At 58.4% G+C, this 56,181-nt stretch carries 57 protein-coding genes; 33 read left to right on the top strand and 24 right to left on the bottom strand.

Translation table 11 applies throughout. From position 1 onward, the window contains the following. Positions 1-250: 250 nt before the first annotated feature. From ALP8811_RS12110 to ALP8811_RS12000, 23 genes are all read left to right on the top strand, one after another. Positions 251-2,626: a tetratricopeptide repeat protein gene (locus ALP8811_RS12110; protein ID WP_146184022.1), complete on the top strand. Its 2,376-nt coding sequence runs from the start codon at positions 251-253 to the stop codon at positions 2,624-2,626. A gap of 14 nt (positions 2,627-2,640) precedes the next feature. Continuing rightward, positions 2,641-4,233: a sulfotransferase family 2 domain-containing protein gene (locus ALP8811_RS12105; RefSeq protein ID WP_108857347.1), complete on the top strand. Its 1,593-nt coding sequence runs from the start codon at positions 2,641-2,643 to the stop codon at positions 4,231-4,233. Between the two features lie 194 nt (positions 4,234-4,427). Next, positions 4,428-4,898: a 50S ribosomal protein L15 gene (rplO, locus tag ALP8811_RS12100; RefSeq protein ID WP_108857346.1), complete on the top strand. Its 471-nt coding sequence runs from the start codon at positions 4,428-4,430 to the stop codon at positions 4,896-4,898. A 106-nt stretch (positions 4,899-5,004) separates the two neighbouring features. Continuing rightward, entirely contained in the window at positions 5,005-6,357 is a 1,353-nt protein-coding gene (secY, locus tag ALP8811_RS12095; RefSeq protein WP_108857345.1) for a preprotein translocase subunit SecY, read from the top strand. Then, on the top strand, positions 6,354-6,932 hold the full coding sequence (locus ALP8811_RS12090; RefSeq protein WP_108857344.1) for an adenylate kinase: 579 nt from the start codon (positions 6,354-6,356) through the stop codon (positions 6,930-6,932). Before secY ends, ALP8811_RS12090 begins: the two co-directional genes overlap by 4 nt. 287 nt (positions 6,933-7,219) lie before the next feature. Further along, positions 7,220-7,588, top strand: a complete 369-nt coding sequence (gene rpsM / locus ALP8811_RS12085; protein ID WP_108857343.1) for a 30S ribosomal protein S13 — start codon at positions 7,220-7,222, stop codon at positions 7,586-7,588. Positions 7,589-7,603: 15 nt separating this feature from the next. Continuing rightward, entirely contained in the window at positions 7,604-7,993 is a 390-nt protein-coding gene (gene rpsK / locus ALP8811_RS12080) for a 30S ribosomal protein S11 (RefSeq protein ID WP_108857342.1), read from the top strand. A 108-nt stretch (positions 7,994-8,101) separates the two neighbouring features. Continuing rightward, positions 8,102-9,118, top strand: a complete 1,017-nt coding sequence (locus tag ALP8811_RS12075; protein WP_108857341.1) for a DNA-directed RNA polymerase subunit alpha — start codon at positions 8,102-8,104, stop codon at positions 9,116-9,118. A 156-nt stretch (positions 9,119-9,274) separates the two neighbouring features. After that, the gene (gene rplQ / locus ALP8811_RS12070; RefSeq protein ID WP_108857340.1) at positions 9,275-9,703 is read left to right on the top strand and encodes a 50S ribosomal protein L17; all 429 of its coding nucleotides are present in this window, start codon (positions 9,275-9,277) and stop codon (positions 9,701-9,703) included. Positions 9,704-9,906: 203 nt separating this feature from the next. Beyond that, positions 9,907-10,518, top strand: coding sequence for a helix-turn-helix transcriptional regulator (locus tag ALP8811_RS12065; RefSeq protein ID WP_108857339.1), 612 nt, complete (start codon positions 9,907-9,909; stop codon positions 10,516-10,518). Between the two features lie 52 nt (positions 10,519-10,570). Continuing rightward, the gene (locus tag ALP8811_RS12060) at positions 10,571-11,884 is read left to right on the top strand and encodes a replication-associated recombination protein A (protein ID WP_108857338.1); all 1,314 of its coding nucleotides are present in this window, start codon (positions 10,571-10,573) and stop codon (positions 11,882-11,884) included. Between the two features lie 99 nt (positions 11,885-11,983). Further along, the gene (locus tag ALP8811_RS12055) at positions 11,984-12,430 is read left to right on the top strand and encodes a c-type cytochrome (RefSeq protein WP_108857337.1); all 447 of its coding nucleotides are present in this window, start codon (positions 11,984-11,986) and stop codon (positions 12,428-12,430) included. A gap of 6 nt (positions 12,431-12,436) precedes the next feature. Then, positions 12,437-13,051 (top strand): cytochrome b/b6 domain-containing protein, encoded by a 615-nt coding sequence (locus ALP8811_RS12050; protein ID WP_181363748.1) that lies wholly within the window; start codon positions 12,437-12,439, stop codon positions 13,049-13,051. Positions 13,052-13,082: 31 nt separating this feature from the next. Beyond that, positions 13,083-13,460, top strand: coding sequence for a fluoride efflux transporter CrcB (gene crcB, locus ALP8811_RS12045; RefSeq protein ID WP_108857336.1), 378 nt, complete (start codon positions 13,083-13,085; stop codon positions 13,458-13,460). After that, positions 13,457-14,497, top strand: a complete 1,041-nt coding sequence (locus ALP8811_RS12040) for an RluA family pseudouridine synthase (protein WP_108857335.1) — start codon at positions 13,457-13,459, stop codon at positions 14,495-14,497. Before crcB ends, ALP8811_RS12040 begins: the two co-directional genes overlap by 4 nt. After that, positions 14,498-15,181 (top strand): HAD-IA family hydrolase, encoded by a 684-nt coding sequence (locus ALP8811_RS12035; protein WP_108857334.1) that lies wholly within the window; start codon positions 14,498-14,500, stop codon positions 15,179-15,181. It begins immediately after the preceding gene. Further along, on the top strand, positions 15,178-15,894 hold the full coding sequence (locus ALP8811_RS12030) for an ATP12 family chaperone protein (RefSeq protein ID WP_108857333.1): 717 nt from the start codon (positions 15,178-15,180) through the stop codon (positions 15,892-15,894). The genes ALP8811_RS12035 and ALP8811_RS12030 overlap by 4 nt, the downstream gene beginning before the upstream one ends. Before the next feature lie 209 nt (positions 15,895-16,103). After that, positions 16,104-17,132 (top strand): amino acid ABC transporter substrate-binding protein, encoded by a 1,029-nt coding sequence (locus ALP8811_RS12025; protein WP_108857332.1) that lies wholly within the window; start codon positions 16,104-16,106, stop codon positions 17,130-17,132. Positions 17,133-17,253: 121 nt separating this feature from the next. Next, positions 17,254-18,486 (top strand): amino acid ABC transporter permease, encoded by a 1,233-nt coding sequence (locus ALP8811_RS12020; RefSeq protein WP_108857532.1) that lies wholly within the window; start codon positions 17,254-17,256, stop codon positions 18,484-18,486. 1 nt (position 18,487) lies between these two features. Continuing rightward, a complete protein-coding gene (locus ALP8811_RS12015; protein ID WP_108857331.1) occupies positions 18,488-19,771 on the top strand; it encodes an amino acid ABC transporter permease in 1,284 nt (427 codons plus the stop codon). 54 nt (positions 19,772-19,825) lie between these two features. Then, positions 19,826-20,569, top strand: a complete 744-nt coding sequence (locus ALP8811_RS12010) for an amino acid ABC transporter ATP-binding protein (RefSeq protein WP_181363763.1) — start codon at positions 19,826-19,828, stop codon at positions 20,567-20,569. A gap of 105 nt (positions 20,570-20,674) precedes the next feature. Further along, positions 20,675-21,124, top strand: a complete 450-nt coding sequence (gene rpiB, locus ALP8811_RS12005; protein ID WP_108857329.1) for a ribose 5-phosphate isomerase B — start codon at positions 20,675-20,677, stop codon at positions 21,122-21,124. Positions 21,125-21,145: 21 nt separating this feature from the next. Further along, positions 21,146-21,691 carry a hypothetical protein gene (locus ALP8811_RS12000; protein ID WP_146184021.1) on the top strand — a complete coding sequence of 182 codons (546 nt, stop codon included), beginning with the start codon at positions 21,146-21,148 and terminating at the stop codon, positions 21,689-21,691. 15 nt (positions 21,692-21,706) lie between these two features. Here the strand turns inward: ALP8811_RS12000 and ALP8811_RS11995 are convergent, their stop codons facing one another. Genes ALP8811_RS11995 through argB form a run of 4 tightly spaced genes read right to left on the bottom strand, consistent with a single transcriptional unit; the run spans position 21,707 to position 24,528 of the window. After that, the gene (locus ALP8811_RS11995; protein WP_108857327.1) at positions 21,707-22,210 is read right to left on the bottom strand and encodes a SixA phosphatase family protein; all 504 of its coding nucleotides are present in this window, start codon (positions 22,208-22,210) and stop codon (positions 21,707-21,709) included. Continuing rightward, positions 22,207-22,884 (bottom strand): 4Fe-4S dicluster domain-containing protein, encoded by a 678-nt coding sequence (locus ALP8811_RS11990; protein WP_245924630.1) that lies wholly within the window; start codon positions 22,882-22,884, stop codon positions 22,207-22,209. The genes ALP8811_RS11995 and ALP8811_RS11990 overlap by 4 nt, the downstream gene beginning before the upstream one ends. Continuing rightward, positions 22,821-23,615: a sterol desaturase family protein gene (locus ALP8811_RS11985; protein ID WP_181363762.1), complete on the bottom strand. Its 795-nt coding sequence runs from the start codon at positions 23,613-23,615 to the stop codon at positions 22,821-22,823. Before ALP8811_RS11985 ends, ALP8811_RS11990 begins: the two co-directional genes overlap by 64 nt. Positions 23,616-23,667: 52 nt before the next feature. Continuing rightward, positions 23,668-24,528 (bottom strand): acetylglutamate kinase, encoded by an 861-nt coding sequence (argB, locus tag ALP8811_RS11980; RefSeq protein ID WP_108857325.1) that lies wholly within the window; start codon positions 24,526-24,528, stop codon positions 23,668-23,670. Positions 24,529-24,665: 137 nt separating this feature from the next. Here argB and ALP8811_RS11975 point away from each other — a divergent pair, with 137 nt between their 5' ends. Beyond that, positions 24,666-25,400: an SDR family NAD(P)-dependent oxidoreductase gene (locus ALP8811_RS11975; protein WP_108857324.1), complete on the top strand. Its 735-nt coding sequence runs from the start codon at positions 24,666-24,668 to the stop codon at positions 25,398-25,400. 68 nt (positions 25,401-25,468) lie between these two features. On the opposite strand, the gene yihA is transcribed toward ALP8811_RS11975, so the two are convergent. The 11 genes from yihA to rpmH form a co-directional block, all read right to left on the bottom strand. Then, on the bottom strand, positions 25,469-26,122 hold the full coding sequence (gene yihA, locus ALP8811_RS11970) for a ribosome biogenesis GTP-binding protein YihA/YsxC (protein ID WP_108857323.1): 654 nt from the start codon (positions 26,120-26,122) through the stop codon (positions 25,469-25,471). Beyond that, entirely contained in the window at positions 26,119-26,874 is a 756-nt protein-coding gene (locus ALP8811_RS11965) for an MOSC domain-containing protein (protein WP_108857322.1), read from the bottom strand. The genes yihA and ALP8811_RS11965 overlap by 4 nt, the downstream gene beginning before the upstream one ends. Continuing rightward, the gene (gene yidC / locus ALP8811_RS11960) at positions 26,871-28,673 is read right to left on the bottom strand and encodes a membrane protein insertase YidC (RefSeq protein WP_108857321.1); all 1,803 of its coding nucleotides are present in this window, start codon (positions 28,671-28,673) and stop codon (positions 26,871-26,873) included. Before yidC ends, ALP8811_RS11965 begins: the two co-directional genes overlap by 4 nt. Before the next feature lie 106 nt (positions 28,674-28,779). Then, positions 28,780-30,312: a putative bifunctional diguanylate cyclase/phosphodiesterase gene (locus ALP8811_RS11955; RefSeq protein WP_108857320.1), complete on the bottom strand. Its 1,533-nt coding sequence runs from the start codon at positions 30,310-30,312 to the stop codon at positions 28,780-28,782. 117 nt (positions 30,313-30,429) lie between these two features. Beyond that, complete coding sequence (gene ttcA / locus ALP8811_RS11950; protein WP_108857530.1) at positions 30,430-31,278, bottom strand: tRNA 2-thiocytidine(32) synthetase TtcA; 849 nt, start codon at positions 31,276-31,278, stop codon at positions 30,430-30,432. 38 nt (positions 31,279-31,316) lie between these two features. Beyond that, complete coding sequence (locus tag ALP8811_RS11945; protein WP_108857319.1) at positions 31,317-31,706, bottom strand: VOC family protein; 390 nt, start codon at positions 31,704-31,706, stop codon at positions 31,317-31,319. 3 nt (positions 31,707-31,709) lie between these two features. Beyond that, positions 31,710-31,940: a hypothetical protein gene (locus ALP8811_RS11940; protein ID WP_108857318.1), complete on the bottom strand. Its 231-nt coding sequence runs from the start codon at positions 31,938-31,940 to the stop codon at positions 31,710-31,712. A gap of 107 nt (positions 31,941-32,047) precedes the next feature. Continuing rightward, a complete protein-coding gene (locus ALP8811_RS11935; RefSeq protein WP_108857317.1) occupies positions 32,048-32,272 on the bottom strand; it encodes a hypothetical protein in 225 nt (74 codons plus the stop codon). A 356-nt stretch (positions 32,273-32,628) separates the two neighbouring features. Next, a complete protein-coding gene (yidD, locus tag ALP8811_RS11930; protein ID WP_108857316.1) occupies positions 32,629-32,877 on the bottom strand; it encodes a membrane protein insertion efficiency factor YidD in 249 nt (82 codons plus the stop codon). Next, positions 32,874-33,314: a ribonuclease P protein component gene (rnpA, locus tag ALP8811_RS11925; RefSeq protein WP_108857315.1), complete on the bottom strand. Its 441-nt coding sequence runs from the start codon at positions 33,312-33,314 to the stop codon at positions 32,874-32,876. The genes yidD and rnpA overlap by 4 nt, the downstream gene beginning before the upstream one ends. Before the next feature lie 17 nt (positions 33,315-33,331). Next, positions 33,332-33,466 carry a 50S ribosomal protein L34 gene (gene rpmH / locus ALP8811_RS11920; RefSeq protein ID WP_048599009.1) on the bottom strand — a complete coding sequence of 45 codons (135 nt, stop codon included), beginning with the start codon at positions 33,464-33,466 and terminating at the stop codon, positions 33,332-33,334. Positions 33,467-33,728: 262 nt separating this feature from the next. On the opposite strand from rpmH, the gene ALP8811_RS11915 reads away from it, so the two are divergent. The 3 genes from ALP8811_RS11915 to ALP8811_RS11905 are packed head-to-tail and all read left to right on the top strand — an operon-like array spanning position 33,729 to position 37,244. Continuing rightward, on the top strand, positions 33,729-34,466 hold the full coding sequence (locus ALP8811_RS11915) for a TVP38/TMEM64 family protein (RefSeq protein WP_245924653.1): 738 nt from the start codon (positions 33,729-33,731) through the stop codon (positions 34,464-34,466). Position 34,467: 1 nt separating this feature from the next. Beyond that, positions 34,468-35,838 carry a dihydrolipoyl dehydrogenase family protein gene (locus ALP8811_RS11910; RefSeq protein WP_108857314.1) on the top strand — a complete coding sequence of 457 codons (1,371 nt, stop codon included), beginning with the start codon at positions 34,468-34,470 and terminating at the stop codon, positions 35,836-35,838. A 23-nt stretch (positions 35,839-35,861) separates the two neighbouring features. Beyond that, positions 35,862-37,244: a sensor histidine kinase gene (locus ALP8811_RS11905; protein WP_108857313.1), complete on the top strand. Its 1,383-nt coding sequence runs from the start codon at positions 35,862-35,864 to the stop codon at positions 37,242-37,244. A 63-nt stretch (positions 37,245-37,307) separates the two neighbouring features. Here ALP8811_RS11905 and ALP8811_RS11900 read toward each other — a convergent pair whose 3' ends face one another. The 3 genes from ALP8811_RS11900 to ALP8811_RS11890 all read right to left on the bottom strand — a co-directional run bounded on the left by ALP8811_RS11900 (position 37,308) and on the right by ALP8811_RS11890 (position 41,816). Beyond that, a complete protein-coding gene (locus ALP8811_RS11900) occupies positions 37,308-37,793 on the bottom strand; it encodes a fasciclin domain-containing protein (RefSeq protein WP_108857312.1) in 486 nt (161 codons plus the stop codon). 93 nt (positions 37,794-37,886) lie between these two features. Continuing rightward, a complete protein-coding gene (locus tag ALP8811_RS11895; RefSeq protein ID WP_108857311.1) occupies positions 37,887-41,084 on the bottom strand; it encodes a reductive dehalogenase in 3,198 nt (1,065 codons plus the stop codon). 114 nt (positions 41,085-41,198) lie between these two features. Beyond that, entirely contained in the window at positions 41,199-41,816 is a 618-nt protein-coding gene (locus ALP8811_RS11890; RefSeq protein ID WP_108857310.1) for a TetR/AcrR family transcriptional regulator, read from the bottom strand. 86 nt (positions 41,817-41,902) lie between these two features. Between ALP8811_RS11890 and ALP8811_RS11885 the strand changes: the two genes are divergently transcribed. Together ALP8811_RS11885 and ALP8811_RS11880 are read left to right on the top strand one after the other, a co-directional pair. Beyond that, positions 41,903-43,462 (top strand): trimethylamine methyltransferase family protein, encoded by a 1,560-nt coding sequence (locus tag ALP8811_RS11885; RefSeq protein WP_108857309.1) that lies wholly within the window; start codon positions 41,903-41,905, stop codon positions 43,460-43,462. 99 nt (positions 43,463-43,561) lie between these two features. Next, a complete protein-coding gene (locus ALP8811_RS11880) occupies positions 43,562-45,604 on the top strand; it encodes an NADH:flavin oxidoreductase (RefSeq protein WP_108857308.1) in 2,043 nt (680 codons plus the stop codon). Between the two features lie 2 nt (positions 45,605-45,606). On the opposite strand, the gene ALP8811_RS11875 is transcribed toward ALP8811_RS11880, so the two are convergent. From ALP8811_RS11875 to ubiA, 3 genes are all read right to left on the bottom strand, one after another. Beyond that, entirely contained in the window at positions 45,607-45,933 is a 327-nt protein-coding gene (locus tag ALP8811_RS11875) for a hypothetical protein (RefSeq protein WP_108857307.1), read from the bottom strand. Positions 45,934-45,955: 22 nt separating this feature from the next. Further along, on the bottom strand, positions 45,956-48,238 hold the full coding sequence (locus ALP8811_RS11870) for an OmpA family protein (RefSeq protein WP_108857306.1): 2,283 nt from the start codon (positions 48,236-48,238) through the stop codon (positions 45,956-45,958). Between the two features lie 64 nt (positions 48,239-48,302). Continuing rightward, entirely contained in the window at positions 48,303-49,271 is a 969-nt protein-coding gene (ubiA, locus tag ALP8811_RS11865) for a 4-hydroxybenzoate octaprenyltransferase (RefSeq protein WP_108857305.1), read from the bottom strand. Between the two features lie 11 nt (positions 49,272-49,282). On the opposite strand from ubiA, the gene ALP8811_RS11860 reads away from it, so the two are divergent. The 3 genes from ALP8811_RS11860 to ALP8811_RS11850 all read left to right on the top strand — a co-directional run bounded on the left by ALP8811_RS11860 (position 49,283) and on the right by ALP8811_RS11850 (position 51,945). Then, positions 49,283-50,008 carry a 16S rRNA (uracil(1498)-N(3))-methyltransferase gene (locus ALP8811_RS11860; protein ID WP_108857304.1) on the top strand — a complete coding sequence of 242 codons (726 nt, stop codon included), beginning with the start codon at positions 49,283-49,285 and terminating at the stop codon, positions 50,006-50,008. Next, positions 50,005-50,511, top strand: a complete 507-nt coding sequence (locus ALP8811_RS11855; protein ID WP_108857303.1) for a hypothetical protein — start codon at positions 50,005-50,007, stop codon at positions 50,509-50,511. The genes ALP8811_RS11860 and ALP8811_RS11855 overlap by 4 nt, the downstream gene beginning before the upstream one ends. Before the next feature lie 63 nt (positions 50,512-50,574). Further along, the gene (locus ALP8811_RS11850; protein WP_108857302.1) at positions 50,575-51,945 is read left to right on the top strand and encodes a glutamate--cysteine ligase; all 1,371 of its coding nucleotides are present in this window, start codon (positions 50,575-50,577) and stop codon (positions 51,943-51,945) included. Between the two features lie 34 nt (positions 51,946-51,979). Here ALP8811_RS11850 and ALP8811_RS11845 read toward each other — a convergent pair whose 3' ends face one another. Together ALP8811_RS11845 and ALP8811_RS11840 are read right to left on the bottom strand one after the other, a co-directional pair. After that, positions 51,980-52,804, bottom strand: coding sequence for an alpha/beta hydrolase (locus ALP8811_RS11845; RefSeq protein ID WP_108857301.1), 825 nt, complete (start codon positions 52,802-52,804; stop codon positions 51,980-51,982). A gap of 110 nt (positions 52,805-52,914) precedes the next feature. Beyond that, positions 52,915-54,321, bottom strand: coding sequence for an FAD-binding oxidoreductase (locus tag ALP8811_RS11840; protein WP_108857300.1), 1,407 nt, complete (start codon positions 54,319-54,321; stop codon positions 52,915-52,917). Between the two features lie 96 nt (positions 54,322-54,417). Between ALP8811_RS11840 and glpK the strand changes: the two genes are divergently transcribed. Next, on the top strand, positions 54,418-55,884 hold the full coding sequence (gene glpK, locus ALP8811_RS11835) for a glycerol kinase GlpK (protein WP_108857299.1): 1,467 nt from the start codon (positions 54,418-54,420) through the stop codon (positions 55,882-55,884). On the opposite strand, the gene ALP8811_RS11830 is transcribed toward glpK, so the two are convergent. Continuing rightward, positions 55,871-56,122, bottom strand: coding sequence for a DUF8831 family protein (locus tag ALP8811_RS11830; protein WP_108857298.1), 252 nt, complete (start codon positions 56,120-56,122; stop codon positions 55,871-55,873). The genes glpK and ALP8811_RS11830 overlap by 14 nt on opposite strands. Positions 56,123-56,181: the final 59 nt, after the last annotated feature.

The raw sequence follows: 56,181 nt of genomic DNA, 5'->3' as shown, positions 1-56,181 counted from the left end.
GCGTGGGAGAGTAGGTCACCGCCAAACCTAATAAAGAACCAAATAGCGTATCCTCTCAAAACGATGACTTAAATACAAAACGCCGGTAGCAAAAAGCTGCCGGCGTTTTGCATTCGAGGGCTTAGAACTTGATAGGAGCTCCGAGACTTTCTTTCGAGAATGACGACTTCGCAACTTTAAGTTGAAATACATTCGGTGATAGAGGAAGAAAAAACAAACCTTCGAGCGATACGATAAATGGAGAGCTACATTGACTAGCTTGAACGCGTTGGCTGCAGAATGCCGACATCGGGTTAAGATCAGACTCTTGTCACAAGGTTGGAAACTTCCCGGTTCAGCGGGAAGTTTGTTGTTAGAAAAGCGGGCGCAGGAACTTCTGAATTCAGGACAAGTTCAAAGCGCTGAAGAGATGTTCACCCTCCTTAGAGCTAGACCAGGATATGAAGATACAGCTTCGTCGGGGCTTGCTTTGGTGTACCAGGCGCAGGATCGTTGGGACGAGGCTGCAGAGATCTTGAAGAAGCTCTATGCATCGGACCGAAGAAACCGATCCTTCGCTGCACGCTATGGTACCGCCTTGACCGAGCTTGGAAGGTCTGCCGAGTATTTGCAACTATTGCTCGGTGACAAGGAAATGGGGCTATTAAACGACGAAGACAGTTTTCAACTGGCAAAGCTGGAAGCACAGCAGAGCAATCGCGTGCTGGATCATCAAACGATCAAGCTGTTCTACAAAAAATCTCAGGAAAGCTTTGCAATTAGCAGCGCCTATTTTTCATCACTAATCAACCTAGGACTGCTTACTGAAGCTGAGGTTGTTCTGAATGAATTTGCTAAGAATTTCCCCAATCGTTCGGGAAAGTTGAACCAGTACCGGGCGCGCTTGGACCGTCACATGCCAAGCCACCAGCAACTTGCGAAACCCCGTAAATCAGACACAACATTCGGATACCCACGCACTTCACCCAAGTTTGCCCAACAGCTTCGACAGCTAATGGTCCAGAGGAAAACGGGCCAGGCGTTCAAACTTGTTCAGAAGGAAAAGGGATTTAGAGACAATATTCATGTGCTCAAGATTGAGACAGAGATCCTATTAGCACATGGCGACGCAACTGGAGCGGTGAAAACAGCGATTCAAGCTGTGCGGCTTTGCGAAAACTATGAGTCTCTCTCGCGGTTGCATTCGGCCTTGATCTCTAAAGGGTGGATCGTTTTCGCAGATCACGTTGCCGACTATATCTCGGCCCGAAAGCCTGACACGCTGGGCAAGTATGAAACGCTTGCCGCGATTGAACTTGAACGCGGGCACTGGTGCGATGCGCGCGATTGGGCCGCGAAAAACCTCGTCCATGATCCGTTGAACACTATCTGTCTGCAAGTGTTGGCTGAGGCATCGTTCCAAATGGGAGACACTGAACGTTCATACGGGTGTGGCCTTGCGCTCGCGACACAGGATCCAAGATTTTACGCGGAAGACCCAGCAATCCGGGAACTGGCGACCAGCGACACCCGTTCGAAAATCCAGAGCATTGCTGACAGTCTGCCCGAGGAAGATGGCGCCATTATTGACGAGGACATGGTGGAAGCGCTTTCCGCCATCATGCCGAACAAGCATGCTTTCAAAGCTTATCCGCGCAGCCCTTCGCATGTTGATGCGTGCATGAAGAAGCTAAAGCAAGTTGAAGACGAAGGCGGGACTGCTGCAGTTTTTAACGATATGGAAGCCAGCGCAGAATTGGTGTTGTCGACTATCGCGTCACAAGCAAGCGCTGGCGCAGTTTGCGCTCGCGTTGCAGATCTATCTCGCAAGGCCGGGAACCTTCAAGAGGCTCACAACTGGTACGAGCGTGCATGCTTTGTGAACAAACGCAGCAGCCTCTACGTAACTCGGATGAAGCGCTTCATCGCCGAAACCTCGCCAAAATATATGTGCAAGTCGCCTGATCGTGTTGCGATTCTTTTGCTCAGCTGCGCACCGAACCTGTCGCGTGCACGGGTTCTGGCCGCACAGCTTCATGACGCGAGTGGGAAGGATGTGATCCTGCTTTGGGCCAAAGATGATCAGAGCGGTTTTACGCTTGAAGATCGCGATTTCGGCGCAGAACTTGTTGTGCCGTGTTCTGATGGGTATCAGGCACTGCCGCGAAAAATTCTGCTGGCCTATCGGTTCCTAGCGGTGAATACGAACTGTCGCGGTGTGTTCAAGATTGATGATGATGTGTTTGTCCATGATGGCCCGAGGATGAAATCTATGATCGATATGTGCTCGCAATCCGGCGTTTCATATCTCGGGAATCTCACCAAACTGAACAGCGCGGTTTATCATCATGGCAGGAATCTGCAGGTTGGTGAAAAAAGGCGTGTCGCGGTGCATTCCCAAGTGGAATACTGCAACGGAGCAGGCGGGTACTATTTGTCCCGCAGCGCCCTCAGAGAGATTCTGGTTGTGGGCCTGCGTGAATATGGCGTTCCCAACCATCCGGCCGTTTTTGAAGATGTGATGATCGGTGAAATACTTCATCGTGTGGGGATCAGGCCAATCCATTTGAACACGTCTAGGGTCGGAGGATACTCGATTGATGTGTATGAGCCGATGAGCCTGTTGAAACGTGGTGTGTGGGAGTAGTGCCAGTGATTAAGATGGCTAAGAAACTGGTCAGGAAGCTCAAGCGATCTGATGACAAGTCATTTGTCCTTGTCGTGACCCACGCGCGTAGCGGATCAACTTTGATGCAAGGCATCTTGAACCGAGCCCCCGGCTGGCACATTCATGGTGAAAACGCCAATGTTCTGTACCACCAATATCGAGAACAGTTGGCGGCGCGCAAAATCAAAAAGCATCAGAAACACGGCCCGCGCACCTCGCCGGAAACCTCTCCTTGGTTTGGGTATAAGAATCTGGACGTCCAAGAGGTAAACAGGCAGGCCCGTCAGCGTATGCGATCATTCCTGATTGATCATGCGCCAAAGGATGCAACGGTTGTTGGGTTCAAAGAGGTGAGATATCTGGACATCTTCCTTGAAGATCCGGAATTCTTGCAAGGCTATCTGGACTACTTGCTGAAAGCTTTGAAGCCTTGCAAGTTCATCATATTGACACGCGACCCAAGCGAGACGTCGAACAGCGCCTGGTGGGCTGAGCGCGACCAAAATGAAGTCGTGTCAAATATGCAGGCCTTCGGTCGCTTCCTGTCCGACTACGCCAGCAGCCATCCAGACCATGCGGTGCATGTAACCTATGATGACGTTGTCAATCAAACGGATGTTTTCCGGGACATGCTTTCGTTCGTCGGCGCCAAAATTGATCAGGACCAGCTCTCCGAAGTGCTTTCGCTTCCGCATAGTTTCAGAACCAAATCGATCCGTCCTTACGCTGTACCTAAACTGTCTGGGAAAAGAAAAAATAGGCCGCTTCTCATAGAGGCGAACACAGAATGGGCCAAAGGGAACAGCAGTGCAGCGCGGAAGCTGTATCAATCTTACTATGACGCAGTAGATCTGATTGATGGCCGTCGGGTTCTTCCGGCATACGTGTTTCGCCGCTTGGGGTTGAAGCGCTGGCATGCGATGACCGTCGAAACCCCGAAGGTTGCATATTTTGACATCCCAAAATGTGGCTGTACGTCGGTCGCAGCTCTGTTGTTTTCAGCGCAACAGCCGGATGTTCAGAAACCGGAAGATCTGCACAAACACTTCAAGGTCGCTATGGACACGGACTCGATCGAGCATCTGAAGGATCACTTCAAGTTCACAATCGTCCGGGATCCGGTAAAGCGGTTCGTGTCTTGTTTCCGCAACCGCGTTTGCCACCACGGCGATCTGAATCCTTTGGTCGACGCAAGAATCATCATACGCCTGCCGGACATCAACGAATTTGCCATGCGGTTGGACTATTTCGCAGACCAGTGCGTGGTGCTTGAGCATCATGTGTTGCCGCAGTCGTGGTTTCTGAACGGAGATTTGACTTTTGTGGACCGCGTCTATCCGATCGAGGAGATGGCGCAGATTGCCAAGGATGTCTCGCAAATGGTTGGTCGTGAAATGGATATGCCACGCGAACAGACCGGTGGCCCGGATGTTGGTCTTGGGGATCTGTCTGAAGAAGCATTCGAGCATATCCTGAACCACTATGCAGACGACTATGAATTGCTTCGGGATTACTATTCGGTGGATGCGATACGGGCAGAGTACAAAGCCGCCCGTGATGCCAAGCAACTTGCCGAAAGCGCCTGAACATTGGCGTGTCCTGCGGGCATGAGGACTTGATTGGGCCACAATAGGGGGCTTGCGTTTCCCATAAGGCTTGCGTGGCATAAGAGGGTCGTCTATATGCCCCCGGTGGCCTTGCGTCACAGAATCAAAACCAAGAAAAGCCGTGTTTGGCCCCGTATCGCTTCTGGGGCCAGTTCCGGCAAAGGAGAAGCGAAATGAAATTGCATGAACTGCGCGACAATCCTGGCGCAACCAAACCCCGCAAACGCGTTGGTCGTGGTCCCGGTTCGGGCACTGGTAAAACCGGTGGCCGTGGTATCAAAGGTCAAAAGTCGCGTTCGGGTGTAGCTATCAATGGCTACGAAGGCGGCCAAATGCCCCTCTACCAGCGTCTTCCCAAGCGTGGCTTCAACAAGCCGAACCGCAAGAAGTTCGCTGTGATCAACCTGGGCCTGATCCAGAAGTTCATCGACGAAAAGAAAATCGACGCCAAAGACATCACCGAAGACACTCTGGTTGCTTCGGGTCTGGTGCGCCGCAAACTGGACGGTATCCGTGTTCTGGCCAAAGGTGAACTGACCACCAAAGCCAACATCACCGTGACCGGTGCGTCGAAATCGGCTGTTGAAGCTGTCGAAAAAGCTGGCGGTAAGTTGACCGTCGCTGCTCCGGCTGCTGCTGAATAAGACCTTGTGAGGGGCGCGCCAGCCCCTTACATGTCTAATCACGTTTTCAAGCGCCGCCGGAGCCGGGAACGGTCCGGCGGCGTTTTACTTGATCCAAGGGGGCCTTATGGCATCTGCAGCAGAACAAATGGCGTCGAACATGAGCTGGAGCGCCTTCGGCAAGGCGACCGAGCTTCGCCAGCGCATCTTCTTCACGATCGGGCTTCTGATCATCTATCGTCTTGGCACGTTCATTCCTGTTCCGGGAATCGACGCGAACGCATTGCGAGAGTTCATGGACCAAGCACAATCCGGCATCGCCGGCGTGCTGGGCATGTTCACCGGCGGCGCGCTTAGCCGGATGGGTGTCTTTGCCCTTGGCATCATGCCGTACATCTCGGCCTCGATCATTGTGCAGCTTCTGTCTTCCATGTGGGAGCCGCTGAAGCAGCTGAAGAAAGAGGGCGAGCAAGGCCGTAAGAAGATCAACCAGTACACCCGCTATGGCACCGTTCTGCTGGCCACGGGTCAGGCCTTCGCTCTGGCGAATTCGCTGCAAGCTGGCGATCTGGTGACCAACCCCGGCGGCTTCTTTATTGCGGCCTGTGTGATTACTCTGGTTGGCGGCACCATGTTCCTGATGTGGCTGGGTGAGCAGATCACCGCACGCGGCATCGGCAACGGGATCTCGCTGATCATCTTCGTGGGAATCGTAGCTGAAATTCCCGCTGCACTGGCTCAGTTCCTGGCTTCGGGTCGTTCGGGTGCGATCAGCCCCGCCGTAATCATCGGCGTCTTGGTGATGGTCGTGGCCGTAATTGGCTTCGTTGTGTTCATGGAACGTGCGCTGCGCAAGGTTCACATCCAGTACCCGCGCCGTCAGGTTGGTATGAAGATGTACGATGGTGGTTCGTCCCACCTGCCGATCAAGGTGAACCCGGCGGGCGTTATCCCGGCGATCTTCGCCTCTGCGCTTCTGCTGCTGCCGACCACGATTTCGACCTTCTCGTCCGGTCAGTCCGGCCCGATCATGTCGACCATTCTGGCCTACTTCGGCCCCGGTCAGCCGCTGTATCTGCTGTTCTTCACGGCGATGATCATGTTCTTCACCTTCTTCTACACCAAGGAAGTTGCGTTCAAGACGGACGAGGTCGCGGACAACCTGAAAAACCAAAACGGTTTCGTGCCCGGCATTCGCCCCGGTAAGAAAACCGCCGAGTATCTGGACTATGTTGTCACCCGCCTGCTGACGCTCGGCTCGATCTATCTGGCCGCCGTCTGCTTGATGCCGGAAATCCTGCGCAGCCAGCTGGCAATCCCGTTCTACTTCGGCGGCACCTCGGTTCTGATCGTTGTATCGGTGACCATGGACACGATTCAGCAGGTTCAATCTCACCTTCTGGCTCACCAGTATGAGGGTCTCATCGAGAAGTCTCAGCTGCGCGGCAAGAAACGTAAGAAGGCTCCGTCGCGCCGATGAACATTATTCTGCTTGGACCGCCGGGTGCCGGCAAAGGCACTCAAGCCGCCAAACTGGTTGAAGAGCGTGGCATGATCCAGCTGTCGACCGGGGACATGCTGCGCGAGGCGAAAGCCTCGGGCACAGAGATGGGCAAGAAAGTTGCCGCCATCATGGACGCGGGCGAACTGGTCACCGATGAGATCGTCATCGGCTTGATCGAAGAAAAGCTGGAAGGCGACACCGGAGGCGGCTTCATCTTCGACGGCTTCCCCCGCACACTGCCTCAAGCGGACGCTCTGGGTGCTCTGCTTGAGAAGCACGGTCAGACGCTGGACGCCGTTGTTGAAATGCGTGTGGATGACGACGTTCTGGTCGGTCGCATCGTCGGCCGCGCCGAGGAAGCCCGCAAAGCCGGTCAGCCTGTGCGTGCCGACGACAACGAGGAAAGCCTGAAGATCCGTCTGATGGAATACTACAAGAAGACCTCGCCGCTGATTGGCTATTACTGGGCCAAGGGTGACCTGAAGTCGGTCAACGGTCTGGGCACAATCGACGAAGTGCAGGCCGAGATCGCCGAAGTTCTGGGCGCCTAGTACAGACGCCAAAGATGAATTGCAGAGCGCCGCGTTCTCGACGTGGCGCTTTTGCTTTTTGGGGCGGGGCAGGGGCGCTAACAGCGCTTGGTTCTTTGATGGGTTGACGAATGGTTCATTCCCATCTAAGTCACCCCATCCCTAACGGGAATCGGTGTGTCTAAGGGGTCGCTCCCCAAACCGCACCAGACCAAAGAATTCAGCGCGGCCCGTGGGAAAAATCCGGCGGGCTTCCGTTGTGAAAAAAGGTTCCGGAGTTACGGATCCGCAACGAAAGGAAAGACTACGTGGCACGTATTGCTGGCGTAAACATCCCGACCCATAAACGGGTCCCGATCGCCCTGACATATATTACCGGTATCGGCCATACTTCGGCTGCCGCCATTTGCGAAGCTGTGAACATCGACGTAACCCGTCGTGTGAACGAACTGTCGGACGCCGAAGTCCTGGCAATTCGCGAGCACATCGACGCGACCTACACCGTTGAAGGTGACCTGCGCCGTGAAGTTCAGATGAACATCAAGCGTCTGATGGACCTGGGCTGCTACCGCGGTCTGCGTCACCGTCGCAACCTCCCCGTACGCGGTCAGCGTACATCCACCAACGCACGTACCCGCAAAGGCCCCGCAAAGGCCATTGCCGGTAAGAAGAAGTAAGGGAGGGTTTGACGAATGGCTCGTGATAAGACTCGTACGAAGCGTAAAGAGCGTAAGAACATCGCATCCGGTGTTGCTCACGTGAACTCCTCGTTCAACAACACCAAGATCCTGATCTCGGACGTGCAAGGCAACGCCATCTCGTGGTCGTCGGCTGGCACCATGGGCTTCAAAGGCTCGCGTAAATCGACACCGTATGCTGCTCAGATGGCTGCGGAAGATGCAGGCAAGAAAGCTCAGGAACACGGTGTTAAGACGCTGGAAGTTGAAGTTCAGGGCCCCGGTTCGGGTCGTGAATCGGCTCTGCGCGCTCTGGCTGCCATCGGCTTCAACATCACCTCGATCCGTGATGTAACCCCGATCGCACACAACGGCTGCCGCCCGCCGAAGCGCCGTCGCGTATAAGAACATTTTACGGCCGGGCCCCGCACGAAGCGAGGCCCGGTTTCCGTCATTTTCACCTCGGGCGTCCTGCCCTTTGGACATGGGGACAGGACAAGTATGGAGGGACGCATGATCCACAAGAACTGGGCAGAATTGATCAAGCCGACACAGCTGGACGTAAAGCCGGGTAATGACCCTGCACGTCAGGCAACTGTTGTTGCCGAACCGCTGGAGCGTGGCTTTGGTCTGACCTTGGGCAACGCCCTGCGCCGCGTGCTGATGAGCTCGCTGCAAGGTGCCGCTATTACGTCGGTTCAAATCGACAACGTTCTGCACGAGTTCAGCTCGGTTGCTGGTGTACGTGAAGACGTCACCGACATCGTTCTGAACCTCAAAGGTGTAGCGATCAACATGGAAGTCGAAGGCCCCAAGCGCCTGTCAATCTCGGCCAAAGGCCCGATGGTTGTCACCGCAGGAGCGATTTCGGAATCCGCTGGCATCGAGATCCTGAACAAAGATCACGTGATCTGTCACTTGGATGACGGCGCAGATCTGTTCATGGAACTGACCGTCAACACTGGCAAAGGCTATGTGGCTTCGGACAAGAACAAGCCGGAAGATGCGCCGATTGGCCTGATCCCGGTTGATGCGATCTATTCGCCGGTCAAGAAAGTGTCGTATGATGTTCAGCCGACCCGTGAAGGTCAGGTTCTGGACTATGACAAGCTGACCCTGAAGCTGGAAACCGATGGTTCGGTTACCCCGGAAGATGCTGTGGCATATGCTGCGCGCATCCTGCAGGATCAGCTGTCGATCTTCGTAAACTTCGACGAGCCGGAAGCAGCTGGCCGTCAGGACGAAGACGATGGTCTCGAGTTCAACCCGCTTCTGCTGAAGAAAGTGGACGAGCTGGAACTGTCGGTACGTTCGGCAAACTGCCTGAAGAACGACAACATCGTTTACATTGGCGATCTGATCCAGAAAACCGAAGCCGAGATGCTGCGCACTCCGAACTTCGGCCGCAAGTCGCTGAACGAGATCAAAGAAGTGCTTTCGGGCATGGGTCTGCACCTTGGCATGGATGTCGAGGAATGGCCGCCTGAGAACATCGAAGAGCTGGCGAAGAAATTCGAAGACCAGTTCTGATTTGACAAGTTTCCGGGGGCGGCGTAGAGCGGCCCCCGAAATGCCCACAGTAGTGGGGAACATCTGGGCAATCCTGCCCCAAGGAGAGGGACCGACACGCATCGGTTCTCAGACAAAGCACCGCTCGTTCAAGAGCACCAAAGAAGGATTAAGAAAATGCGTCACGCTCGTGGTTACCGCCGCCTGAACCGCACCCATGAACACCGTAAAGCCATGTTCGCTAACATGGCTGGATCGCTGATCGAACACGAACAGATCAAGACCACCCTGCCCAAGGCCAAAGAATTGCGCCCGATCATCGAAAAAATGATCACGCTGGCCAAACGTGGCGACCTGCACGCTCGTCGTCAGGCTTCGGCCCGTCTGAAGCAGGAAGCTCTGGTTGCTAAACTGTTCGACGTTCTGGGCCCGCGCTATCAGGACCGTCAGGGTGGTTACGTTCGCGTTCTGAAAGCGGGCTTCCGCTATGGCGACATGGCTCCGATGGCGATCATCGAATTCGTAGAACGCGATGCCGATGCCAAAGGCGCAGCTGACCGCGCCCGTCTGGAAGCTGAAGAAGCTCTGGTAGACGCCGAAGAATAAGATCGACCCAAGTCGTTCTAGAAAAGCCCCGCCTTGTGCGGGGTTTTTTGCTTTTCGCCCCTAAGTGGTGAGCACCCAACGCACTGCTTGACCTTACGTCAAATTGCAAGCTCAGGTTGTTTGACTTTTTGCAGCTATATTAAATAGATAGTTTTTACCTGAATTGATGAATTCTTGAAATTACGCAGGGTGGCCTACCAGATATGCAGTGGAAGACCGACCTCAGCGAAAGATTGACGATTGTGGATAGTCTCGCACCGTCCGGATATGCGTTGGGGCTGCATGCGCGGAATGGTGCGCCGTTTATGTTGCTGCAAACCTATGATCCTGAATGGTCCGCGAAATACGTCGATGAAGGCTATATGATGGTCGATCCGTTGGTGCTCTGGGGGGTCCAAAATGAAGGCGCCATTCGCTGGAGCGATCTGGAGTTCCCGGACCCACACAAGGTTTTTGCACAAGCAGCAAGCTACGGGGCTAAATACGGTGTCGCCGTGTCTATCGGGCCGATTACATCACGTAGCATCGGTGGGTTTGCGCGTGCTGATCGGGAATTTACTGACACGGAAATGCAGCACTTGCTTGAGGTGATAACCGAAATTCATCTGGGCACGCAGCCTCCGAAAAGCCTGACCCCTGCACAGCGCGCCGCTCTGCAATTGGTTGCTAAGGGGTTTCGCCACGCGGAAGCGGCGGCAAAATTGGGAATCTCGGAAAGTGCGCTTAAGGCTCGGTTGAGCAGTGCACGTGATCGTCTGTCGGCCCGCACCACATCCGAGGCCATTCAGCGCGCGCAAGAAAACCGCTATATCTAGAACCGGTCGTTTTCTTCTTTTCCCCACCCGCGCAGGCGCATAGTTTCGGCATATGGCAGACCTGTTTGACAGTTCCACCGACCGCCCGGATCGCGGTCATGATGCACCGCGCCCCTTGGCGGATCGGCTGCGTCCGCAATCCCTGTCGGACGTGATCGGGCAAGAGCAGGTGCTTGGACCCGAGGCCCCCTTGGGCACGATGCTGGCGGCTGGCAGTCTTGGGTCACTGATCCTGTGGGGACCTCCCGGTGTGGGCAAGACCACTATTGCCCGCCTTCTGGCCCGCGAGACCGACCTGCATTTTGTTCAGATCAGCGCGATCTTTTCCGGCGTGCCTGAGCTGCGCAAAGTGTTTGAGGCAGCTAAGCACCGCCGCGCAAACGGGCAGGGGACGCTTCTGTTTGTGGACGAGATTCACCGCTTCAACAAAGCCCAGCAGGACGGGTTCCTTCCCTATATGGAAGACGGCACCATTCTGTTGGTCGGTGCCACCACGGAAAACCCTTCATTCGAGCTGAACGCAGCTGTGCTGTCGCGGTCTCAGGTTCTGGTGCTGACACGCCTGTCGTTGGCAGATCTGGAACGGCTGGTGCAGCGTGCGGAACAAGAGCTGGGGAAGGCGTTGCCTCTGACTGGCGAGGCACGAGAAGCACTTTTGGAAATGGCAGATGGCGACGGTCGCGCGCTGTTGAATCTGGTGGAGCAAGTCACGGCATGGAAGATCGAAGGCAAGCTGGACGTTGAAGGTCTGTCCTCGCGCTTGATGAAGCGGGCTGTCGTGTATGACAAGTCAGGTGATGAGCACTACAACCTGATATCCGCCCTTCACAAATCCGTGCGTGGCTCGGACCCGGACGCGGCGCTTTATTGGTTTGCGCGGATGCTGAACGGTGGCGAGGATCCCCGCTTTTTGGCCCGCCGCCTGACCCGCATGGCGGTCGAGGACATTGGTCTCGGCGACCCGCAGGCGCACCGGGTCTGTCTGGATGCGTGGGAAACTTACGAACGTTTGGGCAGCCCGGAAGGTGAACTGGCCTTGTCGCAGGCGGTGATCTATCTGGCGCTTGCTCCGAAATCCAACGCCAACTACGTGGCCTTCAAGGCGGCGATGGCTGCGGCCAAGAAAACCGGCTCTGCACCACCCCCTAAGCACATCCTGAATGCACCAACACGATTGATGGAAGAGCAGGGCTATGGTGACGGATATGCATATGACCACGATGCGCCCGACGGGTTCTCGGGGCAGAACTATTTCCCCGACGATATGAAGCGTGGGGTCTATTATGTGCCGGTCGAACGCGGTTTCGAACGAGAGCTAAAAAAACGCACAGACTACTTCGCAAAACTGCGCAGAAAACGGCTGTGACAATTTATTCTCTTGTCGATAGAATTTATCGACGGAAAATTGGGCGTGATCCGTATTACGCTCACCAATCTACGCCCACGCATTCTAAGGAGTAATTTCATGCGTTTTGCTATTTTTGCAGCAGCTCTTGCCCTCCCCACTGTCGCACTTGCCGCTGACCCGGTTCAGGATGTGGTTGAAGCCCGCCAAGGTTTCTACAAGCTTCTGGGCGCCAATATGGGCGTGCTGGCCGGCATGGCCAAAGGCGAGATCGAATATGACGCCGCCGCCGCGCAAACCGCTGCTGACAACATGGGCACGCTGACCATGTATAACATGTCGCATCTTTTCATGCCCGGCACTTCCAGCGCGGATTCAGACAAGACCCGCGCTTTGCCGGCGATCTGGGAAGACTTCCCCGGCGTACAGGAAAAAGGTACGGCCTTTGTTGGTGCCGTGCAGGCCATGCAGGCCGTGGCCGGAGCAGGCAAGGACCAGATGGCTGGCGCACTTGGCCCGCTGGGTGGTTCCTGCAAAGGATGCCACGACACCTACCGCGCTAAGTAAACAGGTATGAGCGACATGGACGAGCAGCTTCCCGAAAGCGTCGAGCGCGTCAAGCTGTGGGACACGGCCCTGCGCCTGTTTCACTGGGCGCTGGTTGTCTGTGTCGTCACGGGCTGGATGTTGGGCCGGTTTGGGCCCAACATCATGACCCTGCATTTCTATGCAGGTTACGTAGTGATTGGCCTGCTGGCCTTCCGTATTCTTTGGGGCTTTGTTGGCTCGCGCCCCGCGCGTTTCAGCCATTTTCTGTTCGGCCCGAAGAAGACGCTGAGCTATGTGGCGACTTTACCCAAGCGCAAACCAAGCTATTGGCCCGGCCACAACCCGGTGGGTGCCCTGTCAGTCTTCGCGCTTCTTGGTGTTCTGATCTTGCAGGTTGGGACGGGACTGTTCATCGACGCGGATGACTTCATCAACACCGGCCCGCTGGTGGATTGGGTCAGCTATGACACAGCGCGTGCCGCGGCGGGGCTGCATTATCGCCTGTCACTTCTACTTCTGGCGCTGATCGTGCTGCATCTTGGTGCAATCCTGTTTTATCGCTTCTGGAAGCGTGAAAACCTTGTAAAACCGATGATCACAGGCTGGAAAGAGGTGCGCAAGGACCACCCCGACGCTTGACAACACAGGCGCTTGGCCTCAGTCAGACCTCATGATGACACCCCTTTTGCAAGTTGCCTTGGGCGGCGCACTTGGCGCTTCGGCCCGCTATCTGACCGGCACAACGGTCACCCGACTTTTGGGCCACGGCTTTCCGGCCGGGACCATGGTGGTGAACGTTGTCGGCTCTTTCCTGATGGGGGCGTTGGTCGTGGTGCTGGCCAAGAAAGGCGGCCAAGCGGCTGCGCCTTTCCTGATGACCGGGCTGCTTGGGGGCTTCACTACGTTTTCGGCTTTTTCGCTGGATGCTGTTACCTTGTTTGAGCGCGGGCAGGTGATGGCGGCGATGGGCTATGTCTTGGGGTCCGTTGTGATCTCGATCGCGGCTTTGATGGCGGGCCTTTTGGTGGCTCGAATGGTACTGGCATGAGCGTTCAACACATTACACTTGGCCCGGACGAGGCCGAACAACGTCTGGACCGATGGGTCAAACGGATGTTCCCCCATGCGGGACAAGGCCGGATCGAGAAAGGCTGCCGCAAGGGTGAGTTTCGCGTGAATGGTGCGAAGGTTAAATCCTCGACCCGTATCGGCCCGGGGGATGAAGTGCGTTTGCCGCCACTTCCCGTCTCGAAAAACGAGCGTACCGAGCCCAAGGCCAAGGCGGCTGTTTCGGCGGCGGATGCCAAGATGATCCAATCCTGTGTCATTTACCGCGATGACCATGTGATTGCGTTGAACAAACCTCCTGGTCTGCCTACGCAAGGCGGATCGAAGCAGCTTAAGCATGTTGATGGGCTGGCAGAGGCGCTGAAGTTTGACCGGGATGAAAAACCCCGCCTTGTGCACCGCTTGGACAAGGACACCTCTGGCGTTCTGTTGCTGGCGCGTACGCAGGCAGCGGCCTCGGGGCTAACCGCTGCGATGCGTCACAAAGAAACCCGCAAGATATACTGGGCCGTCGTGGCTGGCGTGCCGACCCCCTATCTGGGCGAGATCCGCTACGGCCTGTTCAAAGCAGCGGGTGGCGGACGCGGTGCGGGCGAAAAGATGATCTGTGTGCATCCGCGCGCGATGAATGACTACCCAGACGCCAAGCGCGCGCACACGCTCTATGCAACGCTCTATCGCGTCGCAAGCCGTGCGTCCTGGGTCGCGATGGAGCCGATCACCGGCCGCACTCACCAGTTGCGCGCCCACATGGCCGAAATCGGACACCCGATTATCGGCGACGGCAAATATGGTGGCTCATCTCAGGACAACATGGGCGACGGCTGGGGCGCGATGATTGGTGGCGACATTTCTCGCAAACTGCATCTGCACGCGCGCTCGATGACGTTTGAGCATCCCGTGACGAAGAAGCCCATTACCGTCACCGCTGAACTGCCACCCCATATGGCGGATACGTTCAATACCTTCGGCTGGACACCGGATCTAGCCGCTGATGATCCGTTCGAGGCGCTCTGAATGACGACCCTTAAACTTGCCGTCTTCGATGTAGATGGCACACTGATCGACAGTCAGGACTTTATCGTTGAAGCGATGAACCGTGCCTTTGGCGAAATGGGCGTGGCGCTTCCAAGCCGCGAACAGGTTTTGTCGATCGTCGGTCTGTCCCTGCATGACGCCATCGCGCAATTGGTTCCTGACCTGTCAGACCGCGACGTCGACATCGCGGCCCAGCAGTACAAAGACATGTTTATCAAACTGCGCGCTGAAAAGGGTGGCGAGGCTGCTGCGCCGATGTATCCCGGCGCGCGCGAAGCTTTGGAAGTCCTGCACCCGCGCGACGAGTTGTTGTTGGGCGTGGCGACCGGGAAGGCGCGGCGCGGGTTGGATCACGCCTATGATGCGCATGATCTTCGCAAGTTTTTCGTGACTCATCAAACCGCCGACGATCACCCATCGAAGCCGCATCCGTCGATGTTGCAACGGGCACTTTCCGAGACCGGTGCCGAGGCGATCAACGCGGTGATGATCGGCGATACAAGCTTTGATATGGACATGGGCAAAGCTGCCGGGTTTCGCACTATCGGTGTCACTTGGGGTTATCACCCCCGAGAGCGACTGATCGCGGCTGGCGCAGATATCTTGATTGATGCGTTTGCGGAACTGCCCGCAGCGCTGGACGAACTTTGGGGAACAACATGAGCGGTTGGGCGGCAAAACGGTTCTGGAAAGAAACCACAGTAGGCGAAGCCGATGGCGGCTTTCAGGTGCTTTTGGATGGGCGCGCGGTCAAAACGCCAGCGAAGTCCCCTCTGGTCGTGCCATCGCGCGCACTGGCTGAAGCCATGGCTGCCGAATGGGACGTGCAAGAGGACGCCGTGGATCCCAACGCTATGCCAGTTACGCGTATGTCGAACTCGGCGATCGACAAGGTATCGGTGCAACACGCCGCCGTTGCGGACATGCTGGCCGCCTATGGTGACAGTGATCTTTTGTGTTACCGTGCCACCGAACCGCGTGAGCTTGTCACCCGTCAGGCCGAGAATTGGGACCCAATCCTTGACTGGGCGGTCGATTCTCTTGATGTGCGGCTTAAACCCGTCGCTGGCGTGATGCACGAAGCTCAGGATGCGCATTCTGTTCGGAAACTGACGGATTTGGTCCACAGTTTCGCTCCTTTTCAATTGACCGCGTTTCACGATCTCGTGTCGATGTCCGGCTCGCTGATCTTGGCATTCGCCGTAACGCACAAGCATTTGGATGCAGGTGCAGCATGGGAATTGTCGCGTTTGGACGAGCTTTGGCAGGAAGAATTGTGGGGCAAAGACGAAGAAGCGCAGGAATTGGTTGAAAAGAAGACCAAGGACTTTGCTCTTGCAGCATGGTTTTTCGCTGCAATCGGTGACGAAACTTAATGCAACCAAAGCGTTAAGTAGGGCTAATTTTATTGCTTTCCCCTAGGTTAAGCATCGCAAATCGCGATGTAACCCTTGACGAAATATGATCAATCCTTTCAAAATCTGTCGCAGTTGAAAGGGAAATACCCTTTCTGCACCACTCACTGCGGGCGTAAATCCGCAAATAAAGCCCGAAAAAAAATGGGCATAATCAGGAAGAGGTAAATATGAAGAGAACCGCTTTTCTTGGCGCACTCACTGTTGCTGGCATCGCTGCTAGCGCTGCCATGGCTCAGGACGTGTCGACAATTGATCAGGTCAAAGAGCGCGGCAAGCTGAACTGTGGTGTGACCACTGGTTTGGTTGGCTTCGCGGCTCCGGATGCAAACGGCGAATGGCAGGGCTTTGACGTGGGCGTATGCCGCGCTGTTGCTGCCGCCGTATTGGGCGACGCCAACGCTGTTGAATTCGTTCCGACCACCGGCAAGACCCGCTTCACCGCGCTTGCTTCTGGCGAAATCGATATGCTGGCCCGTAACACCACCTGGACCTTCTCGCGCGATGTCGACCTGAAGTTCGAATTCGTTGGTGTGAACTACTATGACGGCCAAGGCTTCCTGGTTGCCAAGGATCTTGGTGCAACCTCGGCCAAAGAACTGGACGGTGCAACCGTTTGTGTACAGACCGGCACCACCACAGAGCTGAACTTGGCCGACTTCTTCCGTGCCAACGACATGAGCTATGAGCCGGTTCCGATCGAAACCAACGCAGAAGCTCAGCAGCAGTATCTGGCGGGTGCATGTGACGTGTACACCACCGACGCTTCGGGTCTGGCTGCAACGCGTGCAACCTTCGAAGATCCTTCGGCACACATCCTGCTGCCCGAGATCATCTCGAAAGAGCCGCTCGGTCCGCTGGTCCGCCACGGCGACAACAACTGGGGTGACGTGGTTCGCTGGACCCTGAACGCTCTGATCGCTGCTGAAGAGCTGGGCGTGACCTCGGCTAACATCGGTGAGCTGGCAGCATCCCCAGGCAAGAACAAGGAAATCAACCGCCTGTTGGGCTCTGAAGGGACCCTTGGCGAAATGCTGGGTCTGGATGCTGAATGGGCCAAACGCGCCGTCATGGCGGGCGGCAACTATGGCGAACTCTTCGCCAAAAACCTTGGTGAAGATACACCGATCGCTCTGGCACGCGGCCTGAACGCACAGTGGACCCAAGGCGGCCTGCTGTACGCTCCGCCCTTCCGCTAAAACACTCATGAAAAGGGCGTGGTTGATCCACGCCCTTTTTCTTTCCATCTGAACGCACCTTGGCACCGCGGTCTAAGCCGCGCCTATAATCAAAACGCCAAGGGCAACGGGGATGTATCACATGACATCTATGACCGACCCTCATCAGGGCCAGTTCCGGCTATCCATGCTGTTTAACGATACACGCTATCGTTCACTGACCTACCAAGCCATCGCTGCCATCATCTTGGCACTGGTGATTTGGTACCTGGGTAACAACCTTATGCAAAACCTTCGCGCGGCTGGCCTGAATATCTCATTCGGCTTCCTGGGCGATCCCGCGGGGTACGATATCAGTCAGCGCTTGGTTGAGTATGACAGCCAATCGTCGCACGCGCGTGCCTCTATCGTCGGCATCTTGAACACGCTTCTTGTGTCGTTCCTGGCTTGCCTAACAGCTACAGTCTTTGGCGTTGTCGCCGGCGTCTTGCGCTTGTCCAACAACTGGTTGGTGTCCAAGCTCATGGCCGTCTACGTCGAAATCTTCCGCAACATTCCGGTGCTGATCTGGATCATCATCATTTTCACGATCATGACTGCAGTGATGCCTGCACCGCGCGACTTCCGGGGTGATACCCCCGAAGCCTCGATGCTGCTGGACATGTTCGCCTTCACCAACCGTGGCGTTTATATCCCGGGCCCATTCTTCACCTCGCCTCTTTTCGCGAACCCGTTCCTGAACTGGGTGCTGGTGCTGGCGGTACTGGCTGGCAGCCTGTTTGCAACACGTCGTCTCGGCCGTTGGGCCACGGCTGTTCAAGAACAGTCCGGCTTGCGCCCGACCACCTGGTACTACTCTCTGGCCATTTGGCTTGTCCCGGTAGGCCTGCTTTTGTTGGTCATGGGGCTGGCATGGGAAGCTCCGGCCCTTAAGGGGTTCAACTTCAAGGGTGGCATCAAAATCGGTGGCGCACTGATCGCTCTGTGGTTCGCCCTGTCGATCTATACCGGTGCCTTCATCGCCGAGAACGTCCGTGCGGGCATTCAGGCGATCAGCAAGGGGCAAACGGAAGCTGCAGGAGCTCTGGGCCTGCGCCCGCGTCGCACAATGAACCTCGTGGTCCTGCCTCAGGCCCTGCGGGTCATCATTCCGCCGCTGATTTCACACTATCTGAACATCACCAAGAACTCGTCTCTGGCGATTGCAGTGGGCTATGCCGATGTGACCGCAACCCTTGGCGGCATCACGCTGAACCAAACCGGTCGTGCGATCGAATGTGTGCTTCTGTTGATGCTCTTCTATCTGACGATTTCGTTGCTCATCTCGGTCGGGATGAACTTCTACAACAAATCCGTTAAGCTGAAGGAGCGTTAATATGACCAATCTTTCATTTGTACGCTCTGAAATGCTGCCCGAGCGGGCGCCGCCCGCGAACGAGGTGGGCCTGGTCAAATGGCTGCGCACCAACTTGTTCTCGACCTTGCCAAATGCGCTTCTGACAATTGTTGCGTTCTATGTGATCTATCTTGCCCTTGCGAATGTGCTTCCGTGGATCTTTGGTGGTGTCTGGACCACGTCCAGCCTGTCTGAATGCCGCGAAGTTCTTCAAGGCGAAGTAGGTGGCTGTTTCTCGGTCCTGACCGAGCGCTGGAACCAGCTGATCTATGGGTTCAAATACCCAAGCGAGCTGTATTGGCGCCCCAACATTGCGCTGGTTCTGCTGGCCTTTGCTATTGCTCCGGTGCTGTTCTTTGATCTGCCGCGTAAGCTGCTGCTGTTTACAGCCGTCTATCCCTTCATTGCTTACTGGTTGGTCTGGGGAGGCCCGATCGGTGTCCCTCTGACCGCCTTTGTCGGTCTCGTCGGAGCCTATCTGGTGTTCGAACGCTATAGCACGGCAAGTTTTGCCGCCGGGTCCTTGGGGGCAGTTGCCGTTGCATTTGTCCTTTGGTTCATTGGCGGCGCTCTGGTGGATGCGATGGCAAGCGAAAGCCCTCTGCTGACCCCGGTTGCTTCGCGTGACTTGGGTGGGTTCATGCTGAACCTTATGCTGGGTGTGACCTGTGTGTCCCTTTCGATTCCCCTGGGGATCGCCTTGGCGCTGGGCCGTCAATCCAGCATGCCGCTGATCAAAGGCGTCTGCGTGGTCTTCATCGAATTTATTCGTGGGGTTCCGCTTATCACGCTTCTGTTCGTGGCATCGGTGATGCTGGCCTATTTCTTCCCGCCAGAAGCAACTGTGGATCTGTTCCTGCGCGTGGTGATCATGATTACTCTGTTCTCGTCGGCCTATATCGCCGAGGTGATCCGGGGTGGTCTGGCTGCCTTGCCGAAGGGACAGTACGAAGCGGCTGATAGCCTTGGATTGGATTATCCGCAGGCCATGCGCTTCATCATCCTTCCGCAGGCGCTCAAGATCTCGATCCCGGGTATCGTGAACGTTGCGGTTGGCCTGTTCAAGGACACCACACTGGTCTCGGTGATCTCGATGTTCGACCTTGTCGGCATGATCCGCGGCCCGATCTTGGCATCGCAGGAATGGAACGGGGTGTATTGGGAACTGCTTGGCTTTGCCGCACTCCTATTCTTCGTCGTCTGCTACGGCATCTCACAATACTCGCAGTGGCTGGAACGTCGTCTCGCCACCGATCACCGCTAAAGGAGAGACTACATGTCTTCTATTTCTCTCGATCACCACGTTGATCGCAGCAAGATGGCCGTCTCGGACGAGGTGGCAATTGAAATCAGCAACATGAACAAGTGGTATGGCTCGTTCCACGTGCTGCGCGACATTGATCTGACCGTCTATCAGGGCGAACGGATCGTTATCGCGGGCCCGTCGGGCTCGGGTAAATCCACCTTGATCCGTTGTATCAACCGCCTGGAAGAGCACCAGGAAGGTCAGATCATCGTTGACGGGACCGAGCTGACCTCGGACCTGAAAAACGTCGATAAGGTGCGCTCGGAAGTGGGGATGGTGTTCCAACACTTCAACCTCTTCCCGCATCTGACCATTCTGGAAAACTGCACGCTGGCCCCGATCTGGGTGCGCAAAGAGCCCCGGAAAGAGGCTGAAGCGCGCGCGATGCACTTCCTTGAGAAGGTGAAGATCCCGGAACAGGCCCATAAGTACCCGGGCATGCTTTCGGGTGGTCAGCAGCAGCGTGTGGCGATCGCCCGCTCGCTGTGCATGATGCCGCGCATTATGCTGTTCGACGAACCCACCTCGGCGCTTGACCCTGAGATGATCAAGGAAGTGCTGGAAACCATGGTAGAGCTTGCCGAAGAGGGCATGACCATGATTTGCGTGACCCACGAGATGGGCTTCGCGAAAGAGGTCGCCAACCGCGTGATCTTCATGGATGCCGGCCAGATTGTGGAACAGAATGAACCGGAAGAGTTCTTCAACAACCCGCAATCGGAACGCACCAAGCTGTTCCTCAGCCAGATCCTCTGATCTTCGGACAAAACAATCCAAAGCCCCGCCATTTTGGTGGGGCTTTTTTGTTGCGAGGGTGCTAGAACGCGGCCAACACGGTCACCTCAATCACGGAATGACATCATGACTGCCAACAAACGTATCGTTCTTTCAAGCGACCACGCTGCCATTGATCTGCGCAAGATGATCGCGGATCACATTGTTGCCAAAGGGTACGAGGCTGTCGACATCGGCCCGATGACCCCTGAAAGCACACATTACCCCAAACACGGCGAAGCTGCTGCTCGGAAGGTCGCTTCGGGCGACTGTGCGCTGGGCATCATCCTGTGCGGCACCGGTCAGGGCATCATGATGTCGGCCAACCGCGTTGATGGCATCCGCTGCGGTGTGTGCTCCGAGGCGTTCTCGGCCCGTATGATCCGCGAACACAACAACGCCAACATGCTGTCCATCGGCGCGCGCGTTGTCGGTCAGGATCTGGCATTGCACATCGTCGACGCCTTCCTTGACGCCGAGTTCGAGGGTGGACGTCACGCCACCCGTGTGGACATGATGGAAGCGATCGAAGGCTAATCAGCAGAGGGCAGGGCGCCCATGACCGCAAAACCGATATTCGACATTCGAAAATCAGTTTCCAGACGCAATCTGGAATACATGATCATCATGCCGGTTGTTGTAGCTCTGTTCCTTGGTGCGGGGCTGTGGCTGGTGCCCGCTGATGCGGTCTGGGCCCTGTCCTTCGAGGCGCTTGAGACGTGGACCCTATGGGGGTTTCTCGGCCTCTTCCTGATCATCACAGCGCTGTACCATCTGGCAAAACTGATCTTCTTTGCGCGCCGCGCCGTTGGTACGACTGGGGAATGGCGGTTTCGCCTGACGCAGGATGATCTTCTCTGGCAGGTGCCTGATCATGCTCATGGCCCGGAAGAGGGATTCCATGTGCCACTCGTCGCCATCAAGGAGCTAGAGCACATTACGATCTACCGCTCAGATGAAGCCGAAGAGAACCAGTACTGGGTGCATTTCCACGATCACCCATCGATTCAGCTGCGGGAATATACCGGGTATTCCATCCGGGCTTTGATGGACAAGATCCATCAGGCGGGCGTCCCGTTCGAGCGGACGTTGCGTGGGGATTGATCCCCGTAGGGTCGATCAGATCAGTTCGCGCGGGACCACGAAATCCACAGCGCGGCCCGTACCCCAATTCACATCCGCCCAGGTTTCCACATCAAACTCGATCACGGATGTCGCCGCGGTGGGATAGTGATGGAATTTTTCATGCGGGTGCGGCTCAGCTACCAGTCGTCGCGCCATATAGGCCGATCCGGGATTGTGCGCGACCATCATCACGGTCCCCGCCGAGGCACCGCGCAGCTTAGCCAACATGGTTTCCGGATCCGCCAGATAGAGCGCAGACTGATAGCTTGCCTGCGGCACGCCCACCAATCTGTCCGCGATCAGCGCCCAGGTCTCGCGCGTCCGGGCGGCATCCGAACACAGCACCTCGCCCGGGGTGTGCCCATGATCTGCAAGCCAACGCCCAATGGCCTTGGCCGAGGCGCGCCCCCGCTTGTTCAGCGGGCGGGAATGGTCATCAAGGTCCGCTTCGCTCCAGCTGGACTTCGCGTGACGGGTCAGGATCAGGGTCAAGGTCATGTCGGGTTAAAAGCTCTCATGTGAAATGCGGATTGAAGGGGCAACCTGCCATAAGTTTGGCTGACAGGACAAGTGCGCCGCACTGCGCAACCTTGCGTCATGCAACCTGCTTGATCCTCTGCGTTGAGATGGGATTTGCAGGCAGGCACGTCGTAGCCATCGGGACCAAGGGCATCCACCGGGCAGGCGCTCAGACAAGGTGCGTCGCAGGTCAGGCAGGGTTTCGTTCCCGTGTCTGGCAGGTCTAGCAAATGCGGAATGCGGATGGCTCCGCGATAGCTGACCCACAAACCTGCCGTGTCGTGCACCAACATGCCCACCGGGCTGCCCCACGCCCGGCCCGAAGCCCGCGCCCATGCCTGAAAGGGTGGGTATGGTGGCCCATCCGACGGAAACACCGCACTGCCGCCCCAGCGCTGGGCAAGGTCGTTGAGCACCCGTTTTGACCAGCGGTCTATTGGATCCGCTGCACCGTCACGTGCCTCGGGTGTGTCAGAAAACGCCGCCCAGAACCCCGGCTCGTGCGGTCCAAGAAGAAGGATGGTGCCGCTATCCTCGTGCAACATACCGAAGATTTCGAGCTGAACGGCGCGTGCCTCGGCCGCGTGATCTATTTCCGCCTGAACGGCAGCATCAGGCTCCAGCCCAGCTTCATCGGTTTCTCGTCCTGCCATTCCAGTCCTATCACCATGTCGTCATGCCCGTCCTGCGGTTGGGCGGTATAGGTGCCAAACCACCGATCCCAGATCGACAGGCAGAACCCATAGTTGCTGTCCGTCTCGTGGCGGTGCACCGAATGATGCACACGATGCATGTCGGGTGTCACAAGAACAAGTCTCAAGGCGCGATCCAGAGCCAGTGGAAGCCGCCAATTGGCGTGGTTGAACATGGCGGATCCGTTCAGAACGACCTCGAACAGGATCACCGCAATCGCCGGCGCGCCGATCAGGTACACCAACCCGATCTTGATCAGCATGGAGGCTGCGATTTCAATCGGATGGAACCTAAGCGCGGTTGAGACGTCAAAATCTCGGTCTGCGTGGTGCACGCGGTGTAAACGCCACAGCGCGGGCACCTTGTGAAAGACCAGATGCTGCGCCCAGATTGCGAAATCGAGGATCAGGAACGCGGCTAGGACCTCTATCCAGGTGGGCAGGCCGATGACGTTAAACAGGCCCCAGCCCTTGGCTGTGGCATCAACCGCGGCACCGACGGCCAAAAGAGGCAGAAGCAGGCTCATCAGCCGCAAGGTGAGGCTGTCGATGATCACCAGTGATAGATTGGTGAACCACCGGCCCGAGCGCGGCTGCACGCGTGCACGGCGCGGGGCAAGCGCCTCGGCCATTGCAAAGAGGGCAAAGAGCAGCAGAAAGCTGCCCAGACGGATCAGGATTTCATATTCCACAAGGGGAATGTAAATCATCCCCCCGGAACTTCAACTCACGAAGAGGTGCGCGTTACGCGCGGATCAGCGATCCGGCACCGTGATCGGTATAAAGCTCGAGCAGACAAGCGTTTGGCGCGCGACCGTCCAGAATGACCACGGCGCGTACGCCGCCGTCGATTGCATCCAGCGCGGTTTCCGTTTTTGGGATCATCCCGCCCGCAATCACACCCGATGCCGTCATCTCGCGGATCTTCGTCGGTGTCAGCTCGGTCAGAACTTCTCCATCAGCGCCTTTAACGCCTTCAACGTCGGTCAGCAGAAGCAGGCGATCCGCCTTCAGCGCTGCTGCAATCGCGCCCGCCATCGTGTCGCCGTTGATGTTGAAGGTCTCGCCGTTGCGGCCCGCGCCTAAGGGGGCGATGACCGGGATGGCCTCGGCGTTTGCAAGATCATGCAGAACCGACACATCGACGTCCGACGGCGTGCCGACAAAGCCCAGATCTGGGTTGGTTTGAACGCAGGTAACCAGTCCGGCATCCTTGCCCGACAGGCCCACGGCTTTGCCACCTTCGGCATTGATGGCTTGCACGATCCGTTTGTTCACACGGCCCGACAGCACCATCTCGACCACTTCGACCGTGGCCGCATCGGTGACACGCTTGCCGTTCACAAAACTGCTTTCGATCTGAAGCTTGTCCAGCATTGCGTTGATCATCGGCCCGCCGCCATGCACGACCACAGGCTTAACGCCCACCTGACGCATCAGAACGATGTCGCGTGCAAAGCTGGCCATTTCTTCGTCGTCACCCATGGCGTTGCCGCCAAACTTGATAACAACAGTCGCGCCGGTATAGCGCTGCAGATAGGGCAGGGCTTGTGACAATGTGCGGGCGGTGGCGATCCAATCGCGGTTCATGTTCTGGGTCTTCATCTGCTGGTCCTTCGTTCCAACCCTGTTACGCGCTTGCAAGCGACCTGCCAAGGGGCATTGCAGCGCGGGCGCAGACTGATAGGGTGCATCACGCAAGCGGATGCCAGCAATTTCCCAAACCTGACCGCGAGGCTTCAATGAGTGACGACCGCAAAACCCTGCTTCTGACCGGCGCAAGCCGAGGTATCGGACACGCCACCGTGCGCAAGTTCAACCGCGAAGGTTGGCGCGTGATTACTTGTTCGCGTCATCCCTTCCCAGACGAATGCCCCTGGGGCGGAGGCGAGGAAAACCATGTCCAGCTGGACCTGGCCGATCCGTCGGATACGATCAAGGCCGTGGGCGTCATTCGGGAACGTCTGAACGGCCGGCTTGATGCGCTGGTGAACAACGCGGGCATCTCGCCCAAAGGGCCGGAAGGTGCGCGGTTAAATACGCTCAACACCGATTTGATGGATTGGGGCAAAGTCTTTCACGTGAATTTCTTTGCCTCGGTTGTTCTGGCCCGTGGCCTTCGCGCCGAACTGGCCGCAGCCAAGGGGGCGGTCGTAAACGTGACCTCGATCGCGGGGTCACGCGTGCATCCCTTTGCGGGCGCAGCTTACGCGACCTCCAAGGCCGCGCTTGCGGCGTTGACCCGCGAAATGGCGCATGACTTCGGGCCGATGGGCGTACGCGTCAATGCCATCGCCCCGGGCGAGGTCGAAACCGCCATCTTGTCCCCCGGCACCGAAAAGATTGTCGAGAAACTGCCGCTTCAGCGTCTTGGTCAGCCCGAGGAAGTCGCCTCGGCGATCTATTTCCTGTGTTCTGACGAAAGCTCGTACATCTCGGGCGCCGAGATCGAAGTGAACGGCGCGCAGCACGTGTAGCACAGCAGTTGGTGCGGAAGCTGGTGTCGGGCAGGGAATGAAGCTGACTGCACTGAAGCAGCAGCGCGTTAATCCAGTCCCGCGATGATCGCGCGCAGTGTCTCGATCCCGTCGCCCTTTTCAGATGATGTCAGGACCAGTTCCGGATAGGCTGCTGGGTGCTTGGACAGCGCTTTGCGAACCTGCTCCAGCATCTTGGCACGGTCATTTTCCTTGACCTTGTCAGCCTTGGTCATCACCACCTGAAACGTCACGGCAGACTTGTCCAAAAGGCTCATGATCTCTTCATCAACCTTCTTCACGCCGTGGCGCGAATCGATCAGAACGAATGCCCGGCGAAGGTTCTGACGGCCTGACAGATAGTTCTTCAGAAGGCGCTGCCATTTCTCGACAATCTTCACAGGCGCATTTGCATAGCCATAACCCGGAAGGTCCACCAGATAGGGGCCACCAGTCGTGGTAAAGAAGTTGATTTCCTGCGTGCGGCCGGGTGTGTTCGATGCGCGTGCAAGCTTGACGCGGCCAGTTAACGCATTGATCAGGCTGGATTTACCAACGTTCGAGCGTCCGGCAAAGCATACCTCGATCCGGTCCGGCGCGGGCAGGCCGTCCATCGCGACGACACCTTTCAGAAAGTCGGTCGCACCTGCGAACAACAGGCGACCTTTTTCCTTCGACGCCTGATCCGGTTCTTCCGCCATGGGAAATGGAAGCATTGTCATCCGATCACCTCTATCGGTTCTTCGCGAACCACGACGCCGGGTTTGGTCACCACGGCGTACACGCCGCAATCCTGATGTCCCCAGTTCTGATTCAAGACGCCCAACGTATCTGCGTCGCGCTCGCCGGTACGGGTGCTAGCTGTTGTGGCCATGCAACGTGTGATGTGTTCGCGGACCTCAAACTCAGCCTCTCCGATGCGGATAGTTTTGCCAATCCAGCTGCGCTCTTCCCACGGTTCGAAACCTTCCAACAGGAAGTTTCCGCGCCATCGCTGCGGCGAGATCTCACGGCCCAGCTTCTCTTCCACAGCACGGTGAGAGGCGAGGTTGATGAATGAAACACTTTCGTAGTCCGTATCAGTCATGCCTCGGCCAACGGTCACCAGTTGCTCTGGCTGGGCGCGGTTGGTGGGCGACAAGGGCTTGATCCAGTTCAGGAACCTATCTTGCTCCTCGGCGCGATCCGGGTTGATCGTGATGCCGGGTTGCGACGGATGAGTCAGCGTGATCGTGTTCGTTAGCTCGTCGGTGACAGCGGATATAGCCATCAGATTGGGAGCTTTAGACCCGCGCGAAAAATTCGAGCAGGGCACCCAGCTTTTACCGTCTTCAAGTTTGGCCGCCTCATGTGCGACAGCCCATTTGCGATCGAAGGGCAAGCAATGCCCCTCGGTCACGGGAACGCGAAGCAGTTCCTCGCGCCCATGCGATTTGATCGGGTGCCGCCAGATGCCGGCGACAACCCCGGTCATTTTGCGTCTTTCGGGCTTCTCTTGAAGCCTTTCAGCACGTTCCCCAACACGTCGGGTTTGTGCCCGTGGCTGCGCATGATCGTGTATTGCTGGATGAACGTGATGGTGTTGTTCGCAATCCAGTAGACAACAAGACCCGAGGCAAAGCCGCCCAGCATGAACATGAAGACCCACGGCATCCAGGCAAAGATCATCGCCTGCGTCGCGTCGGTGGGTGCCGGGTTCAGTTTCTGCTGCAACCACATCGAGATACCCAGCAAGATCGGCAGAACACCAAGCGAGATAATGGCCAGGATGCTTTCCGGGCCAGGGGTTGCATAGGGCAGCAGGCCGAACAGGTTCAGGATCGAACTGGGATCCGGGGCCGAAAGGTCATTGATCCAACCGATCCACGGTGCGTGACGCAGTTCAAGCGTGACGAAGATCACCTTGTAGAGCGAGAAGAAGATCGGGATCTGAAGAAGGATCGGCAAACAGCCCGAGGCCGGGTTTACCTTTTCCTTCTTGTACAGCTCCATCATCTCTTGCTGGACCTTCTGGCGATCATCGCCAGCGCGTTCCTTGATCTTCTCCATCTCGGGCTGAAGCTCTTTCATCTTCGCCATGGAAACATAGGATTTATAAGCCAGCGGGAAGAGGATCGCCTTGATCACGATGGTCAGGCCGATGATTGCCCAGCCCATGTTGCCGATCAGCGCGTTCAGCCAGTGCAGCACGGCGAAGATTGGCTTGGTCAGGAAGAAGAACCAGCCCCAGTCGATCGAGTCGATGAAGTTGTAGATGCCGTCTTCTTTTTCATAGGCGCGGATGGTTTCCCATTCCTTGGCGCCAGCGAAGAAATGGGTTGTGGCGCTGGCTGTCGCACCCGGGGCAACGTCTTGTGCGCGCAGGCGGAATTGGACCTGATAGATGTCAGCTTTGTCAGCATAGCGCACGACCGAGGTGAAAGGCTCTCCGGGTTCCGGGATCAGCGTTGTCATCCAATAGTGGTCGGTGAAGCCAAGCCAGCCATTTTCTTCAACCTGTTGGACGTCGGCCAACGAAGCTTCGCGCTCGTCATAGCTAAGGTCAGCGATATCCGAATAATCGCTTTCTTCCAGTTCGCCATCAACTTGGCGGATCAGGCCCTCGTGCAGGATGAAGAAACCCTTCTGGTCCTGCGGCTCGCCGTGGCGAGCGATCACGCCATAGGGGGCCATGCGTTGGGCGGCGCTGCTGGTGTTCTCAACAGCTTGTTCGATCGAGAACATGAAGTTTTCGTCGACGGAAAGCGTGCGGCGGAAGATCAGGCCTGCCGGGCTGTCCCAGCGCAGAGTGACGGGCGTGGACGGTGTTAGCTTGGTGCCATTTTCCACGGCCCACACGGTGTTCGGACCCGGGACATCTTCCAGTGCGGTGGTACCACCCGGGGCCCATCCATAGAGCGTGTAGTAGGCGTCTTGTTCACCAGCAGGTCGCAATAGGGTGACAATGTCGCTCTCTTTCGACAGCTCAACATGGTATTCTTTCAGCTTCAGATCGTCGATACGACCACCCAGAAGCGAGATCGATCCAGCCAGCTTGGGCGTGTCGATGTCCACCCGGCCAGCTTCGGCCTGTTGTGTGGAAATATCCGCTGGGGCTGCATCCGCAGGAGCCGAAGCCGCAGGCGTAGCGGCGGTCGCTGCGTCTTGCGTCGTTTGCGCAGCCGGTTCGGCAGGCAGTGGGGGCTCGGCTGGTGGAAACACAATCAACCAGCCTGTGATGACAATAAAGCTGAGAACCGTTGCCAAGATCAGGTTCTTATTCTGGTCGTCCATCGTGCCTACCACTCATAGATTTCGGTCAAAGTGGTTCAACAGGGCAAGGGCCCAAAGGTCAAGCAGTTTATCCCGATGTCCCAAGAAATGCGGGTCTACGAACTCTCTAGGCGTGCTTTGGGATGTGGTGGATGCGATCCGAGGTGGATTTGTGATTCCTGATCCAAAGGCTGATTGCATCCATCGGCATGGGTTTTGCTACGGCATAGCCCTGCACATCTGAGCAGCCCAGTTCGCCCAATTTGGTGTATTCACCGTGGGTTTCGACCCCTTCAGCCAGCGCTCCGATTTTCAACTGCTTGGCCATCGTCAGGATGGCGGAAATCATGTTCTGTTGGTTTGTATCAGTGTCGACATGGGTGACAAAAGAGCGGTCAATCTTAATTCGATTCAGATTGAAACGCCGGATATGTGCAATCGAAGCATGGCCAGTGCCGAAATCATCCAAATCAATGTTGCAACCCATGCGTGCCAAAGCGTTGATGTTACGCGCAATGACGTCATCGTCGCTCTGCGCAATGACGCTTTCTAAGATCTCCAGCGTCAAACGCTCTGGCGACACATCAAAACGGTCCAGATCCCAGCGGATTTTTTCAAATAGTTTGGGATTGGACAGCTCCTCTGATGTCAGGTTGATCGACACGGTTGGCACCTCATGCCCCAACTGGTCCCACTTGCAGATGCTGGTCAGGCATTCGAACAGCATCACCTCGCTGAGGCGTTCCATAAGTCCGGCTTGAGCCAGTGCGGGCAGAAAGGCCGCAGGGGCAATTAAGCCCAAACTGGGGTGGTGCCAGCGTACAAGCGCTTCCATCCCCGTCAGGCGCCCAGTGCGCAGGCAGACTTGAGGTTGGAACCACGGGGTCATCTGGCCAGTTTCCAGCGCCTCGGAAAGCTCGGCTTCGGAGTGCTCTGAAGGTGCGGCCTTTGGGGCCATGCCATTGGAGAAGGCGCGAATTGAACCTGGGCCGGCGACTTGGGCGTTCTGAAGGGCGCTCTCTGCGGCATGTAAAAGCGATTCCCCCGTTGCGTCGGGTACGCGTTGGGGTAACGCAAAGCCGACACTGGCTGTCAGGTGTAGGCGCGTCTCGTCCAGATCGATGGGGGTCATTATTACCGACTGCAGTCGCGTGGCGATCTGCAGCACAACCTCGAGATCGGCACGCGTTGCACGGTCAATTACAATCCCAAATCGTCCTCGCCCCAATGAGCAAATCAGGTCAGTCACGCGCAGCATTGACCGAAGAGCTTCGCCCAGTCGCGCCTCTATCTTGTCTCGCGCATCAAACCCATAGTGGTCGGCCAGTTGCGAGAAGGCATCCACCTCCAACACCAAGCAGTTTTTTTCATTTACTTCAGGGTCATGGAAGCATGCGTCCAGCATTTTCACTAGTTTGCCGCGCATGGGTAAGCCCGTTACTGGATCGGCAGCCCATTGGTTCTTCGACGACGTGCGCGTCAGCGCGCCGCCCAGTGCAAACAATCCAGGAAACAGGATGGCAAAGAGCAAAAGGGCGGTTTCACCCCCCAACCAAGTGGCCAACAGCAATGCCGCGGGAAGGATGGCAGTGAACTGGGGGCTGGTCAGAAGGCTTCGAACAGCGCTTTTGAGGGATTTTGGACCAAAGCTGGCAGCCATGACGGGTTCCTAAACATATACACCAAACACGGCCCGGGTTGCCGGGCGCTTTGGACAAAGTAGGAACATGTGGTCAATCAGGTATTAACGTGCACCGAAAAAAAGATAAAAAATTTATCAGGAATTCCCGTCAACTTTCGAAGGGTCGCGTGTTAGTCCAGCGAAATCAAATATTTGCGGGTCCAGAAGGTGGCTGGGGCGCGTGTTCATAAGCGCCTTGAACATGATCTGACGGCGGCCAGGGAAGTTCGCCTCCCACCCGTCGATGATCTTTTTCACCTGCTGGCGCTGCAACCCATCTTGCGATCCGCACAGGTCGCAGGGAATGATCGGATAGTTCATCTGAGTGGCGAATTTCTCGCAATCAGCCTCGGCGACATGGGCCAGTGGACGATAGACGAAAAGGTCGCCTTCTTCGTTCACCAGCTTGGGCGGCATTGTCGCCAAGCGTCCTCCGTGGAAGAGGTTCATGAAGAAGGTTTCAAGAATGTCGTCGCGGTGGTGACCCAGAACCACGGCCGAGCAGCCTTCCTCGCGCGCAATGCGATAGAGGTTGCCGCGGCGCAGGCGTGAACAGAGCGAACAAAACGTCCGGCCCTGCGGGATCTTGTCCATGACGATGGAATAGGTGTCCTCGTACTCGATCCGGTTGGGCACCTGCATCTTTTCCAGAAACTCAGGAAGGACAGTGGCCGGAAAGCCAGGCTGACCTTGATCGAGGTTGCAGGCAAGGATCTCGACCGGCAAAACGCCACGCCATTTCAGCTCGTACAGCGCTGCCAGCATGGTGTAGCTGTCCTTGCCGCCCGACAGGCAGACAAGCCATTTTGCGCCGCGTTCGACCATGCCGTATTGGTCCAAAGCCTCGCGCACATTGCGCATGATGCGCTTGCGCAGCTTCTTGAACTCGGTGGTCGAGGGGGCGCCGTGAAACAGCGGGTGAATATCGTCGAGATCGTCCAACATGGGCGCGGCATAGGGGAAAATGATCCGCCGGGCAAGGGTCAGCCGCGTGGTGTGCCGTCGATGCGCCACGGCGGAAAGCGCCGGTCAAGGCCCGCGTGGAATAGACACAGAAGATTGCCAGAGGGATCGCGAAACCGCGCCTCGCGCCAACGCCAGCTCATGTCTTCTGGGGGCGTATCGAAGATGATCCCGGCGCATTTCAGCTGTTCATAGCGGTGATCGATGTCATCGACCTCGAAATACAGCGTCGGGCCGTTCACCGTTGGGGCGTCGGACAGGTGCAGCGACAGGGTCGTGCTGCCCGAAGGCAGTTCGAACCGCGCGTATTCGCCACGCGCCGAGGTGATCAGACGCAGCCCCAGCGTTTCATAGAACGTTAGGGCTGCGTCGAAATCGGTGACATTCTGAGTGATCTGGTTCAGGTCCATGGATCACAACAGGTGCTGACGCGCTGACGGCAAGCTGTCCGATGGCGCGTGCAGGTTCAGATCACGACGCATATGCGGGGTCAGATCCTCGCTGCGCAGTTTTTGCGACGGGCGTGCAAACAATGCGGCCCGGACCACGCGCCAACGGCCATGACGCTCGATCAGACCGATCAGCGCGGATTGCAGCCTGGGCCGGTGCCGGCTGCGTGGGGGAAGTGTCAAAACATGTGTCATTTCGGGGTCTCCTAGCGATATTTTGCGATCCTCGGACCTCAAGTGAACTTTAGGTCAAGAGTTATTTTTGGACCGTCCGCGTCTGGCGCTTTGGACGGCCCGAAGGATCACAGCCGCGGTTCGCGGAACGGTGGCGGAGGGTGGCCAGGCGGAAGCCCGACGTCCCGACGCAGGTGGTCGGACAGATTATCTGCCTGAGGTCGACGCACGCGCTGCGATACAAGACGCATCGCAAGCGCGCGCACCACGCGGATCGCGCCGTGATTGGCAATCAAGTCATCCAGCAGTTCGTTCAGCCGGACAGGTTCGGAATGAAAATTCGAGTCCATCATGGGTTTGTCACCGGCAGAATGCCGGTCCTTCTTTGGAGTTTTGTTTTGGTTGCAAAGAGAACTGAAATGATCCGAAACGACGGACACAATGCGACCGTGGTCTTGTGTTACATGTCAGCTATCGAGAAGCCCGGCATACGGGCTGGTTGGGGCGGTCAGGCGCGTGACGCAAAGGTCACGAGGCGTGAGTGCCCCAATAGGCCGCAACACAGGTTTGGCGGAGAGCGTTGGTATTCGTCATGTAACGCCTCCTTCTGTTTGAGCGTTGCGGATGGCGCCTGTTTAGCGCAAACAGCTCAGATCTCAAGTTTCAAGTGAAAGTTGCAACAGTCTGTGGCCGTCAGGACACGCTGACCTCAGTCATGCGTAGAGCAATCGTGCTTTTTGCCGGGCACCGGGTCGTATCCGCACGATCCCCACGGGTTGCAGCGGGCGATCCGCTTGGCCGCAATCCAGCCGCCTTTGAAGGCCCCATGCTTTTGCAGGGCTTCCAGCGCATAAGCGCTACAGGTCGGTTGATAGCGGCAGTTGAACCCAACCCAAGGGCTGAAGATCAGGCGATAGGCCCGGATCGGCAGGGACAAGATGAAGGCTGCGGGGCTCATGATTTCTTTCGCGGGGCGTGGATCTGGTCAATGGCGCGGGCAAGGTCCGCTTTCAAATCCATATAGTCACGCGACACGGTTTTTTCAGCGCGACCGATGAGCACATAGTCCCAGCCGGGTTTGCCCAGACTGGGCAGAACCTCGTGCGCGATGGCGCGCAGGCGACGTTTGGCGCGGTTGCGGACAACGGCGTTGCCAACCTTTTTTGAGCAGGTAAATCCGATGCGGATTTGATCGGGCTCGGCGTTTTCGCCGTCACGCCGTTTACGAGCCTGTAACAGAAACGCAGGCGCCGGTGCACGGCGGGCACGGGCGGCGGCCAAAAAGTCGCGCCGCTCGGTCAGGGTGATCAGTTTGCGATCATCCACGCAAACGGAAACCGCCGCAGGCCCTTCGGCCTCGGCGGTCTTCGTTTTGTCAGCATTGGGCGCAGACATGACTGCGACCCGAGCGCTTATGCGCTCAGCGACTTCCGGCCACGTGCGCGGCGGGCATTCAGGATCTTGCGACCGGCTTTGGTAGCCATGCGCGAGCGAAAGCCGTGGCGGCGTTTGCGAACCAGGTTCGAAGGTTGGTATGTGCGTTTCATCGCCCGTCTCCGTTAATGCTCCCAATCCCGGTGGATTCGGAGCGTGTGTCATTCGAAGCCCGGTCTATAGGGGGCATTCTGGGGCAAGTCAAATGCCTGATGAAATATTTTCGCCCCTTTTGTTACATCCGTACGCGATTTCTTCACCCCTGTTCAAGCAAGCGTGAGGTGGGTGGGCAAGCCGGGCGATTGCGCTCATGTTGCAATCAACCACCGCGGCCTAATCGCGAACGTGCTGTATTGACCGGAAAGACCCATGATGATGACCGACCCCGACACGAAAATGTCGAAGCCCACGCCAAACGCGCTTTTGCGTCGTTTGCCCTTGATTGCGATCCTAAGCGTGGCCGTGATCGGAGCATTTACCCTGCGCGACTATCTAAGTTTCGAGACTTTGGCGCAAAACCGCGAGGCACTTTTGGCCTTCCGGGACGCCAATTATCTGCTGACAGTGGGCGCTTTCATCGCAGCCTATGTGGTGATTGTCGGATTTTCACTGCCCGGCGCGACCATTGCGACACTGACCGGAGGGTTCCTATTTTCGACCTTCCCGGGTGTGCTGTTTAATGTGACGGCCGCCACAATCGGTGCTGTGCTGATCTTCTTGGCTGCCCGCTGGGGGCTGGGTGAAAAACTGGCCGCCAAGATGGAGGGCAGCGAGGGCGCCGTAAAGAATATCAAAGATGGGATCGACGAGAATCAGTGGTCTGTCCTGTTCCTGATCCGATTGGTCCCTGCCGTGCCCTTCTTCGTGGCGAACCTGATTCCCGCGCTGGTCGGCGTGCCGCTGCATCGTTTCGTCATCTCGACCTTCTTCGGAATTATTCCCGGGGGACTGGTCTATACATCGGTCGGCGCCGGTCTGGGCGAAGTCTTTGCCCGTGGCGAAACCCCGGATCTGGGCATCATCTTCGAGCCGCACATCCTGTTGCCCATTCTGGGGCTTGCCGCGCTGGCAGCCCTTCCGATGGTGCTGAAGCTTTTCAAGAAGGACGCCTGACATGGCTGAACGTATCAAGACGGATGTCTGTATCATCGGCGCAGGCTCGGGCGGGTTGTCTGTCGCAGCTGGGGCCGTGCAGATGGGCGCATCAGTCGTGCTGCTGGAAGGCCACAAGATGGGTGGAGACTGCCTGAACTATGGCTGTGTCCCGTCCAAGGCACTGCTCCATGCAGGCAAGTCGGCGATGGGCTGGGACGCGGCTCATGACCACGTGCGCCAGACCATCGCGACCATTGAACCTCACGACTCGGTCGAGCGGTTCGAGGGTTTGGGCGTGCGGGTGATCACCGAATACGGCCAGTTCATCTCGCCGAAAGAGGTGCAAGCGGGCGACTATGTCATCGAGGCACGGCGCTTCGTGATATCGACCGGCTCGTCGCCGCTGGTGCCGCCGATTCCGGGCATCGAGAATGTGCCTTATGAAACCAACGAGACGATCTTTGACCTGAAAACCCGTCCCGACCATCTGCTGATCATCGGCGGCGGTCCCATCGGAATGGAAATGGCGCAGGCGCACCGTCGCCTTGGCTGTGAGGTCACCGTGATTGAAGGCATGAAGGCGCTGGGCCGGGACGATCCCGAGATGGCCGCGCACGTGCTGGACGCATTGCGCGACGAAGGTATCGCCATTGAAGAAGACGCAATGGCCGCCGAAATTCGCGGCAAGGCGGGTGCGATCGAGATCGAGGCCAAGGATGGTCAGGTCTTCAAAGGTACCCATCTTCTGATGGCTGTTGGACGCAAAGCAAATACAGACAAGCTGAACCTTGAGGCTGCGGGCATTGAACCCACCCGCACAGGCATCAAGGTCGATGCCAGCCTGCGCACCACCAACAAGAAGGTCTATGCCATTGGAGACGTCGCGGGTGGGCTGCAATTTACCCATGTCGCTGGATACCATGCGGGCGTCATTATCCGTTCGATGCTGTTCGGCCTGCCGTCCAAGCAGCGAACAGATCACATCCCGTGGGCAACCTATACTGCGCCGGAACTGGCACAGATCGGCCTAACCGAAGCTGAGGCGCGCAAGACTCACGGTGACAAGCTGGAGGTTGCCCGGTTCGACTTCGCTGGGAATGACCGCGCCATTGCGACCCAGCAGACAAAGGGTCTGATCAAGGTGATGATCGTCAAGGGACGCCCAGTTGGGGTATCCATCGTTGGCCCCGGTGCGGGCGAGATGATCACCCTTTGGGCGCTGGCCATCGCCAACCGTTTGAAAATGGGGCAGATCGCTGGCATGGTCGCCCCCTATCCCACCATGGCGGAAATCAGCAAGCGGGCGGCTGGGGCCTATTTCTCGCCTCGACTTTTTGATAATCCTATGGTCAAGCGGGTGGTAGGTTTCGTGCAGAAATTTATCCCGTAACCCCAACTGACGAGGGCGCGCAGGTGTTCAATACTCTTTCCGGCCGTTTTCTGATCCTGACGACGCTGTTCGTCATGCTGGCCGAGATTTTGATCTTCGTACCGTCGGTCGCGCGCTTTCGGGCCGATTACCTGCAGGATCGTCTGGAACGGGCGCAGATCGCGTCGTTGGCGTTGCTGGCCGATGATATGATCGCACCGGAACTGGAAGCCGAACTTCTGGAAAATGCGGAGGTCTACAACGTCGTTCTGCGCCGCGATGAGATGCGCGAACTGATGTTGTCATCGCCGCCACCCGGGGCGGTCACGCACGACTATGATCTGCGCGATGCATCCGCAATGACCCTGATCGGGGATGCGATGATGCGCCTGTTCAATCCCGAACCCGAGGTGATCCGCGTCATCGGGGATCCTGTACGTGAAGGTGGTCTGGTGATCGAGATCACGATGTGGACCGCCAAACTGCGCGCCGCGATGATTGACTATGGCCTGAACATCTTACTGCTGTCGGCTGTCATTTCAGTTATTACCGCGCTTCTGCTGTTCCTTGCGGTGCAACGGCTGATCGTACGCCCGATCAAGGGCGTCGTGGGCAATATGAAGGCCTATGCCGCCGATCCCGAAGATGCGCGGCGTATTATCGCCCCCGGAACAAACGTAACTGAACTGCGCGAAGCAGAAGTCACCCTGCGTAGTCTGCAAACCGACCTGACTGGCGCGTTGAAGCAGAAAGAGCGGCTGGCGCAATTGGGTGGCGCGGTCGCCCGGATCAGCCACGACCTGCGCAATGTGTTGACCACAGCTCAGCTGTTTGCCGACCGGATGGAGACCAGCGAAGATCCAATGGTGAAGCGGGTGGTGCCGAAACTTGTGAACTCGATCACCCGCGCGGTCAGCTTGTGTGAAAACACACTGGCCTTTGGCAAGGCGGAAGAGCCCGCGCCGACGATGCACCGCTTCAATCTGGCCGAGCTGACAGCCGACATCATCGAAAGCGAGCGTCTGTCGGCGGGCGAACACGACCTGTCCTTTGCGGAAGACATTCCCGCAGGGCTGAACCTGCGCGCCGACCCCGAGCAGCTTTATCGCGTGCTCTCGAACCTTGTGCGCAACGCGCGTCAGGCGATCGTGGCGTCTGGCAAACCGGGCGAGATTGCGTTGCAGGCCAGCGAAACCGAAAGTGATTGGCAGATCCGCGTGGTGGATACCGGCCCGGGACTTCCCAAATCGTCTCGGGATCATCTGTTCCAGCCCTTTGCTGGCACCAACCGTAAGGGGGGGTCCGGTCTGGGCATGGCGATCTCGGCGGAATTGGTGCGTGGGCATGGCGGCACGCTAAAGCTGGAACGCTCCGACGACACCGGTACGGCCTTCCTGATCACCTTGCCGCGCAATATCGCAGAGTGAGCTGCGGGCAAAGAAAAGGGGCCGCTTGGGCGACCCCTTGCCTGCCGTGAGGGGAAGAAAGCTTTAGCTTTCCGGGGGCAGGATCACGCTGTCGATTACATGGATCACACCGTTCGAGGCTTCGATGTCGGCAGCGGTGACGTTGGCGCCCTGAACGGTTACGCCGGACATGGTGCCGATTTTGACCTCAGCGCCCTGCACGGTGGCGGCCATCATGCCGTCCGACAGATCGCCGGACATCACTTTGCCGGGGACCACGTGATAGGTCAGAATTGATACCAGCTTGTCTTTGTTTTCCGGCATCAGCAGCGTTTCGACTGTGCCTTCAGGCAGGGCTGCGAAAGCATCATCTGTTGGGGCGAAGACGGTGAAGGGGCCGTCGCCCTTCAGGGTGTCGACCAGACCGGCGGCCTGAACGGCGGCGACCAGTGTGGTGAAGCTGCCTGCGCCGACCGCAGTATCGACGATGTCCTTGGAATGGTCATCTGCGAAAGCCGGAGCGGCAAAGGCGGCGGCAGCGGTGACGGCGATGAATGTACGACGAAGCATGTTGATCTCCTTGTTTTCAGATACAAGGAGTACGGGGGGCTTCCGGGTCCGGATCACCGATTGTGATGACGTTTCTGTGAGGTGCGCGTGAGGCTACAGATCCAGCGCAATCTCTCCGTCCGGGTCCTTTGCACGGCTTTGGCACAGGATCATGGCGCCTTCGCGCTGGGCGTTGGACAGGACAAAGTCGCGGTGTTCGACTTCGCCTGACAGCACGCCGCATTTGCACACGCCACAGATCCCGTCCGAGCATTTGACGTCGACATGGAACCCAGCGCCGTTCAAGGCGTCTGCAGCGGTTTGATCCGCAGAGACTTCGATCTTGCGACCATCTTTCAGGCGCAAGGAGAACGGGTGGTTTTCATAGTCAGGCTGCTCGGGCACGCTGAAATACTCCAGATGCCGCGCGTCCTCGGGGATGCCTTGAGTGGCCGCGGCCTGCATCACGGCGTCCATATAACGATCCGCCCCACAGGCATAAACATGCGCGCCATCCGGGGCGTCTGTGAACACAGTATTGAAATCAGCACGGCTGCCTTCGTCCGAGAAATGCAGATGTACGCGGTCGGCCCACGGCATCGCGGCCAAGTCGTCCAGATACCCCGCATCCTTCCGGCTGCTGGCCGAGTAATGCAGTGCGAAATCCGCACCGATGGTGTGCAGACGGTGCGCGAACGCGATCATCGGGGTGATACCGATACCGCCTCCCATCAGGAAGGTCTTGGGGGCGTCCTCGACCAGTTCAAAGTGGTTGATGGGGTGCGAGACGAAGACCTTGCGGCCCTCGGTGAAGATGCGGTGCAAAAGAGCCGAGCCGCCACGCCCCTCGTCTTCGCGCAGGACGCCGATCTGATAGCGGCTGCGGTCAGCCGGATCGCCGGACATCGAATACTGCCGCAAGAAATCGGGCGAGACGAGCACATCCAGATGCGCCCCGGCGGTCCATGCGGGCAAATCCGATCCGTCCAGCGCGGACAGCTCGTATTTTGTGACGTTCGGCGTCATCTGTTCGACCTTCGACAGGGTCAGCTGCAGCACGGGGCTGTCTTGCGGGACGAAATACTTGTGGATCATCGACAGATCGCCACGTGCTTTGCGATCGCGATACTCCTTGGCCGTGATCATCGCGTCATAGGCCGCAATCCCGGCCTCGCGGTCCATCGGGAACGGATAGGGATAGGGCGGCGGGGCCAGGGGCGCGGGATAGGTCGCAAGGGTCTGATCCTCGGGCTTCAGGTCAAGCTCGCGCTGAAGACCACGACGGTTCACCGGCTCGACCGGTGCGTGATAGCCGCCATCCGGCCCCAGCTCCAAATCCCACCACCATTTCTTAACCTCGTTCAGGCCGCCATTGCCGACCGCATCATCGAGCTTCGCCAAGACAGGCGCTGCCCCCGGCAGGTTTGAAGCTGCCCAGCGGAACGGCGTCTGCGCAAACAGCCCCTCAAGGTTCCACGGGCAGGTCTTCATGCAGCGCCCACACATCGCGCCGCCCGGCTGCGTCACGCGATAGGTGGTGCATTTCTGGCTGTCCGATTTCCAGATCTCATAGCCGTTGAACATCTTCTTTGGTCCGGCTGTGATCGCGCCCGAGGGGCACTCGCGGGCGCATTTGTTGCAAGATTCGCAAAACTTCTGCAGGCCGAAATCAATTGGTCTGTCATGGGACAGCGGCATGTCCGTCGTCACCGCGCCGGATTTCAGACGCGGGCCAAGCAGGGGATGCAAAATAACCTCGCCGATGCGGCTGATTTCGCCCAATCCGGCGAGAAGCAGCAGCGGCGGTTGTAGCACCGTACCATCCATCACCGTATGGGCCTTGGCGGAATAGCCGAGGTTGCGGATCTGCTGGGCGATGACGCCTCCGATCAGCGAGAACCGCAGATAGGCGCGCATGGATTGGCTGACCGCAATCCAGTCGTCGCCGGACGCGCCCTCCATCGTTTCAAAGCCCTGATCCACGATCATCGAGATCGCGTTGTGATGGGTCGGCACGATCTCGGCCCCGGTGGCGTCGTGGCTGTACCAAACCCAGTCCGGGCAGCGGCTAGTCCCGGCCGCGTCGATCCCAAGGAAATAGCTGGCGGCGCGCAGGGCGGCGGCGTTGTTTTCCGCGTCTGTCGGTCGCGCGCCCTTCGCCACAGGACCATCTTGCAGCGGCGTAAAGACCCCAAGCGCGCGGCGCTGGGCATAGCTGGGGGCGGCTTTGCGCACATACATCCCGCCCGAGGAATGCTCGTGCAGGTGCTTGCCCATATCGCCAAACTGCGCACGGGCGAACATGTCGGATCGTTTCGGCACGCGCGCGACGTTTTCTTCGTCGATATAGGACGTGGGCTTGTCGACACGCTTCAACCGCTCGAAGGGCAGCGGGCCTTGGGCATAGTCGCGACGTACATAAGGATCGCGGTTCATGCCGGATTTGGCGCTGTCCACGCCCAGCTTCCACCGCAAACCGGTCAGGTTCGATTGCTCAGCCTCGGGGGCAAGGGGGCGGTCGGGCGTGATCTCAAGATCGGTGGTGACGACGGCAATGCCGAATTGGTCGCCGACCCACGGGGCACGTGGGCCATCCGGCGTTGCCCATGTCAGCCCGGCCTGTACGGACAGCCGAGACATCCAGACATCGCTGGCCGCACCCGTGTGGGCCTTCGCGTCGAACCCCAAAAGCCGCAGATAGTTCGCAATTACGATGGCGGTTTCCGAGGACAGAAGACAGGCGCGGTGGTCCTGCGCGTCCATGATCCAATCCGCGCCCGGCTCGTCTGCGCGGGGGGCACGGTGGTGTTCGTACAGAAAGACTATCGCGTGGCTGTGACCCGACACGGGGCGGATGCCAGCAGACAGGCTTTCCTTCAACTCGGCCATCAACGTGTCGATCCCGGCGGCCAGCGTCTGGACCTCGCGGGTGCCGAGGGCCGTGACCAGCTCCTGAATGCCGGGATTTTCGGTGGGTGTGTGGCGACGGGCATCCGCGTCCAACCGTGTGATCCCGACCATCGACGCGTCCGAGAAATAGCCAAAGGCCTTCAGGTGACGCGCGCGCTCGTCTGGATCATCGGGAATGGTCGAGCGGGTTGGATTGATCTCTCCATCCCGGATCGCGTCCAGCGCCGCCTGATAAGGGGCCATTGCGTTGACAAGGCTTTCGGGGCGGTCGGGCCGATCAAAGGACAGATGCGGATCTAGGCCGAGCTGATCCAGTCCGGGCGCCGTGTCGCAACGGCGTAGGCGTTCAAGCGGGTAGGGGCCCAGATCCACGGGCCGATTGCGGGTCGAAAACAGGCGCATGTCGGTCGTCCATTCTGCCGGAAACGCCAAAGCTGCCTTCGGTCCGGTCAGGTATATAAGGTGTTAGAATACCAAAAGCATGGATGGAAAACAGACGCTAGAGAAAAATTGGATTCAATATCCGTTCCGTGCGCGAAAACGCCGGATCTCGTTTTCCGAGGGTGACTGACCCGTGAAAAGTTCGACATATAGTGGAACGCGGTCGATCCGGCCGATGGGGTCTTCTTTGATCTCCATCGCGATATAGCCGACCTGCGTATAGAGGATCGCCATGGTCCGCACCTCGGCGTCGTCGGGGGAATAATCGAAGCGTTCGAACATCGTTTTGATGGCAGCTTTGCGCTGGGCGTCGGCGGCTTCCACCCGCCGTTCTAGGTCTGCGTCATGATCAGCCCAGTTGCGGATGGCACGGTCAAGCTGGGCATCGAAAAGGTCTTTCTGGAACCAACAATCCTGAAGGTTGAACATCGCTTCGCAGATGGTCTCGGCATAGAGCGCGCACTGGGCAACCAAATTGCCTGTGTTCTTGTCCTCCCACCGTTTGATCATAGCGTCCAACAGCGCCTCGCGGTCGCGGAAGTGGTGATAGAATCCGGTGCGTGTCAGGCCGAGGTGATTGGCCAGCGGCATGATCTTCACCCCATCCACACCAACGGTAATCAAAAGCTCTAGCGCGGCATCAAGCCACATGCGTTCCGAGGCGCGCGGGCGGGGTATGTCGTTTTTAGCCATAGTCCCGCATCATAGGTGACTTGACACATGTGTCAAATCAGATGTCACCTGTGTCAACTATGCGACTCATGACAAGGGAGGACGTGATGAGCGAACCAAGCACAGGACGGCGGCGCAGCCGTGGTAAACGGGAGGCACGCGATGGTGCGCCGGGGCAGAACCCGCATCTGGAGCGTCCCTATATCAAGCGCGGCATCCCTACCTACGACATTCTTGGTGAAGACGCGTTGCAGCAGATCGAGGCAACAGCCGACCGCATCATGGCCGAGATTGGTATCGAGTTTCGCGATGATTCCGACACGGTCGAGATGTTCCGCAAGGCTGGCGGCGAGGTCACGCAGCTGGACGACACGCGGTGGAACACCAAGTTCGCGCCCGGTATGATCCGCGAGATCCTGAAGACAGCACCGGCGGTCTTCACTCAGCACGCCCGCAACCCGGCCAACAATGTCGAGGTCGGCGGGGACAATGTGATCTTCGCGCCCTCGTATGGAAGCCCTTTCGTGATGGATCTGGACAAGGGTCGCCGCTATGGCACGCTTGAGGACTTCCAAAACTTTGTGAAGCTGGGCCAGATGAGCCCGTGGCTGCACCATTCCGGCGGAACGGTTTGCGAACCGACCGATGTGCCGGTGAACAAACGCCATCTTGATATGGTCTATGCCCACATGCGCTATTCCGACCGGCCGTTTCTTGGCTCGGTCACTGCGCCAGAACGCGCCGCCGATAGTGTCGAGATGTGCCGCGTGCTGTTCGGCGCGGATTTTGTCGACCAGAACTGCGTCATCATGGGGAACTTTAACACCACCAGCCCCTTGGTTATGGACGGGATCACGACGCAGGGCATTCGCGAGTATGCCAAGGCGGGGCAGGGCTCGATTCATTTGCCGTTCTTGCTGGGCGGGGCGGTGTCGCCTCTGACGATGGCTGGGTCCATCGCGCAATGTCTGGCGGAAAGCATGGTGTCCTGCGCGGTGGCGCAGCTGGAACGTCCCGGTGCGCCGGTGGTGCTTGCCAGCTTCCTTAGCTCGATGTCGCTGCGCTCGGGTTCACCGACATTTGGGACGGCGGAGCCTGCGGTGGGCAGTCTGGTCTATGGCCAGTTGGCGCGCCGCTTGAACCTTCCCCTGCGCTGTGCGGGCAACTTCTCGACCTCGAAGCTTCCCGATGCTCAGGCGATGCAGCAGGCGATGATGTCGATGATGTCGGCGGTGCAGTGCGGGGCGAATTATCTGCTGCACTCGGCGGGCTTCTTGGATGGGCTTCTGTCCATGTCCTATGAGAAGTTCATGCTGGATCTGGACCTGTGTGGCGCGCTGCATTCCTATTACGATGGGGTCGTGGTGACCGAGGATACGTTGGGTTTTGACGCGTTGGCCGAAAAAGGACCGGGTGAGCACCTGTTCGCGACCGCCCATACTTTGCGGCACTATAAAACGGCCTATTACGACAGCGCGCTGGACGACAACCAGCCGTGGGAGACATGGGACGAACAGGGCGAGATCGACATGGCAACCCGTGCCAACACCCGCTGGAAGGCCCAACTTGCGGCGTATGAGGCGCCGGGGATGGATCCGGCAACAGATGAGGCGTTGAAGGATTTTGTTGCGCGCAAGAAAGCCTCGATGGATGACGCCTGGTATTGAGGGTGGAGGGGGCTTTGCCCCCGCGTCTGTGACGCTCCCCCAGGATATTTGTGGTAAGAAAATACGGGCGGGAAAGCCCCAAGTCGAAAAGGATGGATGATGTCGAACGATCCACTTTTGCAGCCATATCAGTTGGGGCATCTGACCCTGAGAAACCGGATCATGACGACAAGCCATGAACCGGCCTATCCCGAGGATGGGATGCCGAAAGAGCGATATGCTGCGTATCACGCTGAGCGCGCCAAGGCGGGTGTGGCGATGACCATGACGGCGGGATCAGCGGCGGTGTCGAAAGACAGTCCGCCCGTCTTCAACAACATCCTTGCCTATAAGGACGAGGTTATTCCGTGGATCAGAAACCTGACGGATGCGGTGCACGAACATGGCGCGGCCTGCATGATCCAGCTGACCCATCTGGGGCGGCGTACGGGGTGGAACAAGGGCGATTGGATGCCGCCTGTGTGCTCGACTCCGCATCGTGAGCCTGCCCACCGGGCCTTCCCTAAAATGGCCGAGGATTGGGATATTTCGCGGATCATTTCCGACTTCGCTGACGCAGCCGAGCGGATGAAAGAGGGCGGCATGGACGGGGTCGAGGTGATGACCCACGGGCACCTGTTGGACCAGTTCATCTCGCCCCTGACCAACCGATTGGAAGGCCCCTATGGCGGCGATCTTGCCGGGCGGATGAAGCTGACGATGGATATCATTGAAGCCGTGCGCGCACGCGTGGGACGTGAGTTCATCGTGGGGGTTCGGTTTGCACCGGACGAGGTCGAGACCGGCGGCATTGATCCAGATATGGGGCTGGAGATCGCGCGGATGCTGCGCGACTGCGGGCAGGTGGATTACCTGAACATCAACCGGGGCCGCATTCATACCGACCCCGCGATGACGGATATGATCCCCATTCAGGGCGCGCCGGCCTCGCCGCATTTGGATTTCGCAGGCCGGGTCCGCAAGGAAATCGGTATGCCCACCTTCCACGCGGCCCGCATTCCGGATGTCGCAACCGCGCGCCACGCGGTGTCGTCTGGGCAGTTGGATATGGTGGGCATGACGCGCGCGCACATGGCCGATCCGCATATCGTGAAGAAGATCATCGAGGGGCGCGAAGAAGACATTCGCCCCTGTGTTGGTGCCACCTACTGCCTGGATCGGATCTATCAGGCGGGCGATGCACTCTGCGTACATAATGCTGCCACCGGGCGCGAGCTGACCATGCCGCACGAGATTGCCCCTGCAGACACCCCCCGCAAGGTGGTGGTCGTGGGCGCTGGGCCTGCGGGGCTTGAGGCCGCGCGGGTAGCCGCCGAGCGTGGACACGACGTGACCGTCTTTGAAGCGCAGCCTGATCCCGGCGGGCAGGTGCGTCTGACCTCTCAGACGCCGCGTCGGCGCGAGATGATCGGCATTGTCGATTGGCGCATGGCGCAATGTGCGGCCCGCGATGTCACCTTCCATTTCAACACATGGGCCGAGACCCATGACGTGACCGCCCTGAACCCCGATGTGGTGATCGTTGCCACCGGCGGCCTGCCGAACCTTGAACTGTTCGAGACCAAGGGCGCGCAGGATTTGGCCGTCAGCGCGTGGGACGTGATCGCGGGCGACGTGAAATGCGCGGGTGATGTGCTGATCTATGACGAAAGCGGCGACCACCCGGCGCTGCAGGCCGCCGAGATCGCTTCTGAGGCCGGTGCGAAGGTCGAGGTGATGACACCTGATCGCGTATTCGCCCCGGATATCATGGCAATGAACCTTGTGCCCTATATGCGGTCGCTGCAGCCCAAAGGGGTGCGGTTCACCGTGACCGAGCGCCTGAAAGGCATTCAGCGCGACGGCAATCGCCTGAGGGTCACGCTGGGTACCGATTATTCCGAGTTCACCCGCGAGGCGACCTATGATCAGGTGGTGGTGAACTACGGCACGATGCCGATGGATGATCTGTATTTCGACCTGAAAGAGCAGTCATCAAACCGGGGCGAAGTGGACCACAATGCGCTGATCGAGGGGCGCCCGCAGACCATCCGTACAAACCCTGACGGGCAGTTCCAACTGTTCCGCATTGGCGACGCCGTGACAGCACGCAACACGCATGCTGCCATCTATGACGCGCTGAGGTTGGTGAAAGACCTGTAAGCTTATGCCTGCTGCGTGCGTTCGATATATGCGCGCAGCTCTTCCGCTTCGTGGCGGGCATCGCGCAGGCCGTCCATTGCGGCACGCAGTTCGGCCTCGGTCTGGTACAGCTGGTTTGCCATCTCGGCCTCGCGCGACTGCAAATAGGCGATTGCTTCGTCGCGGGTTTCTTCCGCGTCATGCAAGGCCTGTGCCATCTTGTCCAGCTCGCTCATTTCGCTGCCTTGAACCTGCACGAAGCGATGGATCAGCCAGTGGGCAAACCAGCCCAGCACGAAGGCCACGAAAAGAATGATGGCGGTGACGATGATAAACTCGGTTCTGTTCATCGGGGCTGTCCTTCAGTGTCAATCAACGTTCCGGGCGCGGGGCCGGGCGAACGTCGTCTGCGTCGGGGGCAAAGATCGCGGGACCACTATAGGGGGGATCGGCGGGGTCTTCACTTGATTCTGTGGCGGTCGTGTCTGGTGCGTCACCTGCAGTGACTTCGGGCGCGATTGCATCAGTTGCGACGCTCTCGGTTGGGTCGGTGTCCGTTGCGGATGGCTCGGTCGCGGGCAGGTCTTCGGCATCAGAGTTGGGCACTGCGTCGGGCGCGTTGGGGGTTTCCTCGGGTGCCTCTTCAGTAACTGCATCCTCGGTTTCCGGAGATGCCTCTACTTCGGCAGATGCGTCAACGTCTGTGTCCTCGGCCGGGGTGTCGGCAGTGGGGGCCGGGGTTTCTTCTGCGTCCGTCGCCTCAGGGTCGGTGGCTTCCGCTCCCGCATCCGATGCGACGTCGGCTTCGTTCGCATCTTCATCGCTGTCCTGCGAAACCCCACCAAGCAGGCGGAATTCGATCCGGCGGTTTGCTTCGCGGCCTTCCTCGGTTCCATTGTCGGCGATGGGGTTTTCCTCGCCATAGCCGACGGCGGACAGGTTCGAAGTCAGGATCCTGCGTGACAGAAGAGCTGACAGGACGGCCTGAGCGCGGTTCTGCGACAGGGCAAGGTTCATTTCCTCGCGGCCCTGACTGTCGGTGAAGCCCGCAATTTCCATCCGTACATCCGAGCACTCGCGCATGATCTCGGCAATCTTATCAACGGTATCGGCCGCAGAGGCTTCGATGTTGGCCGAGCTGGGGGCGAAGGTGATTTTCGTCTCAGCCAGAACTGCGTTGATATCTGCCGCACATTCTTCCGGGCTGGGCAGGTTCAGGGTCGGGTTCAGGCTTTCTTCGTAGGTGACATTGACCTGAAAGTTTTCCGAGGCCCCAAGCTTTTCGCCCAGTAGGCGCGAAATTTCAGAGCCAACTTCCGGATCTCCGGTACGCCCGCGAATGTCCACGATGTCGGGCTGAACGACGATCACGCCGCTGTGGACCAGCGACAGGGCCTCAAGGCCAGCCAGAACGCGCGTCGGCCAATTGCTGGGTAGATCAGGATCAAGGCGGGTTGCCGGATAGACGGCGCTGGACCCGAACTTGGCGCGGGCAAAGCTTTCGGCCGCGCTGCGCAGGGCTTCGTCCGACAGGCGGCCGCGGAGCTGTACCTGACCTTCGGGGCTGAGGGTCGCGACGAACTCGGGTGTGGCCTCGCCTTCGCCAGTGCCGTCGATCTTAACAGGTTCCGGCAGGACCGAGTGCAGCGAATAGAGGTCGGGCAGGTTGCTTTCAAGCTCGCCCACGATGACGTCGAATTCGGCCTGCGGTGTAGTATCCAGCGCGACCAAAGTGACATCTGCGTCCGAGAAGGTGACCGACCCACCGCCAAGCACCGACACGGCGTTAATACCCATCTCGACGGCTTCCGCCCAATCGGGCGATGGCACGCCCAAGCCGATGATGCAGTTGGTCACGCCTTCAAGCCCGGCTTCGGTCGCGGCTGAAATGATTTTCGCGCGCCCGATAGCGTTATGGGCCGAACACGCATCAAATCGCGGCCCGTTTTCGTCGATCAGGAAGCGCAGCGTGAACGGCGTGATCACCGGGCGCGGAGCGGAAATGTCGATGGACAGAAGGATCGAACGCGGGGCCTTGCGCTTCAGGCGGCGCGCCCAATCTTGTTGTTCTTCCGCACTATCGGCCACAGCAGTGATCGATACTTTGTTCGCATCCATCGATATCTTCGAGCGCGGAAGCTGTTTCAGCGCATACAGAGCGAACTCTAAGGTGGTGTCCCAATTCGCAGGGATGGGGTAATCAGCCACTTCCAGAAGGTCGGTGACCTCGGCTTTTCCGGCGATATCCCCCACTTCGTCAACCAGACTTTCACGGTCCGATTGCGTTGGGATCAGGCCGATCATCGAGATCCCGGAATTGTTGCGCAGAACTTCGATCGAGAACCGAGGCGGCTTCACGATCTCGGCTGCGGGAATGGTCATATTGTCGATGACTCGGGCCGCGTCGACCTCGCCTCCGGCGATGGAAAGCGCGCGAAAGCGCATGGCTTCGCTGGGTGCGCTGCCCGAAAGTACGACCTGCAAGCCGTCGGACTGAACTTCGGCCCATTCATGGCCGCGCAGCGTCAGGGCGTCATGCACCGCATCTTCCGAGTAGCTTTCGATGGCGTTGACCGAAAGGATGGCCGCAAACAGGGCCAGAAAAGCGCCGACCACAAGCGAGGCCGGGACCAGAAGAATTTGCGAAGGGCGCATACGAATGTGGGTCCGTTATCTCTTTGGTTTTAAGCTTATTATGGGGTGTTGGGGCAGGGTGCAATCAAACGATTAGGCTTGCGGCGAGAAACAGCACAAGAATAAGTCCCGCATCGCGGTTGGATCTGAACAGATTCAGGCAGATTTCCGGGCTGTCTGTGTCCAGTTTGCGCAGCTGCCACACCAGATGCCATCCCATGAACCATGCGCCCCCAAGAGCGATGACCAGTGTCAGCACATGTGCGCTGGGCACCAAGGCTAGAATGACGGCAAGTGCGGTGAGTGTCACGGTGGCGATCAGAAACATCCGCAGCCACGTGCGGCTGTTCTCTCCGAACAGGCGGGCGGTGGATTTCACGCCGATCAGCGCGTCATCTTCGGTGTCCTGATAGGCATAGATCGTGTCGTAAAACAGGGTCCACGCGATCCCGGCAGCATACAGCGTGATGGGGGCCATGCTAAGCGATCCGGTGTGTGCAACCCACCCCACCAGAGCGCCCCAATTGAAGGCGATGCCAAGGAAAACCTGCGGCCACCACGTAAAGCGTTTGGCAAAGGGATAGACCGCCACGGGCAGAAGGGCAGCGATGCCCAGAAGAATCGTGGCCCAGTTGAATGTCAGAAGGATGCCAAAGGAAATCAGCGCCTGTAGCCCCATCCAAATCAGCGCCTGTTTGACTGTCACTTGTCCCGATGGGATCGGGCGGGATTTGGTACGCTCGACTTTGCCGTCGAAATCGCGGTCCGTGATGTCATTCCACGTGCAGCCTGCGCCGCGCATCAGGAACGATCCGATGGCGCAGCCCAGCATGATCCATGCATCAAACCAACCAAACCGCCCAGTGCTTGCGGTGGCCAGAAGTAGACTCCACCAGCAAGGGATCAACAGCAGCCACGTGCCAATCGGGCGATCCGCACGGCTGAGCCGCAGATAGGGCCGCGACCACGCTGGCGCACGATGATCTACCCAATTGCCCGTATAGGCATCAGAAACCTGCCCCTTGGGGTCTGGCAAATCGGCGTTGGGGGTCATAGATTTCCCTCATGAAACAGGCAAAAGTTCGGCTCTATGTAGATCACCCCTTGGGTCAGGGGCAAACCGTTTCGCTGGATCGCGATCAGGCGCACTATCTTTTTGGGGTGATGCGGCTGGGCGTGGGCGATGTTGTGGCGCTGTTTAATGGCCGCGAGGGCGAGTTTCCTGCCCGTGTGATTGAGGCCGGAAAACGCAAGGGTGTCTTGGAGTGCCTTGAGCAGTCGCGCCCGCTGCATATGCCGCCCGATCTGTGGCTGTGCTTTGCACCGATCAAGAAGGCGCGCACCGACTTCATCGTCGAGAAGGCAGCCGAGATGGGTGCTGCCCTGATCCAGCCCATGTCGACCGAGTTCACCAACTCTGAACGGATCCGCCGCGACCGCCTGCAGGCCCACGCCATCGAGGCCGCCGAGCAATGCGGCGGCACCTATGTGCCCGAGGTCGTCGACCTGATGCGCATGGATAAGCTGCTGGATGCATGGCCCGACGACCGCCAAATCATGTTCTGCGACGAGGCCTTGGTGGGTGCCGCCGAGACGCTCACCGCTGCAAGCGGTCACCGCTGGGCGATCTTCATTGGTCCCGAAGGCGGCTTTTCTGACCGCGAACGCGCACGGCTTCATGCGATGGACAACGCCCACCCCGTCAGCCTCGGCCCGCGCATCCTGCGCGCGGATACTGCCGCCGTCGCCGCCATGACCATGTGGCAACAAGTGCTGGGGGATTGGGGATGATCCGGCCAGAGCTGCGGGCCGAACTGATCCGTTACCGAGAAGCCCTTGTGGGGGCTGGCATCATCCTGCTGGGTCTCTGGTGGGCATGGGGGTCGCTTGGGCTGATCACGTGGATGGGGCTGGCCTTGGCGGGCTTCGGTGCGGTGATTCTGTGGTCCGGCTTGCGCCGTGCGCGGATCCGCTCGGCTCATGGTGGCGTTGGTGTGGTGCAGATTGACGAACGCCAAGTGACCTATCTGGCACCGGTAGGGGGAGGTTTCGCTTCGCTTGATGATCTGCGTTTGATCGAAATCGCAAAAGACCGCGCGGGGCTGTCCGTTTGGCGGTTTCATCAACCCGGCAACGTGCTGGTGGTCCCTGCGCGTGCCGAAGGCGCTGAAGCAATATTTGATGCGCTCACCGCATTGTCTGGCGCGGATATCGCCGCCGCAATACGCGCGGTCAACACGCCGCCCGCTGACACTGTCGTGATCTGGGGTCGTGCCGTCGTAAAGCTGCATTGACACCGGGCGCGCGTTGCCCCACGACTGGAGCCCCCATAAGGGCGTTTTCTACAGGAGCCGAACATGTCCATTCCTCAGTCCGGTGGTGGTCCAATCACCCATCACGATCAGCTGGCGCAATTGCTGGAAGACGGCTGCAAGCCGCGTGACACATGGAAAATCGGCACCGAGCACGAGAAGTTCGGCTATTGTAAAGATACGCTGAAGCCGCTGCCCTATGACGGTGACCGCTCGATCCTGAAAATGCTTGAAGGGTTGCGCGACCGGTACAACTGGTCCGAGGTCCGCGAGGCGGGCAATCTGATCGGGTTGGAACGCGACGGGGCGAATATCTCGCTGGAACCGGGCGGACAGTTCGAACTGTCCGGCGCGCCCTTGGACAACATCCACCAGACCTGTGACGAGGTGAACGAACACCTGCGCGAAGTGCACGAGATCGCCGACGAGATTGGCGCGCGCTTCATCGGTCTGGGTGCTGCGCCCGAGTGGACCCACGAACAAATGCCGGTGATGCCCAAGGGGCGTTACAAGCTGATGACCGACTATATGGACAAGGTCGGCACCCACGGAAAACAGATGATGTACCGGACCTGCACCGTGCAGGTGAACCTCGATTTCGCGTCCGAGGCCGACATGGTTCAGAAGTTCCGCGTTGCGCTGGCGCTGCAGCCCGTTGCGACCGCGCTGTTTGCAAATTCGCCCTTCTTCGAGGGCAAGCCCAACGGTCACAAATCGTGGCGTTCGCGCATCTGGCGCGATCTGGATGGCGCGCGTACCGGCATGCTGCCGTTTGTGTTCGAAGACGGCATGGGGTTTGAGCGCTATGTCGACTATGCGCTCGATGTGCCAATGTATTTCGTCTATCGCGACGGGCAATATATCGACGCGCTGGGCCAGTCCTTCCGCGACTTCATGCAAGGCAAACTGCCCGCGCTGCCCGGTGAAACCCCGACGCTAAGCGACTGGGCCGATCACCTGACGACGATTTTCCCCGAGGCGCGGATCAAACAGTACATGGAGATGCGCGGCGCCGATGGTGGCCCGTGGCGTCGCCTCTGCGCTCTGCCCGCCCTGTGGGTCGGCCTGATGTATGACCAGAGCAGCCTTGATGCGGCGTGGGATCTGGCCAAAGGCTGGGACGCAGAAACCCGCGAGGCGCTGCGCGTTGCCGCATCCGTCGAAGGGTTGCAGGCCGAAGTGAATGGCATCCGGATGATCGACTTGGCACGCGATGTTGTGAAGATTGCTGAAGGCGGTCTGAAAGCCCGCGCCCGTGTCGGCAGCGGTGGCATGGTGCCGGACGAGACCCACTTCCTGAACGCGCTGCAAGAAAGCGTCGAAGAAGGCCGCTCGCCTGCCTGTGAGTTGCTAGGCAAGTATCACGGCGAATGGGATGGCGATCTAAGCCGGATTTACGACGAGTATAGCTACTAAGGTCCGGTTGCCGGAGTAAACGGTCGCTGGTCGGTTACTCCTCGCCAACAAGTGCGCTTCCCAAGAAGACATCGACGGCTTCACGAACCGATGTGCCGGGCTGTTCGATTTCGGACAGTACATCGTCATGAAATGCGTCTTCGATAACCAGTGTCGTGACTGCGATTCCGGCCGAATTTCCCGACGCCGCGAGATCCTCTAGATTGCTTTTCTCCACGAAAAGATCATGGGTTCCTCTTACCAAAAGCATGGGCGGTTCGGTGGTGTCGACGAAACGAGCAACGGGCCAATCCGGCGCGGTACTTTCGGGGAATGTGTGCGGACATGTTTCCCCAGCGCAGAGACCACCTTCATAGGGGCCCGCCAGGCCAATAAAGCCTGCGATCGCGTTGGCTGGTGTGTCTACCTCCTCCAGATAGCGCCCATCGTATGAAATCAAGGCAGCAATATAGGCACCTGCCGACCATCCTCCGATGTAAATCGGTCGAGGAAGCGTGGCCTCGTCGCGAAGGTTCTGCCAGACATAGGATACAGCCAAGGCCGCGTCCTTTACGAAGTCCGGGAAAGAGGCTTCCGGGTGGAGCCGATAGTTGGGTGCGACGACGATGATCCCGGCTTTCGAGAAGCTTTCCCCAATCCGCCGGATTTGCGACTTGTCCCCGTGCGAAAAACCACCTCCGTAGAAGAAGATTAGCACAGCTGTGCCCGACTTCACCGCTTCCGGCCAGTAGATATCCAAAACGTGCTGCGGGAGATTGCCAAAGCGAATGTCTTTCTCAACCGAATACGGTGTATTTTCCGCATGCGCATAGCCAGAGATTGCCATGAAAATGGCACAGATATATTGATTAAGCTTCATTCCGGCATGCTATCAGGGTCTGTCAGAAGGGGTAATGACGCAGGTCAAAAGCTGAAAGTGCCGTGGTCAGTATGGGCGCGACGCAGACTATTCGAGGAATGAGTGGTAGCTCACGTTGGCAACACTTTCCCCGGGTTCATGATCCCCTTCGGATCTAGCGCATTCTTGATCTGGCCCATCACCTCCAACGCAACGGGATCCTTGCGGCGCTGCATCGAGGGCAGCTTAGTTAGGCCAATCCCGTGCTCGGCCGAGAAGCTGCCGCCCATCTCGCGCACCACGTCTTCGACCCGTTCCATGATCGGGTCACAAAGCGCAGGGTCGCTCGGGAAAACCGTATAATGAATATTGCCGTCGCCCAGATGCGCGACCTCCAACACATCGGCCTTCGGATCCAGAGCGGCGAGCTCATCTGTCATGCGGGTCAGGAAGGGGTCGACCTGATCCAGCGGCAGGGCGATGTCGTTGTTCACCAACGGGCTGCGGGCAAGGCAGACCTCGGCGGCGGCTTCGCGGCGGGCCCAAATCTGGCTGCGCTGGGTGTCGTTCTGGGCGATGATTGCATCTTGGATTTGCCCCGCTTCGATCGCGTCGGCCAGCAGCGCCTCGAACGTGCTGACCAGCGGCAGGCTGCCATCCGGGTCGGGCTGGGCATCTGTTGGCGCGGTCGAAGCGATCTCGGCCAGCACTGTTACCGGGTGGTCGGCGTCGAAAACGGGCTTCAGGTCAGGGAAGTGGGTGTGCACCGCAGTCAGGTAACGCGCGGGCATGTATTCGAATGCCTCAACCGTGCCGCCGGTGGCCTCTTGCAGGCGGTTTAGAACGGACAGCGCATCGGTCAGATTGTCCAGCGCCAGCATTGCCGTCGCACGCGCGGCGGGGGCAGGGACCAGCTTCAGCACCGCGCCGGTAATCACACCCAACGTGCCTTCCGAGCCAATCAGCAGATCGCGCAGGTCATAGCCGGAGTTGTCTTTGTGCAGTTGGCTCATCAGGTCCAACACGCGGCCATCGGGCAAGACGGCCTCGATCCCGATGCACAGCGCGCGGGTGTTGCCGAATTTCAGAACGTTCGACCCGCCCGCATTCGTGGCCAGCATCCCGGCGATCTGGCACGACCCCTGCGCGCCGAAGGTCATCGGGAAACGTAAACCATGCTCGGCCACCGCGTTGTGCAGGGCTTCCAGAACCACGCCGCCGTCGACGATGGCAAGGCGGGCGTCTGGCTTGATTTCGCGGATCGTGTTCAGCCGTGACAGCGACAGCATCAGGCTGCCTTCGGGTGCGTGGGCGCCACCTGCAAGTCCGGTGTGGCCTGAGACCGGCACGACGGGCGTTTGCGTGTCATTTGCCAGTTTCATGATCTGCGAGACGTCCTCGACTGATCCGGGACGCACGGCCGCCAGGGGCGTGTTTTGGTACTTTCCAACCCAGTCCGTGGCGAACCCTGCCATATCGGGTCCGGTCAAAACATGGTCCGGGCCGGTGATGCTGCGCAGGGCGTCTAGAATGTCCATATCGGGTCCTTCGGGATGTGCGTGACTTGGATTTGGCAAGGTGCTAGCGATAACTTCTAGAAAGAACTGCGCGCGATGCCAAGAAGGAGAGCCCCCATGACCCATATCCTTGCCATTGATCAGGGCACAACTTCGTCCCGGGCGATCTTGTTTGATGGGGATATGCGGCCAAGTTCTGTGGCGCAAAAGGAATTCACCCAGCATTTCCCGGCCTCGGGCTGGGTCGAGCATGACCCGGAAGAAATCTGGGAGACCGTGTGTGCGACCTGTCTGGAAGCCGCCGAAGGGCAAGAGGTCACGGCCATCGGCATCACCAACCAGCGCGAGACCACGCTGGTCTGGGACCGTGTGACCGGGGCTCCGATCTACAATGCGATTGTCTGGCAGGACCGCCGGACCGCTCAGACCTGCGCTGATCTGAAGGCGGATGGGCACGAAGCGATGGTGACGGACCGCACGGGGCTGTTGCTGGACCCGTATTTCTCGGCCACGAAGCTGGCGTGGATCTTGGACAATGTGGACGGCGCGCGAGCCAAGGCTGAGGCCGGAGAGCTGGCGTTCGGGACGGTGGATACCTTCCTGATCTGGCGGCTGACGGACGGCGCGTCACATGTGACCGACGCCACCAATGCCGCGCGGACGATGCTTTATGACATCAAACGGGGGGCGTGGGACGCGGATATCTGCGCGCTGTTGAACATCCCGATGAGCATGCTGCCCGAGGTGCGCGATTGCGCGTCTCACTTCGGCGTGACCGACCTTTTGGGTGCGCCGGTGCCTATTTTGGGTGTGGCGGGCGATCAGCAGGCGGCGACCATCGGGCAAGCGTGTTTCCAGCCGGGGATGCTGAAATCAACCTATGGCACCGGGTGTTTTGCGCTGCTCAATACGGGCAATGTGCCAGTCGTGTCGAAAAACCGTCTGCTGACCACGATTGCATATCAGTTGGACGGCAAGCCCACCTATGCGCTGGAAGGTTCGATCTTCATCGCGGGTGCCGCGGTGCAGTGGCTGCGCGACGGGCTGGGCATCATCGACGATGCGGCTGAAACCACCGCGCTGGCTGATGCAGCTGATCCCGAGCAAGAGGTCATTCTGGTGCCAGCCTTCACCGGCATGGGCGCGCCTTATTGGGATGCGGAATGCCGGGGCGCGGTCTTTGGCCTGACCCGAGGGTCCGGCCCGAAAGAGTTCGCCCGTGCCGCGCTGGAGGCCGTAGGTTTCCAGACCCGAGATCTGCTCGAGGCGATGCAGGCCGACATGGGCAATGCCAGCGAAACGGTGCTGCGCGTGGATGGTGGCATGGCGGCGTCCGACTGGGCGATGCAGTTTCTGGCCGACATCAACGGTGCCGATGTGGACCGTCCAACGGTTTTGGAAACTACAGCGCTGGGCGCTGCTTGGCTGGCGGGCATGAAGGCTGGAATCTATCCCGATCAGGCCGGGTTCGCCGCCACTTGGGCGCTAGAGCGCAGTTTTGCGCCGCAGATGGACAGCGACACCCGCACCCGCCGCTATGCGGGGTGGAAAGACGCGGTGGCGCGGACCCTTAGTCGCCCTTGATCTCCGAACGATAGATCCCTTCGGGCAAGTTTAGGGCTGCGGTCAGGTCGCGCAACTGTGCCGGGGACAGGGTGATCTTGTGCACCTGATCGGTCCGCGGATCCCATTGTTCCAGCGTGACGCAATCGGCAAAGGCGTTGATGGTCACGTCCTCGTTCAGATGGGGGCCGTCGGCATCATCGCCCTCGTCCACCAGAGTGACGACGGTCGAGTCAAATTCGTGTTCGATGGTAAACATGATTCAACTGTAATCGCTTGGGCGGCAAAGACCAGAGTGATCTGGTGAAGCGATAGATC

It is taken from the genome of Aliiroseovarius pelagivivens, from assembly GCF_900302485.1.
Taxonomy (GTDB): Bacteria; Pseudomonadota; Alphaproteobacteria; order Rhodobacterales; family Rhodobacteraceae; genus Aliiroseovarius; species Aliiroseovarius pelagivivens.
The sequence above is the reverse complement of the archived record's forward strand: the minus strand, read 5'-3'. Positions and strand labels throughout refer to the sequence as shown.

Excerpts from the sequence above, each read along its gene's own strand:
- ALP8811_RS12105 (WP_108857347.1), top strand. The coding sequence starts at position 2,641 with ATGGCTAAGAAACTGGTCAGGAAGCTCAAGCGATCTGATGACAAGTCA.
- rplO (WP_108857346.1), top strand. The coding sequence starts at position 4,428 with ATGAAATTGCATGAACTGCGCGACAATCCTGGCGCAACCAAACCCCGC.
- secY (WP_108857345.1), top strand. The coding sequence starts at position 5,005 with ATGGCATCTGCAGCAGAACAAATGGCGTCGAACATGAGCTGGAGCGCC.
- ALP8811_RS12090 (WP_108857344.1), top strand. The coding sequence starts at position 6,354 with ATGAACATTATTCTGCTTGGACCGCCGGGTGCCGGCAAAGGCACTCAA.
- rpsK (WP_108857342.1), top strand. The coding sequence starts at position 7,604 with ATGGCTCGTGATAAGACTCGTACGAAGCGTAAAGAGCGTAAGAACATC.
- ALP8811_RS12075 (WP_108857341.1), top strand. The coding sequence starts at position 8,102 with ATGATCCACAAGAACTGGGCAGAATTGATCAAGCCGACACAGCTGGAC.
- rplQ (WP_108857340.1), top strand. The coding sequence starts at position 9,275 with ATGCGTCACGCTCGTGGTTACCGCCGCCTGAACCGCACCCATGAACAC.
- ALP8811_RS12065 (WP_108857339.1), top strand. The coding sequence starts at position 9,907 with ATGCAGTGGAAGACCGACCTCAGCGAAAGATTGACGATTGTGGATAGT.
- ALP8811_RS12060 (WP_108857338.1), top strand. The coding sequence starts at position 10,571 with ATGGCAGACCTGTTTGACAGTTCCACCGACCGCCCGGATCGCGGTCAT.
- ALP8811_RS12055 (WP_108857337.1), top strand. The coding sequence starts at position 11,984 with ATGCGTTTTGCTATTTTTGCAGCAGCTCTTGCCCTCCCCACTGTCGCA.
- ALP8811_RS12050 (WP_181363748.1), top strand. The coding sequence starts at position 12,437 with ATGAGCGACATGGACGAGCAGCTTCCCGAAAGCGTCGAGCGCGTCAAG.
- crcB (WP_108857336.1), top strand. The coding sequence starts at position 13,083 with ATGATGACACCCCTTTTGCAAGTTGCCTTGGGCGGCGCACTTGGCGCT.
- ALP8811_RS12040 (WP_108857335.1), top strand. The coding sequence starts at position 13,457 with ATGAGCGTTCAACACATTACACTTGGCCCGGACGAGGCCGAACAACGT.
- ALP8811_RS12035 (WP_108857334.1), top strand. The coding sequence starts at position 14,498 with ATGACGACCCTTAAACTTGCCGTCTTCGATGTAGATGGCACACTGATC.
- ALP8811_RS12030 (WP_108857333.1), top strand. The coding sequence starts at position 15,178 with ATGAGCGGTTGGGCGGCAAAACGGTTCTGGAAAGAAACCACAGTAGGC.
- ALP8811_RS12025 (WP_108857332.1), top strand. The coding sequence starts at position 16,104 with ATGAAGAGAACCGCTTTTCTTGGCGCACTCACTGTTGCTGGCATCGCT.
- ALP8811_RS12020 (WP_108857532.1), top strand. The coding sequence starts at position 17,254 with ATGACATCTATGACCGACCCTCATCAGGGCCAGTTCCGGCTATCCATG.
- ALP8811_RS12015 (WP_108857331.1), top strand. The coding sequence starts at position 18,488 with ATGACCAATCTTTCATTTGTACGCTCTGAAATGCTGCCCGAGCGGGCG.
- ALP8811_RS12010 (WP_181363763.1), top strand. The coding sequence starts at position 19,826 with ATGGCCGTCTCGGACGAGGTGGCAATTGAAATCAGCAACATGAACAAG.
- rpiB (WP_108857329.1), top strand. The coding sequence starts at position 20,675 with ATGACTGCCAACAAACGTATCGTTCTTTCAAGCGACCACGCTGCCATT.
- ALP8811_RS12000 (WP_146184021.1), top strand. The coding sequence starts at position 21,146 with ATGACCGCAAAACCGATATTCGACATTCGAAAATCAGTTTCCAGACGC.
- ALP8811_RS11995 (WP_108857327.1), bottom strand. The coding sequence starts at position 22,210 with ATGACCTTGACCCTGATCCTGACCCGTCACGCGAAGTCCAGCTGGAGC.
- ALP8811_RS11990 (WP_245924630.1), bottom strand. The coding sequence starts at position 22,884 with ATGGCAGGACGAGAAACCGATGAAGCTGGGCTGGAGCCTGATGCTGCC.
- argB (WP_108857325.1), bottom strand. The coding sequence starts at position 24,528 with ATGAAGACCCAGAACATGAACCGCGATTGGATCGCCACCGCCCGCACA.
- ALP8811_RS11975 (WP_108857324.1), top strand. The coding sequence starts at position 24,666 with ATGAGTGACGACCGCAAAACCCTGCTTCTGACCGGCGCAAGCCGAGGT.
- yihA (WP_108857323.1), bottom strand. The coding sequence starts at position 26,122 with ATGACAATGCTTCCATTTCCCATGGCGGAAGAACCGGATCAGGCGTCG.
- ALP8811_RS11965 (WP_108857322.1), bottom strand. The coding sequence starts at position 26,874 with ATGACCGGGGTTGTCGCCGGCATCTGGCGGCACCCGATCAAATCGCAT.
- yidC (WP_108857321.1), bottom strand. The coding sequence starts at position 28,673 with ATGGACGACCAGAATAAGAACCTGATCTTGGCAACGGTTCTCAGCTTT.
- ALP8811_RS11955 (WP_108857320.1), bottom strand. The coding sequence starts at position 30,312 with ATGGCTGCCAGCTTTGGTCCAAAATCCCTCAAAAGCGCTGTTCGAAGC.
- ttcA (WP_108857530.1), bottom strand. The coding sequence starts at position 31,278 with ATGTTGGACGATCTCGACGATATTCACCCGCTGTTTCACGGCGCCCCC.
- ALP8811_RS11945 (WP_108857319.1), bottom strand. The coding sequence starts at position 31,706 with ATGGACCTGAACCAGATCACTCAGAATGTCACCGATTTCGACGCAGCC.
- ALP8811_RS11940 (WP_108857318.1), bottom strand. The coding sequence starts at position 31,940 with ATGACACATGTTTTGACACTTCCCCCACGCAGCCGGCACCGGCCCAGG.
- ALP8811_RS11935 (WP_108857317.1), bottom strand. The coding sequence starts at position 32,272 with ATGATGGACTCGAATTTTCATTCCGAACCTGTCCGGCTGAACGAACTG.
- yidD (WP_108857316.1), bottom strand. The coding sequence starts at position 32,877 with ATGAGCCCCGCAGCCTTCATCTTGTCCCTGCCGATCCGGGCCTATCGC.
- rnpA (WP_108857315.1), bottom strand. The coding sequence starts at position 33,314 with ATGTCTGCGCCCAATGCTGACAAAACGAAGACCGCCGAGGCCGAAGGG.
- rpmH (WP_048599009.1), bottom strand. The coding sequence starts at position 33,466 with ATGAAACGCACATACCAACCTTCGAACCTGGTTCGCAAACGCCGCCAC.
- ALP8811_RS11915 (WP_245924653.1), top strand. The coding sequence starts at position 33,729 with ATGACCGACCCCGACACGAAAATGTCGAAGCCCACGCCAAACGCGCTT.
- ALP8811_RS11910 (WP_108857314.1), top strand. The coding sequence starts at position 34,468 with ATGGCTGAACGTATCAAGACGGATGTCTGTATCATCGGCGCAGGCTCG.
- ALP8811_RS11900 (WP_108857312.1), bottom strand. The coding sequence starts at position 37,793 with ATGCTTCGTCGTACATTCATCGCCGTCACCGCTGCCGCCGCCTTTGCC.
- ALP8811_RS11895 (WP_108857311.1), bottom strand. The coding sequence starts at position 41,084 with ATGCGCCTGTTTTCGACCCGCAATCGGCCCGTGGATCTGGGCCCCTAC.
- ALP8811_RS11890 (WP_108857310.1), bottom strand. The coding sequence starts at position 41,816 with ATGGCTAAAAACGACATACCCCGCCCGCGCGCCTCGGAACGCATGTGG.
- ALP8811_RS11885 (WP_108857309.1), top strand. The coding sequence starts at position 41,903 with ATGAGCGAACCAAGCACAGGACGGCGGCGCAGCCGTGGTAAACGGGAG.
- ALP8811_RS11880 (WP_108857308.1), top strand. The coding sequence starts at position 43,562 with ATGTCGAACGATCCACTTTTGCAGCCATATCAGTTGGGGCATCTGACC.
- ALP8811_RS11875 (WP_108857307.1), bottom strand. The coding sequence starts at position 45,933 with ATGAACAGAACCGAGTTTATCATCGTCACCGCCATCATTCTTTTCGTG.
- ALP8811_RS11870 (WP_108857306.1), bottom strand. The coding sequence starts at position 48,238 with ATGCGCCCTTCGCAAATTCTTCTGGTCCCGGCCTCGCTTGTGGTCGGC.
- ubiA (WP_108857305.1), bottom strand. The coding sequence starts at position 49,271 with ATGACCCCCAACGCCGATTTGCCAGACCCCAAGGGGCAGGTTTCTGAT.
- ALP8811_RS11860 (WP_108857304.1), top strand. The coding sequence starts at position 49,283 with ATGAAACAGGCAAAAGTTCGGCTCTATGTAGATCACCCCTTGGGTCAG.
- ALP8811_RS11855 (WP_108857303.1), top strand. The coding sequence starts at position 50,005 with ATGATCCGGCCAGAGCTGCGGGCCGAACTGATCCGTTACCGAGAAGCC.
- ALP8811_RS11850 (WP_108857302.1), top strand. The coding sequence starts at position 50,575 with ATGTCCATTCCTCAGTCCGGTGGTGGTCCAATCACCCATCACGATCAG.
- ALP8811_RS11845 (WP_108857301.1), bottom strand. The coding sequence starts at position 52,804 with ATGAAGCTTAATCAATATATCTGTGCCATTTTCATGGCAATCTCTGGC.
- ALP8811_RS11840 (WP_108857300.1), bottom strand. The coding sequence starts at position 54,321 with ATGGACATTCTAGACGCCCTGCGCAGCATCACCGGCCCGGACCATGTT.
- glpK (WP_108857299.1), top strand. The coding sequence starts at position 54,418 with ATGACCCATATCCTTGCCATTGATCAGGGCACAACTTCGTCCCGGGCG.
- ALP8811_RS11830 (WP_108857298.1), bottom strand. The coding sequence starts at position 56,122 with ATGTTTACCATCGAACACGAATTTGACTCGACCGTCGTCACTCTGGTG.